Origin of the sequence: Nostoc sp. CMAA1605 (genome assembly GCF_021596505.1) — a bacterium.
Classification (GTDB): domain Bacteria; phylum Cyanobacteriota; class Cyanobacteriia; order Cyanobacteriales; family Nostocaceae; genus Trichormus.
The window spans coordinates 1-57,671 of the sequence record NZ_PJIZ01000031.1; the positions used below are offsets into that span (position 1 = coordinate 1).

Here is a 57,671-nt window from a genome sequence, read left to right on the forward strand (position 1 = left end):
GTAGCTTTTATAATTATTCTCTGGATGCTATCACCATTTGTAGCGATCGCATTGATTTGTTATACTATAGTGGGTAATATAATTGCTATTTATCTAGCCAAGAACTAAATAAAATTAGGCAAGAAGAATTAGAATCTTCAGCAGACTATACTTACAGTTTAACTCATGTCCGTAATCACGCTGAATCAATAGCTTTTTTCCAGGGAGAAGAGAAAGAATTAAATATTATTCAGCGCAGATTTAATAAGCTTGTTCAAGGTGCTAAACGCAAGATTGACTGGGAAAGAAGCCAAGATATTTTTAATAGAGGATATCAGGCTATTATCCAAATATTTCCATTTATAGTATTTGGCCCTTTGCAGATTAAAGGTGAAATTGATTTTGGTGAAATCGCTCAAGCTAGTTTAGCGTGTAATCTATTTGCCAATGCGATGGCAGAATTAATCAGAGAATTTGCAACATCAGGAAGATTTTCTAGTTACATTGATCGTTTAGCTGAACTAACAAATGCACTAGAAACGGCGACTAAACAGCCTGAAAATGTTAGTACGATTAAGACGTTAGAAGAGAAAAGACTGGCTTTTGAGGATGTGACTTTACAAACTCCCAATTATGAACAGGTAATTGTTGAGGAATTATCGCTGACTGTTCAACCGGGTGAGGGTTTATTGATTGTAGGGCCGAGTGGTCGGGGTAAAAGTTCTTTATTGAGAGCGATCGCAGGTTTATGGAACTCAGGAAGCGGTCGTGTAGTCAGACCTCCCCTAGAAGACGTATTATTTTTACCGCAACGTCCTTACATCATTTTAGGGACTTTGCGTGAACAGTTACTCTATCCCCATACGAAACGCAAAATGAGCGATCGCGAACTAGAAGCCATTCTGCAACAAGTGAATCTAGAAAACTTATTAAGTCGCATCGATAGCTTTGATACAGAACTTCCTTGGGAAAATGTCCTCTCATTAGGAGAACAACAGCGTCTAGCATTTGCACGCCTATTAGTGACTCGTCCCCGCTTCACGATTTTAGACGAAGCTACAAGTGCTTTAGACTTGCATAATGAAGAAAACTTGTATCAACAATTACAACAGACAAACACTACATTTATTAGCGTTGGACATCGAGAAAGCCTCTTTAATTACCATCAGTGGGTATTGGAACTCTCACACGATTCTACTTGGCAACTTTTGACTGTAGAGGAATATCGCCAGCAAAAAGCACAAGAGATAGCTACTCAGATTTTAGAAACTGCAAGTATTACAATAGATTTGACATCTAATAGTCAATCTACCAGTCAACCAGAGACATTAAATATATCCCCTGAAAATGTAGAAGTAGTTACCACAGATGCTGTCACTGATGAAGAATCCCTAAATTCTCCAGAAATATCAAGAGTGGATACAGCTACAAATGTAGGACTTTCTCATCAAGAAATGCAGAAATTAACTAACTATTCACTGGGTACTGTGAGAAGTAAAGCCAGTAAAGGTCAAACTATTACTGCTAAAGATGGTTTTAACTACCGCTATAATAAAGAATCAAATATCATGAAATGGCTCAAGGTATTTGAATGATCTTATAAGGGACTTACAACTGAGAAAATATACTATCATATTGATGGCAAGGGGGCAGGGAGCAGGCTTCCGCCGTGAGCGTCAGCCGAACGGGAGCAGGGGGAAAAATAGCAATAGCTGTTTTGGAAAAGATAAATTTGGATAGTGTATTTTCTGGAAGTCCCTAATCATAAAATTTTGTAATATCTTAAATGTCTTAAGTGTCCTTGCTTCATCAATGATTTGCTGTTATACCTTAAGTGACTAACAAAAATTCCTCTGAGGAAAACAGCAATGTCTACAAAAATCCCAAAAACAGGAAATAATGAAGCGATGCCATTTTTTACTCGTTTCTTGGTAGAAGAAGAGCCGCCACAAGCACCAGAACCAGATCAATTACCGCCACCAATCTGGACTTTGAAGTGGCCTTCTGACTGGGAAGATCGCTAGATATAGTAAATTCACAATTGAAAAAATAGCAGGTTCAAATAACTCAACACTGCTGATTTAGGTATTAACAATAGTTAGGCGATCGCTGCTACTTTAACAGTCAACTGTGTTGGGTAAAATCACATTTGTGCAGCACCAAACCTATTATTGAAAAGTGTTGGTAGCTTTGACAAATCCCTCCCTATACGCTGTTAAAACTGATAACTGCCTTAATATCCCCGAATTCTCACATCTAGGCAACCTACTATGCCGATGTCTACAAGAAATCGGGGATTTAAAGTGAAATATTGTGCAGCAAATTGGTATAAATATGTGTTTTGAGAAATTAACCCTATAGGCGAGTAGGGAATGCTGAAGCAAAATTGAGACTTGCCCAATGCGATCGCGATCGCTGGTACTCTGATTCTATAAGTCACCCACAACAAACTGATTTAATGAAAATCTTATATTTATGACAGTATTAATAATTACATATAGCAATGACAATGACAGCATTCCTCTAGTCATCAAAGCTATTGAATCTCAAGGAGAAAAAGCATTTCGCTTTGATACTGATAGATATCCTACGGAAGTGAAACTGGATATTTACCAAGGTGAAACAGAACGGATAATTATTACTGACGGTGAACAGCAACTGGATTTAAGTGAGGTGTCCTCGGTTTGGTATCGACGGATGCGCTATGGGGAGAGAATTCCCGACACGATGGACAAGCAATATAAAGAAGCATCAATTCAAGAATCTCGCGCCACAGTTCGCGGTATGATTGCTAGTCTTCCAGGCTTTCACCTTGATCAAATGTCAAATGTGGAACGAACTCATAACAAACAGCTACAGTTGCAAGTAGCACGAAAATTAGGATTGCTGACTCCACGCACTCTGACTACTAATAATCCCGCAGCAGTTAAGCAATTTGCTGGGGATTGTCATCAACAAGGTATCGTGACAAAAATGCTTTCCTCCTTTGCTATTTTTGGTGAACAGGGAGAGCAGTTTTTTGTATTTACAAGTCCAGTTACAGATGAGGATTTAGAAAATCTGGAAGGACTACGTTTTTGTCCGATGACATTTCAAGAAAACATCCCCAAGGCTTTAGAGTTGCGGATAACTATTGTCGGACATCGTGTATTTACCGCCGCCGTAGATTCCCAAAGTTGTGACGGTGCTAATTATGACTGGCGTAAACAAGGAAGAGCATTAAAAGACGCTTGGAAACCCTATGATTTAACTGAAGATATTGAGAAAAAGCTACTACAAATGATGGCTAATTTCGGTTTAAACTATGGGGCAATTGATATGATTGTCACACCAGATGGTCAATATGTATTTTTGGAAATTAACCCAGTTGGGGAATTTTTTTGGCTAGAAATTTTCTCACCTCACTTTCCCATTTCCCAGGCGATCGCAGAAATTCTTCTGACAGGTAAAAATTAGGATCTGAAGTTGGATCATCATTGAATTTCCTAACTACTTTGGCTACTGCTTGTTAGGTAAATCTCAACAATCATTGCAGTGATATACATTGGAAATATGCAAACTCGAATTGCTAATCAGCAAACACCAAGCAATCCTTTTTCTACTCTCCTACAACTTTGGCGGGATTTAAAATTAGTTGCTGGCCCCTATTGGTATCCCACGGAAGTAGGAACAAGAGCATTTTCTGAAGTAATTTCCTCTTGGGGAATGTTTCTATTCCTGCTCATATTAATCATTTCGGTTGTAGGTGTCAATACTGTTAGTAGTTTTTGGAATCGCTATGTTTTTGATATCGTCATTGAAGAGAGAAATTTAGAAAAGTATCTCAATACTATATGGATATCTATCCTCTTTATTGTCGTTACCGTTCTGCTCAGTGCATTTTCTAAATATATCAAAAAGAAAATTGCGATTGATTGGTACAAGTGGTTAAATAATCATATTTTAACTAAATATTTTAGCAATCAAGCCTACTATAAAATCAATTTTAAGTCTAATATTGCCAACCCAGACCAACGCATAGCGCAGGAAATTGAACCCATCACTATTAATGCTATCAGATTCTCTACGACTTTTTTAGAAAAGTTCATGGATATGATTGCTGCTTTAGTTATTCTCTGGACAATTTCTCAGCAAATTACAATATATCTGGTAATTTATACAATTGTTGGTAATTTTATTGCGGTTTTTTTAAGCCAAGAGTTAGCAAAAATTAATCGAGAAGAATTAGCATTTAAAGCTGACTTTAATTATTGCTTGACTCATGTCAGAAATCACGCCGAATCAATAGCTTTTTTCCAGGGAGAGTCAGAGGAAATCAATATTATCCAGCGCAGGTTTGAGAATGTTTTGAAAAATGCCGAACGCAGACTGAATTGGGAAAGAGGTCAAGATATTTTTAACAGTGCTTATCAGTCTGCTATCAGTATCTTTTCTATGTTTATTCTTACACCATTATTTATTCAGGATAAAATTAATTATGGTGAAATTAGTCAAGCTACCTTCTGTAGCTTTATGTTTTCTAACGCTTTAGGCGTATTAATAGCAGAATTTGGCAATTCAGGCAGATTTTCTAGTTATGTCCAGCGTTTAGCCGAGTTTTCGGATGCGTTAGCGTTAGTAAGTAAAAAACCTGAGAATGTCAGTATTATTAGAGTTTTAGAAGAACCACGTTTAGCATTTGAGGATATCACCTTAAACACACCCAATTATGAACAAGTCATAGTTAAAGACTTGTCATTAGCAGTTCCACCAGGGGAAGGGTTGTTAATTGTTGGTGCTAGTGGACGGGGTAAAAGTTCTCTGTTGAGAGCGATCGCCGGTTTGTGGAATGCGGGAACTGGTAGGTTAGTTAGACCAGCCTTAAAAGAAATGTTATTTCTGCCCCAACGTCCTTATATAATCTTGGGGACTCTGCGCGAACAGCTACTCTATCCACACACAGACAGAAAAATGAGCGATCGCGAACTGGAAGCCATCCTCCACAAAGTTAATCTGCAAAACCTACTTACCCGTGTGAAAAGTTTTGACACAGAAGTGAATTGGGAAAATATCCTCTCTTTGGGAGAACAGCAACGTTTAGCTTTTGCAAGATTATTAATAACACAACCTAGCTTCACGATCTTAGATGAAGCAACGAGTGCTTTAGATTTGAAAAATGAACAAAGTTTGTATGAGCAATTACAAGCCACAAACAAAACTTTTATTAGCGTGGGACACAGAGAAAGTTTGTTTAATTATCATCAATGGGTTTTAGAACTTACAGAAAATTATCATTGGCGACTCGTCCCTGTGGAGGAATACCGACAGCAAAAATCAGTTGCTCTGGCTATATCCTAAATTCCATCACTTTTGCAAATCATAATCATGCTGACTCAACACCAAAGAAGATTTATTACCTATCAGAAAGTTAAAATTTACGAAAGTACCTACCAATTACCTGTCCTCAAAAATCACGCCGTCAAAATATTTCAAAATAAAATTCGAGAACGTCAAAAATCTATCAAAGAAGGTGTGCGTTATTATCATTTCGCTGGGATAATTAAACGCAAAAAAGCAATTAATCAGGGAGAAATCTTAGCGGAGATTCAGCTATTTATTACAGACTATAATCATATAATTGATTTCCTCGAAAACTACCAAGATAGTTATCATGATTTTTTATTGAGCCTGATGGATAATCTCAAGAAATTATTTCAAGAGAAATATTTAGAAATCAAAAGATTAGAAGATATTAGAAACAAATTAGAACTGAAAAATCATCAAAATCCTAAAATATTACATGAGCTTCAGTGGGAAAAAAAAGAAAATTACAAAGCAGTTATTGTATTGAGTAATGCTTATTTATTAACATTAGAAAAAATTAAAGTCATTAGTAGCGGCATTAGTAAGCTAGCAGAAGATACGAAAAATCAAAGAAAAGTTGTCCAGCAAATAGTTCAAGATTTAGCAGTCTATCAAGAAATTTACGCATATCAACAAAAATCCCATAAAGTTCGGCAAGAAATCGCTAAAATTGCCTACAACGCTATTAATTTTGAAGATTCTATCCAAGGCTACTTTAGTCCCTTTCAATCCATAATAGATGAAGTCGTCAAAGTAGATGAATATTTTTATGCAACTGTCGGAGACATTAAAAATCTCGGTGATAATATTTTAAAATACCAGTCAAATTTATTAGAAATTGAGGAAAATAATTCAATTGCTGCTAATTTCATCGATTTGATGGTAAAAATCTATGAAAAAAATGCCAGATTAAAAGACGCTTTGGCTCAATCTCAATTATTAGACTGGCAAACCCATAGTTTCGATATTAGCAAAGATGGAGTATTTTTAGAGCAAGGCATCGATTTAATCTCTAATTACGTATCTCAGGAACTCACTGACCAAATCCAAATCCTTGACCAAGCAGAAGTCAATTTTGTCTCTCCACCCTCTCTATCTGCTGCGGAAGCAAAAGGATTAATAGAACTGACCAATCATCATCCTCCTGGTAAGCAAGAATTTATTATTAATCAAGACGTAGATTATACTCTATTGCGTGATTTGCTGGCAAAGCATAAATGGCAAGAAGCTGATATTGAAACAGCGAAATTAATGTTAAAAGTTATGAAAAAAAATGATTGGGATGAAGTTTATCAAGAAGATATTGAAAACTTCCCTTGTCAAGTCCTCCAGATTCTTGATCAACTGTGGGAACAATACAGTTATGGTTATTTTGGCTTCAGAATTCAGCAGACTATCTGGAGTGAAATGGGTGGTCAAGTAGATTACGAAACAGAAAAAAAACTTGGCGATCGCTTAGGATGGCGAAAAGATGGAAATTGGTTAGACTATGAACAACTCACCTTTCAAATATCCCCAATGACACCAATGGGACATCTACCAGCAAAATGGTTACACTATGAACCTCAAAGTCCGAAATTTGTCACACAATCATCTTCAGATACCCTTTCAATGGCAGCTTGGCGAGTCAAGTCTTGGTTAGTTTGGCAAATGCACTTATTTTTTTCTCGTGTTAACAAATGTTATGAAAACCCTTTAGATATTAAATAAACACTTGAGTTAATTTTGTACTTTCTAATATTACCTTTATTTGATTTTTTAAAATGGATAGTAGTAAACATTCTGATATTGAAATCGAGGTTTTACTCATCGGTAAGTGGCGTTTTAATACGTCTTTGGCAAAAGTCACTATTGAATTTAAAGATGATATGACTTATGAGGAAATTAAGATTCAAACATCTTTGCTTTATAAAGCTCAGGAACTGATAACAGGTAACAAATTTACTGGAGTGTGGTACGTCACTAACAAGAAACTACACTTAAATATGAAAGCCATGCCAAAATCAGTGCTTAATTTTAAAATCCCCCTGGCTTTTAAAATTTCCATCGCTGATGCAATAGCTTCAATTAACTCTGTTTTTACACCAGAAATTTATGATGTCATGCGAATCAATAATTCGCAATTTCTCATTAAATATCAAGATGAATCTGTCATTGGTGCTAAAATCAATCCTGCTAGGCGTTAAGTTAGTACCATAATTAGGTAGAACAGGGTAAATAATTAAAGGTTTGTATTTGCAAGAAAATTGTAGGTTGGGTTGAGGTAAGGAAACCCAACACCTATGTATATCTTGGGTTTCGCTTCGTTAAAACCAACCTACATCTTAATTTTTGAATAGATACGTAGACACGTAGTGGACTAATTCCTATATTTGATTTGTGCGAAGTTAAGTACATATGTTTTCTGTTACCTTTCTACACAAATGATGCTAGGAATAAAACCAGATTCCTATAAATGTCTTAACTGTCTGATATTCAGTTTAAATTTCTCCTAATCTATCTTTAAATAGCTTAACTGTCTTGTCACTTCGTCAAGCCTTTTTGATTAACTTATCTCACAAATAATATTTAAGATAATACTTGTAATTATATTGGATTTATTTGTAAATTAAGGTGTAAACTTTAACCAATTGACGAATATTTAATACTTCCCGTGCTTGCACTTAAATAATTGGAGATTAAAAAATCGTGACAAATCAAGGAGTTGAGCAATCAGTTCTGACATTTGATGGTCAAGATGATTATATAGATTTTGGTAGAAATGACCTTGGCGGTGTTTTTGCTGAGGGAAGTTCAGCCTTGACAATTTCAGGATGGATCAACCCACATAAACTTACAAATAAAGCTACCACATACGGGGCGCGTAATGTATTTTTCGCCCGTTCTTCAGACAGATACAGTGATAATTTTGAATTCGGTATTAGTGAAGCAGGTAATTTAGACATCTATATTGATGAAAATATTAGCAAATTTGTCAGAACGATTGGTAATAGAGAATTAACTATTAACCAATGGCATTTTTTCGCTATTGTTTTTCATCAAGGTCAGTTGACTGTATATCTTGATGATCATGAATATGTTGATGCTTTTCAAGGGACTGCTTTAAATAAGGCGACAAGTCCCATTACATTGGGTGCCACTTTACATAATCGCATATATTTTACAGGGCAATTAGCTCATATCAGTATCTGGAATTATGCCTGTAATCAATCACAAATTCAAACCCATCGAGCCGGACTAATAGTTGGAGATGAAGCCGGATTAGTAGCTTATTGGAAGTTAGATGAAGGTGAGGGTAAAATTGTCAAAAATTATCTAGGAGACTCCTATCATGGCACTTTGCGCGGTAGTCCTATTTGGGGTTTAGCAAGAATTCCATTTGTAGTCCCATCATCCCCCGAAAGTGAACCTCAAACTAAAACAGCAATTAGTTCTACCGCAGATATTCCCACTGCAACAACGACTGTATTAGTAACGCCAGCAGAAGCACAACAACCAACAGCAACAGACAACGCAGAAATCGAAACCAGTCAAACTCTCATTAATTTCATATCCGAGGAAACAGAAAGCCAACCAGCATCAACACCACAACAACAGGAGCCACAAACAACCATGAATACAACAACTCGTCCTAAATATAAAATTCTGGCTATTGATGGGGGTGGAATTCGCGGTATTATTCCTGCTATCCTGCTTGCAGAAATTGAAAAGCGTACACAAAAGCCGATATTTAGTTTATTTGATTTAATTTCTGGGACTTCCAGTGGCGGAATTTTAGCACTAGGACTCACTAAACCTCAAGCTAATGCCGATGAATCTGATCATTCACCGCTAGCTGAACATACGGCAGAAGATTTGTTAGAACTATTTGTAGAGTATGGTGTGGAAATCTTTTATGAGCCATTATTTGAGAAAATACTTGGCCCCATCGAAGATATATTCCTACAACCAAAATATGCTTCTAGTAGTAGAGAAGAAATTTTAAAACAGTATTTTGGTGATGCGCTACTAGAACATAATCTCAAAGAAGTTTTCGTCACTAGTTACGATATTGAACAACGAATTCCCATATTTTTTACTAATAAACCGGAAAAACAACAGATAGAATCTAAGAAATTTCGCAATTTATCTAGAGGTTTTTCGCTTTTAGATGCAGCGTTAGCCACTAGTTCGACTCCGACTTATTTTCCTCCCCATCGGATTGTGACTTCTCACAATACTAACGGCTTTTATAATTTAGTTGATGGGGGTGTTTTTGCCAATAATCCAGCCCATTTGGCTATTGTAGAAGCACAAATGAGTAGTCAGCGATTAGAAAATAGAGTGCTGAATTTAGAAGATATTCTAGTAGTTTCTTTAGGTACAGGTTCATTAACAAGTGCCTACCCCTATAGTGAAGTCAAAAACTGGGGATTATTACAATGGGGTAGACCTCTGTTAAATATAGTGTTTGATGGTGGTAGTGAAGTGGTAGCAGGACAACTAGAAAGATTGTTTGCACCCAGTGAGCCAGAAGCTAAAACTAGTTATTACCGATTTCAAACATTTTTAGATGCGGAATTAGAAGAAATAGATAACACCACACTACAAAATGTGCGTCAGCTACAAGCTACAGCTCACCAGATGATTGCTCAAAATAGTCAGATGATTGATGAGTTGTGTAGTTTGTTGTTGGAATAGGGGTTGGGGATTGGGGACTGGGGACTGGGAATTGCTATTGCCTTTTTCTCCCCCTGCTCCCTGCTCCCTGCCCCCCTGCCTATAGAACTACTGGCCGTTTTGACAAAGGGAGCGATCGCCCTCTTCCACTGTTATATTAGTTATCAAATAATCGTCTACCAGAGCGCAACCATCAGCTAGGGCATTGAGTTTGAGAATAGCGGGCAAGTTCCAGATAATTAGGGTGTTATCATCACCCCCAGAAACCACAAAATTACCATCCCGACTGACGGCAATTTGTCGAATGGCGGCGGTATGGCCTCGGAGGGTGGTGATTTCTGTCCCATCCAGTCGCCAAAGTTTGACGGTAGCATCCACACTCCCAGAGACAATCATTTTACCATCTGGACTAAACCCCACACCCCAAACTGCGGCGGTGTGACCGGTGAATGTTTGCAATAACTTTCCATCTACTGTCCATAACTTAACGGTGTTGTCACCACTTCCTGTGACTACCATTTTACTGTCAGGACTAAAGGCAACTCTCCACACACCGGCTGAATGTCCCCTCAAGGTGGCGAGTAATTTACCTTCTATTGTCCAAACTTTAGCTGTACCATCAGCACTGGCTGAAGCTAGCATTTTTCCATCAGGACTAAACACAACCTGCCAAACTTCGGCTTGATGTCCTTGGAGAATTCGGGATTTTGGTTGATCACGTTGCCATATCTGAGCGATTTTCTCGACATTAGCGATCGCGATCGCTTGACCATCGGGACTTAGGGCAGCATCTGTAATTTTACCATTGGTGTCTTTGTAACTAGCAACATAACTACCATCTCGCCTTCGGATTTTCACTGTAGCGTCATCTGCAAACATCGCCACTAACTGACCATTTTCACTAAATGAAACATCGAAAACTACACTTTTTTCCGTCAATGTTTGCAGTAATTTGCCTTGACGACTCCAAAATTTCGCAACGTTTTCGTGGCTGGCTGTCGCAATGGTGGAACTATCGGCAGTAATATCAATTGACCACATTCCCCCACTATGGGCAATTACACTGGTTTGAAAGGGATTTTGACTTTGCCAGAGTCGGACGAGATTTTCTGCACCCGCCGAAGCAATAAACCTACCATCACGGCTAAAACTGACTCCCCAAACGGAAGCATTATGTCCTCTGAGTGTCCTGAGTTCTGTACCGTCGATATCCCACAGTTTCACCGTTTTATCGAGACTAGCAGAAACAATGGTTTGACCATCAGGACTAAATGCTACTCCCGTAATTCCCGCCGTATGACCTTGCAGAGTTTTATCTAGGCGATAGCTACCATCTTGGCGGTTACGTCGCCACAGTTTTACGGTTTTATCTTCACTGGCGGAAGCTAGGGTTTGACCGTCGGGACTAAATGCTACTCCCTGAACCCAAGCTTGATGACCTGAGAGAACTTGCAGGAGTCTGGGGTTTTGCCAGCCTGTGGTGTCTCGTTGCCAAAGTTTTACCGTTCCATCTAGATTGGCAGCTGCAATAGTTTGACCGTCAGGACTAAATGCTACTCCCCAAAATCCCCATTTGTAACCTGCAAATGTTTTCAGGAGTTTACCATCTTGCTGCCACAGTCTGACTGTTCGATCCCAACCAGTAGAGACTAAAAATTGACCATCGGGACTAAAGGCGACTCCCCAGACGGAAGCGGTGTGACCTTTAAAGGTGCGAGTCACCAGCCACTGTGCGTCTGTATCTCCCCGCTTCCAGAGTTTCACAGTACCATCTTCACTGGCTGAGGCGAGAAACTGGCCATCAGGACTAAATTTAACTGCTCTCACTGCACCTTGATGATCTTTGAGAGTCGCCACAGCCTTACCATCACGCCGCCAAAGTTTGATAGTTTTATCCATACTGGCTGAAGCGATCAAACTACTATCAGGACTGATATCTACTGCCATCACAGCTGCTGTGTGACCAGAAAACCGATTGTATTCATCTGCACCATACACTGCCTGTTGTAAGACATCTTTGACTTGATGTTCAATTTTGGCATTGGGTGCTTCTAGTTTTTCGAGTCTTTTTTGGGCTTTGATTGCGGCTACCAGGGAATCTAACCTGCGATTAGAGGCAAACATCCCTTCGGATGCAGAGACTAAGGCGCGAATTTCGCTAGTTTTTGCTTGAACTTCGCTTTTTTGGGATTGGCGATACAAAATGTAAATGCCAATAGCCAAAGCAATAGAAGTGACCAACTTAATCAACATTCCGATGAGCAGCCATCTTTGGAATTGAGCAGTTTTTTTTTCCTTTGCTAGTCTGACTGCTGCTTCTTTGGCCTGTGCTGCTTCCATTGCTGTTTGGTTTGTCAGTTGTTCATATTCTTGACTCGCACTGAGAAACCGATAATCTAAATCACTGAGACTTTTTCCTAGTGACCAGTTTTGAGCATCTTTGAGAGCCTTTCCCCGCAATAACCGTGACTCATCTTTATAACCTGATGCTATCCAAGCATTAAAGATTTGCGAGTATGGACGCAGATTATCTAATTGTCTAGCTACCCATAAAGCATCAAAAACGCACCGATAAATGGGATTTTTCAGTTTGAGATAGCCGTTGTGTTTTTCTACTAAACCAGATAGCAATAGTTCTGTTTGTTCTCGACTGTCGTTGAGTGCTACATTTTGACCATCAATCTCAGCTTGTAATATCTGCTGATAAATCCCTAATAACCTCCCGGCTCGTTGTTCATCAAATAGGAGGCGATCGCGAATTGTCCGCAGGTGTTCTGGTTCGTCTTTGGCTTCCCAGTGCTGGATAATGTACTTTTGTACCAGCTGCTCTACCCAATAGCCGGCGGTGGCTGGCGGTAAATCAATTTTTTTGTGGGGTGCTTGCCAAGCAGTTTGGACAACTAACTGACAGAGTTTTTGAGTTAAAAAGGGTTGTCCACCAGTCCAGGCAATAATTTTTTCTAATACTGCCTCCGGTTGACTGATGACGGGTTCTAAACCTTGCAGTAAAGGTGTAGCTTCATCTACTTTGAAACCATATAACTGAATTGCTGTCCCAATATTAAAAGGTGTGCGCCGTTTATCGGTGATTAAATCAGATGGACTCACTACCCCAAAGATGGCAAAACTTAAGCGTTGAAATTTGGGATCATGCGCTCTTTGGTTATAGCAGTGACGAATCCAAGCAAAAAAATCACTGGTAGAAAAACTCAAGCTCAATAAGCTATCAATTTCATCAATGAATATCAAGATACGCTGGTTTTGTTGCTGAGATAGGACGATTTCTTCTAAAAACTGATTGAGTTTTTGAATGGGAGAAAGACCTGTTTGCATTTCCCACCATTCCTTGAAATTGACTTTTTCAGCTAAATTAAACCCATAAAAAAGACTGATAATAATTCCCTTGTACCATTGTTCAGTAGTTGTATCTTCACTACCTAAGCGCGTCACATCTATGTAAACACAACTATATCCTTCTTTCGTCAAAAGCTCTCTGGTGCGATGTAATAGAGAAGATTTGCCCATTTGGCGCGAATTAAAGACGTAACAAAAATCACCAGCCTTGAGACTGGTATAGAGTTCTTTATCTGCCTGACGAATAACATAGCTAGGATCATCACTATGAAGACTGCCGCCAACTTGGTATTTCATGTTACTTGAGGCATTTTAAATAGGAGAGAAATTTCACCCTTGATAATTACTTCCTACACTTGAGAACAAGTAATATCTCCCCAGCATATCACCATCAAATATTTTTTCTACTGCGGCTTGGTCATTTTGGCAAAATTACTTAAATGTTCTAAATGTCTTATTTTGTGATTATTTCACCCAAAGTTTTTTCTAATTGTTCTATCTGTCATTGTGTTTTATATAGATTTTATATACGATTAGCTTCTAGAATTATTTAGCTTTTAGTTTCACTAACTTCATTGTCAAAAATTGCTATTGAGTCAAATAATTTTTCTCAATATCACCATTTTTCTAAACAGGGGCAAATTTGATGTATCGCTTTTAATAAATATATATCATATAGAATTACTTACAAGTCGAGTTATACCCTTAATTTTCCTTTGTAAATGGGATAAATTAGCAAATCTAGTTCCTTGACCTTTTTCAAGCTATCCTGCAAGCACATCTGTTTACAAGTTGCAAAAATGCGACTTTATACCCTCTAACCCCCCTTGCAAAAGGGGGGAACTAAAATCAAAGTCCTATTTTCTTGTGAGCAGAAATTTGTATGCCCAAAAAAGAAAAAGTGATGATGTTGAGTGTATTTTTGAGACAGGAATTTTGTAGGAAAAAAGCTAAAGCTTGCAAACTCCTATGGTGTGATTTTATGGGGTGATCATGAAACTAGGAATTTTGCTCAATGGCGATCGCAAATGACTGATACTGACAAATCACTGAATTTTTAGCTCAGATTCACATAAGACAAACTTTGTAAACCCAATGTAGAAATTTGTCTAGCAAAATAGGTGCGATATAATTCACAACGCGGTAAGACGCGATCGCCTTCAAACGTAATTAGTCCTAAACTCTCTAGTTTGTAAGTGTCCATAGGATCAAGAACAACACCTTGTTTCGTCGATACTAGTTCTGTGTACGTCCTGATCAGATGCGGATTAGCTTGTAGTTTGATCCAGTGGCGTTGTAAATGATGACGGTATATACCACCGTTGGCGATCGCATCTTTAATTAACTCTGTTAAACTCATAGTCCCAGAACTTAGATGATACAAGGCTAGCTGTATCAGTGCTGGATGACCACCAATCAAAGACATTAACTGCACAGATTCTTTGCCAACACCCCACTTTAACCCATATCTTCTGGCTAATTCTTCTACTTGTTGATGAGTAAATTCATTGAGTCGAATCGGCAATCCGATATTAAATGGAGAATGGTTAATATCTAACGAAACATACTTTTCTGTTGAGTAAACCACAACAAAGCGCAAATTTTGCCATAGCCGATTTTGTCGTGCTTCTTCACACCAGGAACGTAATAGAGCAAAAAACTCTTGAGCTATATGAGGGTATGCAAAAAAGTGATCAACTTCACTTAAAACCAAAACTATCGGATTGTTAATCTGTTTGAGAATATAGTTTTGTAAGTAAAAGCTACAAACTAGTTTATAGCCTACCTCTTCATCCCATTTATCATCAATATTGGGTTCAATCCCTAATTTTGTCGCAATTTGATGACAAAGGCAACGCAACAATTTATTCAAGTTGGTTAAACATTGGTCATCAATTTGGGAACAACTTAAATTAACAGTGTGATATCCTTGCGTTTCGGCAAAATCTAAAAGCCGGAGTACCAAAGATGTTTTACCCATCTGTCTAGGGGAACGAATCCGAATAACGCACCCAGGTTGAGTTACTTCACGATAAATTAAGTCTTCTACCGGTGAACGTTCAATATATAAGGTGGAATTTAATGGGACTGGGCCATCTGGATATGACCATGTAGATAAACGTTCTGTCTCTAGATACGAACTCTCTGATAGGAAATCCAAAGAGTCTGTTTCATTGTCTTCCTGGATAAAGATGTAGTCTTCTTTTTGTAAATCTAAGTTGAAAGCATTGAAACATAATTTCAGGGTTTTTTGATCTACACCTTTATTTGCAGACCACAATCTACTAAGAGTTTTAGCAGAAAGATTTGTCTGCTGTGATAGTTGATCAAGCGTGATGCGATCGCCATGATTTTCTAATATCTCCCAAGAGAGCATTGCATCTTTTAATCTTTGCAATCCTCTGGGAGATAAGATCACACCCCGTCTTCTCTTTGTCTTAATTTGTTTTAAAGTCATAGGTTTTGTCACAAGAGTTTGTTTGACAACAAAATCCACTTGATGTAACATAGTATTACACCAGTAATCCAAGGAACACGAATTACTAAATACTGATGGTCAATATCAATATCTTGATATTTACTTTGATCTGAACTTTAGCCAATTATTTGCAGGACAATGTCTGCACAAATTTGGCCACTATCCAGCAAAGCCAAGTGCAGTGTTTCAGAGAATTTATCGCCAAATCAGTAAAATACCCAAATTTGAAAAAAGCTTAACCCTTAAGCTTAATCAAGACTAAAACCTAGAAATAATCTACATTTGAGCCGCATTTAACCTTATTTAGCCACAAATTTCCGCTTCATTGTGATTCACTTATTTTTAATTTACTTTAGTTACTTGATTAAGATTGTTAACTGTTCATGAAGTTATCTATGTTGGCTATAGGTATTCTCCATAAATCAAACTACTGCATATTAACAGCATAGTAAACACTTAAGGAAAGTAAAGTACATTTAGATACTTGTGTCAAGCAAGTATCACTTATCGTATTGATGCTGTTTTTTCTATGGAAATTCCATGATTCCCGAAGATTACACGGATGCGATCGCTGGTACGAAGATGTAGTCTTTAAAATTTAATTCACCCGTGTGGTACAAAAAAAGCTTTTCCGAATCAGCTTTCAGACCTCCTTTGCTGCTAGAAGGTATACACAACTGTTTAGTCTAGTTGAGTTGATGTCTTTAATAAATCTGTATTTATACTTGGTTTGTTAAATTAGTGGATACTGAAATCAATCCCAAAAACCGATAGTTCAGGATTTTTAGGGTGTAGAATGGCTGAAAAATCGACTCAGGGGATGGCGTAACCGCCCAGCGTAGCTGATTACTCTTACAAGATCATCTGTAGGGAGAAAGGGCTTTTCTCCTGAGAAATACGGGGATGTAGAGGTATGGGGGAAGAAACCGTGTTTCCCCTCAGTCTTAATCAAATTGTGATAGTAAGGTTTCTACGGTAGCGTTATGGTCTAGGAAGGAAAATAAATGTTTGTAGCGGAGTTTGCCATTTTTATCTAAGACAAATTGAGCAGGTAAAGGTGCGCCTAAAGCTTGTCCTACTCGATAGGTGCGAAATACTCGACAACTAGAATCACTCAGTAATGGCATTTTTAAGCCTAAATCTCTCACAACTATTTGACTTTGTTTTTCATCGGTACTAGTAATTAGTAAAATTTCTATATCACGCTGTTGAAATTGCTCATAGTTTTCGTTTAAAGCTTTGATGTGAGGAAAACAGAATGGGCAATATTGCTTTTCTGTAAAAATTCTGGTAAATGCTAATAAAATAGGTTTTTTGCCTCGATAATCCGAGAGTTTAACTAGCTTTCCATTCGTAATGTCTGGTAATTGAAAGTCTGGTGTTCCGATTTCTAGTCTCAATTCGTTACTAGCTGGAATCGGGAGAAAATTCCGCAAAAAGCGTTCATTAAATAAGCCACTAAAATCTGTTGAGGTCAGCATAGGAAATTAAAAATTAAAAATTCGTCTTGGAAAGTTTGCTCAACGGGGGAAACCCCCGCACGCAACTTTCCGCAAAATTAAAAAACCACAGATAAACACTCCACCTAACACTGATTTTATATCTCGTGTATATGTGTATTCATCTGTGGTATGGATGATTTTTTAGTTTCAGTTTCTACAACCGCCAAAGCCAGCGTTATCACTTTTAGTTCTTGATTTCAGATTGAGATAATTAACAGAATCCAAAATCCAAAACCTAAAATTTTGATGCTTGTTAAACGGCAGAGAAGTAAACTTTGGATTTGACAGGATCAGGGTTCATGGTTTTATCACCAGGTTGCCAACCCGCAGGGCAAACTTCATCTGGGTGAGATTGCACATACTGAATCGCCTGTAATGTCCGCAATGTTTCATCAACGCTACGACCGAAAGCGAGGTTGTTAATGGTAGCGTGTTGAATGATACCATCTTTGTCAATGATATATAGACCACGCAAAGCAATACCTGCTGCTGGGTCTAATACGTTGTAAGCGGCACTAATTTCTTTTTTAATGTCGGAAACTAGGGGATAGTTGAGGTCGCCAACACCGCCAGACTTGCGATCTGTTTGAATCCAAGCTAGGTGAGAGAATTCACTATCAACGGAAACACCCAGAACTTCAGTGTTAAGTTTACTAAATTCTTCGTAGCGATCGCTAAACGCTGTGATCTCAGTGGGGCAAACAAAGGTAAAGTCTAGGGGGTAGAAGAACAGAACAACATACTTTCCACGATAGTCGGAAAGTTTGATTGTCTTAAATTCCTGATCCGCTACGGCTGTTGCGGCAAAATCGGGAGCTTGTTGACCAACGCGGAGGCTTCCTTCTATTCCGTAAGTGATGGACATTTACTATTATCTCCTTCAACTTATATCCGTTTACTAGCGTTGGAGTTGGGGTCAGGTAAATCTTACCCATCCACGCTTGCTCACAGTTTGATTACGATCTGTTACGACTATATCATAGTCATAACGATTTTGAGTAGCAAATGGTTGATTTAGATACAAGAGAATGGTTATTAACCAATGGCTTAGGTAGTTTTGCCAGTGGTACTGTTGCGGATGTCCGCACCCGAACTTATCACGGTTGGCTATTTGCGGCGACAAATCCACCGACTGGGCGAACCCTATTGTTTTCCCATATAGAAGCTAGCCTGGAAGTCTCAAAAAAAGTTGTGCCACTAGGGACAAATATTTGGGGTACAGGTAATATCGAGCCAACTGGCTACAAACTGTTGCACTCCTTCGATATTAACCCCGTTCCTAAATGGATTTGGGGTGAACAAGATTGGCAACTGAGTAGACAATTAATTATGCCTTATGGGATAGAAACTAGCCACCATAGCGGCAATCTGCAAGATTCCTCAGTTAACCATCGCCTGTTAATTCAATATCGCTATGAAGGTAGAGAAACCGCGATTTTAAGGCTGAGATTGCTGATTGCCGATCGCAATTTTCATAGTCAACAGACTCAGAGTTGCGACTTACAATTTTCACAATTACTCGGTCATCAGCAAATCTACTTACAAGCCATGAGTAATGATGGCTTTGGTACACCTTGGCGATTACGCTGGACACAGGGAGAATATCGAGCAGATCCCGTATGGTACTGGAATTACGAATTTCCCGAAGAGACACAACGGGGACTAGGCGATCGCGAAGACCTTTTTAGCCCAGGTTATCTAACAGTAATTCTCAAACCAGGAGATGCCGTCACCCTAGAAGCTCGTATAGGTTTCCCTGAACAATCAATAGATCCCCTAAACCCAGACACCTTTACGGAAGCAGTAGAAGCAGAACAGGAACGACTATCCCAGATTTACAGTTGGGAATCAGGGATAAAGGGACAAGGTGGACAAGGTGGACAAGCAAAAAATTATACCTTATCTCCCTTATCTCCCTTATCTCCCCCCAATACCAAAATTTGGCAACAATTACTCAAAGCCAGCGATCAATTTATTGTTTATCGGGCTTCCATTGCAAACCCCACGGTGATGGCTGGTTATCACTGGTTTAATGATTGGGGAAGAGATACCTTAATTGCTTTACCTGGGTTAACTTTAGTAACTGGACGTTTTGAGTTAGCCAAAAATCTCCTACAAACTTTTGGACGTTACTGTCGTCATGGTCTTATCCCCAATACTTTCCCAGACACAGACACTGAGCCTGCATACAATTGTATTGATGCAGCTTTGTGGTGGATTGAAACTTTAGGACTTTACCTAGAAGCTACCCAAGACTGGCAATTTTTAGCTGCACAGTTTTCCGTAGTACAGCAAATTCATAAAGCATTTATCGGTGGTACACGTTATAACATCCAAGTAGATGCAACGGATGGGCTATTAGGTTGGGATGCACCAGGAGTAGCCTTGACTTGGATGGACGCTGTAGTCGAGGGACAACCTATTACACCCCGTTCCGGTAAACCCGTTGAAATCAATGCCTTATGGTATTCAGCTTTATGCTGGATGAGTCAATGGGCAGAACACTTAAGCCAGCTAGAAACAGGCGATCAAGTACGTTTAGCCAATCAAGGTAAGCGTTATGCCCAACAAGCACAACAAGTGAAAACTTCTCTACAAAAATTCTGGAATCCACAATTAGGTTACTTATACGACACCATCGACTTTGACGATCGCCGCAACGCCCAAATTCGCCCTAATGCAGTATTAGCAGTGTCTTTATATCATTGTGGGTTTTTACCATCCCAAGGCCGTCAAATATTAGAATTAGCCACTGATCGCTTGTTAACACCTTATGGTCTTCGCAGTCTTGACCCAGCCGATCCAGAATATATTGGTAGATGTTTAGGTAATAGTCAGAAACGCGATCGCGCTTACCATCAAGGCACTGTTTGGACTTGGTTAATTGGTGCTTTTATTCGTGGTTGGCAACGTTTTCTCCCAGAACAACCAATACCTTTTAGTTGGCAACCTTTGTTAGATCACCTATGGCATGATGCTTGTATCGGTTCTATTTCCGAGATGTTTGATGGCGAACCACCACATTATCCCAGAGGTGCAGTAGCACAAGCTTGGTCAATAGCCGAAGTCATGCGACATATCTGAAAAGAGAAAAAATTAACAGTAAAATAATAGTTTTTCAGATATCTCTTCTATCTTTAGTAAGAGATGAATCATCTGTAGAATATTTCCCAAGTGACAAATTAAACTCTCTAGAAGTATGAAGTTTTTATTTTTATTCTCACAGAAAATTAATTGGGTATAGGAGATATATTTTGCAATGTTGAAGTGCTGTTATGTTCTCCATTGGAGATTACGTACTAAATCAAAAAACGGGGCATTTAGGTAAAGTAGTTGGTTACGGCAATTCACTAGCTAATAATGTTTATATAGCTACCTTAAGAGTTATTGTAACTGAAACTGCTAATTCACAAAAGCAAGTTTTCATAGTAGAAGACGAAGTATCAAGATGGGTTCGGTGGTCTGTGGTGTAGGCTTTCATTAGCAGAGATGTAGGTAGGGGAATAGGATGAGTAATGAGTAATGAGTAACGAGTAATGAGTAATGAGTAATGAGTAATGAGTAATGAGTGCTGAGTAATGAGTAATGAGTGCTGAGTAATGACTAATGACTATTGACTATTGACTAACCCCGCAGAATTTACATCTAAAAATAAAGTTGCTTGTGATTGTTGACGCAAAATAGAAGCAGGACAATCTGTTCCGACTGCACCGTATAACATTCTTTTTACTATTTGGGCTTTGCGTTGTTCTGGTGCAAGACAAAGGATTTTTTGAGCAGAACAAATCAAAGGTAAGGTGACAGTAAAAGCATACTGAGGCACATTATCTAGATGGGGAAATTGTCCTGTATTTACTTGTTGTTGACGATTAGCCGCATCTAATTTGACTATTTTTACACTGTAAGGATCTTGAAAGTTAGCTACAGAGGGATCATTAAAAGCTAAGTGTCCATTTTCACCTATGCCCAGACAACATAGGTTAATAGGTTGTGCTTGGAGTAGTTTGGTGTAGCGATCGCATTCTGCCAATGGCTCTAAAGCATCACCTGCAATATAGTGAAATTGGTGGGGAGATATCCGCTTTTCTACTCGTTCTCGCATATAGTACCGAAAACTCGCAGGATGATCGGCATTAATGCCTAAATATTCATCTAGATGGAACAAGGTAATTCTTGACCAATCTACACCACCTAAACTAATCAAAGCCTCCAAAAATTTCAGTTGAGAATTGCCTGTTGCTAATAAAACCGCAGCCTTTTCCTGACATTGGAGAACTGACTGTAAATGCTGCTGGGCAATCATGGCAACATCTTGAGCCATATCTGACTCAGATTGGTAAACCTGTACTGCCAGGCGATCGACATGAAAAACTTTTGTGGTGGCTATCATTTGCTGTCAGTGGAATGGTGGCGATAATTATCAGCAGAAATCATCCGATTTTGAGATTTTGGATTTTGGATTGTGTAATGCTTTAATGGTGCGCTTTTGAGCAATATGTTAGGAGTATTTTTCAAATTTTTATCAGTAAACTCAAAGTCTCTCTCCTCGCAGGAGAGAGATTTAGAGAGAGGTTTTCCAGATACCGTAAGAAGTTAGACTCAGCACAAACTACCTCTAAAACAATGTAAACTGTTGATGTTAACTTAACAATTATTTACATTAAACCCGAAATTATGCTTGCTGCAATTCTTTTTGATTTAGACGGCACTATCGTGAACACTGACCCCATACACTACCAAGTATGGCGAAAAATGCTGTTAAATTATGGCATTGAAATTGATGAAACATTTTACAAATCTAGGGTTAGTGGGCGATTAAATCCAGAAATTCTTCAGGATATTTTGCCAAATTTATCACCAGCAGCAAGTCAAAATTTTGCTGATGAAAAAGAAGCAATATTTCGTCAACTTGCTTCCCATCTTAAACCATTGTCTGGCTTTACTGAACTAGTAGATTGGACAAAGACACATCAATTAAAACGAGCTTTAGTTACAAATGCTCCTAGAGAAAATGTAGAGTTTATGCTAGAGCTTTTAAACATTAAAAATATCTTTCATACAATTGTCATTGCAGAAGACTGTACAGCCGCAAAACCAGAACCAATACCCTATCAAGTGGCTTTAGAGCAGTTGGGAATTGTAGCCGAACAAGCTTATGCTTTAGAGGATTCCCCTTCTGGTATTCGTGCAGCAGTTACGGCTGGTATTCGTACTATTGGTATTGCTTCTACCCATGATCATCAAGAATTGCAAAAATTTGGTGCATTTATGGCAATTCCAGACTTTACTGATTTGCAGCTATGGAAATTATTAAATTCATCCTTAGAGACAGTCACTTTCTTGACAAAGGGTATAGGGGTATAAGGGTATAGGGGTGTAAGGGAAAGACTTTTTCATGTTTTCTTGTGTACGCCGTTCATGATGGCTACTTAATTCTAAAAAAAGGTGACAGTAAGAGATAAACTATTCCCTATTCCCTATTCCCTATTCCCTATTCCCTATTATTCCGTACTCCTCGACGGTTTGCCGCAGGTAAATTTGAGTGCCTGCGGCAATGTGGTGGCGCGTCTACGGGGGAAACGTCTGTGCCGATTTCTCTGTTTTTTTTGTTTCCCACATCATGAGTTAATGCCATAATTCTTTCAAATTGAAAATTACTCGCTAAACAACTTAAACATTCTTGTAATAGCGAATTTTTAGTAGGCATTTGATGAATTAAATCTAAAATCAAATCATCACTACCTTGGGCAGCAGCTTGATATATGTCTGCTACCCACGTTTGAGGCATTTTTAATAGTGAATCTAAGACACCATCAGTATTGAGTAATTTTTCTGAAGAAGACTGAATATTCAATTGTTGATGTATATCTTCTTGATAAAGATAGCGTACACCTAAATACTGACTGAGTTTTTCGAGAATTTGCGCTTTCTGGAAAGGTTTGTTAATTAGATCATCACAACCAGCTTGAACTATTGCCTCTCGTTGTTCTTCAAAGGCGTTAGCAGTCAAGGCAATAATAATTGTTTGGGGATGGGATGAATTAGAAATTGGTTGATGGTTGATACAGACTTCCGTTAAAGATTTATTTAACTTTGCGTCAGTTTTTTTTGTATTTGCTCCTACCGTAGTCATAGATATGATAGAGCATTCATTTTGTTGTTCTGACTCCAAAGAGCGAATCAAATGAGTAGCTTGATAACCATCCAGGACAGGCATTCGCATATCCATGAAAATTAGGTGGGGATGCCATGTTTCCCACAAATTAACAGCTTCTTTGCCGTTGGCAGCTTCCTGCACAGTAAAACCAACAGATGAGAGAAGTTTAACTAATAGTAAACGACTATCTGAGATGTCATCTACAACTAAAATGCGATACTGTTCTTGCTGTGGTGCTAAACCTATCACCCAACGCGATACTGATGAGACGGGCATCTCAGATGGTAAAACTACCCCGACTTGAATATCAAAGGTAAATTGACTTCCTCGCCCCAAATTACTATTGACATTAATCTCTCCTCCCATCATCTGCACATATTTGCGACTAATTGCCAATCCTAGTCCTGTTCCCTGTTGTGATTGTCTGCCGCTTTCAGTTTGCCCAAAGGCTTCAAATAGTAATTCTAGTTCTTGTGAAGCAATCCCTATTCCGGTATCTTGGATTTCAAACATCAGGCGGACATTGGGAATGGTATTTTTGTCTTCCGGCTGTTGTGCTGTGAGTTCCCAGTCATTAGTCCCTAAACTGACGTGCAAAGTTACACTGCCAGCAGATGTAAACTTGATGGCATTGCCGACAATATTGAGCAGAACTTGACGTAGTTTGCTTTCGTCAGTTTTGATGTATTTTGGCAAGTTAGGAGCATATTCAAATACCAGATGCAGATTTTTGCCTGTTGCCCGAATTTGTAACATTTCTTGAACATTATTTAACATCCGAATTAAATCAAAACTGTTGAGATTTAAGGTAGTTCTGCCGGCTTCGATTTTCGACATTTCTAAAATGTCGTTGATGAGATTGAGTAGATGTTCTCCAGCGCGGTTAATAATCGCTAAATTCTGTTGATGATCATAGGAGAGGCTGTTGTCATGACTCATCAGTTGCGTAAATCCCAAAATCGCGTTTAAGGGTGTTCGCAATTCATGACTCATGTTAGCTAAGAATTCACTTTTGGCTCGGTTGGCGGTGTCTGCTGCTGTCACAGCAGCTTGTAAGGCTTGTGATTGTTGTTGAGTTTGCGCTAGTAGTTGTGCCTGTTGTAAAGCTACTCCTAACTGGTTGCCAATCTGCACTACGATGTTAATTTCTCCTGTTTTCCACTGACGAGCCGTAGAATTTTGATAGCTGGCTAATAATCCCCAAAGTTGATTACCACATAAAATGGGGACGATAACGTAAGCTTTGGCTTGGAAATTTTCTAAAAGATTAATGTAGTCAGGATTTAACCCTGCTTGGTATATATCTGATACACAACAAAAGCTGGTGCCGCTTGTGGTTGGTATGTAATTATTTTGCAAATGAATTTCTTGAGTATCCAGCATTTTCTGGAGACATTTACCATTTTTTAAGGCATCTTTAGTGAGATTGGGGCTTTGTTGATGTAATTCCATGAGTGGAGTCCAACCCGTACCGACGGATTCAGCGACAAATTCGCCACTCCAATCAGGATGGAAACGGTAGACAACAACGCGATCGCAATTCAATACTTGCCGTAATTCTGCTGTGGTAGCGGTAAAAATAGTTTCCAAATCTAAGGTTTGGCGCATCCTTTGAATTACTTGAGCGATCGCTCTTTCTCGTTCTATACTTTCCCTTAAAGCAGTCTCTGCACGTTTGAGTCCACTAATTTCCAACATGACAGTACCTACACCAGAGGGGCTATTATCTTCGCCAGGAATGGGAAAATAAGACACCAAAAAATGACGCAGACCATTAGGCACATCATGAGCAGTAATACTGAGTTCCCGATTTAAAATTGCTTCCCCAGTTGATAATACTTGCCGACAGAAGGGTGTTAATAGTGGGTCAATGTGAGGAGCGATTTCTTGGAGTGTTTTGCCGATGAGGTCTTTTGATGGTTTACCATAAATATCTGCCATCAAGTCATTAATCTGCACCAAACGCATTTTGTGGTCAAGGATGTTCATCCCTACGGGCGCACCACTAAAAAAGGCGTTGAGTCTGGCTTCCCGCAGTTTTAATTGTTTTTCTAGAGTTTTGCGCTCTGTAATGTCTTTATTAGTACCAGTCATCCGTAAAGGTACACCCTGTTCATCGCGCTCTACAATTTGGCCGCGAGACTGTATCCATTTCCATTCCCCAGAGGGAGAACGCATCCGAAATTCCATCTCGTATACAGATGTTATCCCTTCTAGATGGTCATGAATGGATGATTTGAGGGCGCGCCAGTCTTCGGGATGAATTAACTGTTTTCTCACGAGCTGATGTTGATCAATCTCTGATTCTGCGTACCCTAGTACATCTCGCCATTTCCAATCACAATAAATTTTACCTGTTTGGATATTCCAATCCCACAATCCCAATTCACTTGCTGATAAAGCTAGTTGTAATCTTTCTTCGCTTTTTCTGTGGGCGGCTTCGATCATTTGCTGCTGAATTAAACTACCTAGTTGGGTAGCCACAGTTCCTACTAACATCAGTAATCGCTTATCTACTGACATAGCAGTGCTTTTAAAAAATACTAAAACAGCTACTACTTCCCGTCCTGCCAGAATCGGCACAGCAAAACCAGCTTTGAACCCGACTTTAGCAGCCTGAAAAGAGCGTAAAAATTTTGACTGGTTGACTAGGGAAACATCTTCAATCCACTCTGGTCTTTTAGTTTCCCAGACTCGTCCAGGTAATCCCATCCCCATTGTAAAGGTGACATTTTGATTGCGATCGCAAAATTCTTCGAGGCGGCTTTCTTCACAGTGACAAACTAAACTATGCTCTAAAATGCTACCGTCATCACTGGGTATCCATGCTTCGCCAAAGTCCCAACCGATAGTTTGACAAATCAGTCGCAAAACCAATGTTAAAGCACTTTTGACATCTATGGCACGGGTAATAGCTTGGGTAGTCAACAACAATAAGCGGCTTTCGTTTTCTGCCTGCTTGCGTTCTGTAATATCTTTAGCCGTAGCCAAGACAATTTTTTGTCCATCAATTTCGATCATTTCTACACTCAGCAGCACCGTCTTGATTTCACCGCTACAAGTGCGAAAATCAACCTCATGGTTGCGTAAGGTTTTTGTTTGTTTGAGAATTTGCGAGAGAAAATGACATTCTTGGGGATTTACCCAAATATTCAACTCCGTATTGGTAGTACCGATTACCTGGGTGCGACTATAGCCAAAGAATCGACAGAAACTATCATTAACCTCAATGTAGCGTCCTTCGGGAAAAGTACACAAGGCAATCGGGTCTGGTGAGGCGCGAAAGGCTGAGGCTAACTTCTTTTCGGAAGTGCGATGTGCGGCTTCAGCTCGTTGGCGTTCTCTGGCTTCTAATGCTAGAGAAACTAAATTACTTAAAGCACGGGCAAAGTTTTGGTCTTCCTCTGTCCAATGATGCACTACACCTACTGATTCTAAACAAAATACCCCTACTGTTGTCTCCCCCAGGCGGATAGGAATATATAAGATGGAAGTGATATTGCAGGGAATCAAGTAAGTTGAGGATAGTTCCTGTGTTCGTGGATCTTGGGAAACTAAATCGGCAACTGCGATCACTTCATTTTGCTGTAAAGCTTGAAAATAGTAGGGATATTTGTCAGCTGATAAAGTTAAGCCTGAACTGTGTTTGTGAGTTGTTTTCTCAAATAAATCCAAGCAATGAATTTGATCGTGTGTTGTTTCTGATACCCAAATACTAGCTCTTTCCACGCCAATATTGATTGCTCCTGCTTCTGTGACTTCGCCAAAAGCCGCAGATAAATTTCCTTGAGATAGAGACTGATGTTTTGTCAGTCTACTTAATACCGCGTTATAGCTACATAACTTGATAACATCGACTGTTGGAGTCTTTAGAGTATCATGATTTTCGTCGCCATTATCTGCGGAATTAATATTACATATAAATTCTATTTGTTGATTTTTCTGCGCTATCTCTTTACCTAATTTTTGGAGCTTTTGTCTTTTGATAAATAACTCTTGCTTGAGTTTATTAATTTTGATTTGATTTTTAACTTTAATTAAAACCTCTTGGGGTCTGAGGGGTTTAATTAGGTAGTCAGCAAATTTTAGTTTCAGTTGCTCAAAAGCTAGGTTAATTTCTTCTATCAGGACTAGGATGATAACTGGTACATTTAACTTTTTATCTTTAGATTTTAACTTTTGATTAACTAAATTATAATGTAATCGAGCTATGGAAATATCTATAAGAATTAAATCTGGAATAAAATCTAATAAAGAATCAGCATCTAATTGCTGGAGGGATAATCTTTTAACTTGATAATTATGAGAAGCAAAAATATTTAATAAGGAATTCCAAGTGGCTACTTCATCGTCAATTAAGAGAATCTTAATTGTGTTATTAATCAGTTTCATATTATGATAATTTATGAACAAGTTTTCTAGTATCTTAGTTGAATTTCCATCATATTTAAAACTTAAATATCTATGCTTTTCAGTGAGATTGCGTAATTAAGAAGCCAATGAATTACTTATATAATTAATCACTTACGCTTAAATATAACTCGCGCTTGCTACAAACACATCCCTAAAATCACTTATTCGTGGTTAAAAGGAAATAAGCAGCTCTTAAGAGAAAATAGTGAGCAGGAGACTTTTCGCTCAAAATATCCCATGACATTAATCTGTAGGGAAGGGTGCAGGGAGAAAAGAAGAAAATTATCATCCTTGGGTTGGTTGACTCCAGGATCTCCCATTGTATAAACGGGGGAGTGTCAATTCTTCACAAGTTCCTCATCTTCTCGCGATAGATTTGGGATGGTAAAAGCTAGACGATCGCGACTCCAGCGAGAGGACGAGTATGAACGCCATAGAGTCTGCACAAAATCCCCATCGTTCCTTTGTCTACGGGCCTGTGAAATCTTGGCGATTTGGTCAGTCGCTAGGTATTGACCCTATTGGGGAAGTATCAACTTGTTCATTCAATTGCATCTATTGTCAATTAGGACAGATGGAAGTCCAGACTCTGCAACGCCAAATATTTGTGCCTACAAGCAGGATAGCGGAGGAATTGCGATCGCTGGCATCCTATGCCCAAATCGATGTAGTGACAATTAGCGGTAGTGGCGAACCGACTTTAGCCTTAAATTTGGAGGAAATTTTAGCGATCGCCAAACAGTTAACCCGCTTACCCACGATAGTATTAACTAATAGTACACTTTTAGGCGATCGCATAGTGCGTCAAGCCTTGCAGTTCGCTGATATCATCGCTGTTAAACTAGATGCAATTTCGTCACATCAATGGCAGCGTATTAATCGACCTGTAGAGACAATAAATCTATCTGATATTTTGGCAGGTATTGTCAAATTGCGGCGGGAATATTCAGGAACTCTCGCTATCCAAACAATGGTTTTGTCTCCCTGGACAACAGAAATGCTAGAAGATTACATCCAACTGTTACAGCGTCTTCGTCCTGATGAAATTCATCTCAATGTTCCATCTCGACCCCGCGCTTTAGTGCGTCAGTTGGATGCTAGGGGGAATAATGCAGTTAAATCCGGCTGTGGTGATTTTCACCAACTCCAATGTGTTAGTGCTGATGTCCTCAGTGTTTTAGCTGATGCCATCCAGACTACAACTAAAATTCCTGTGCGTTGCGTCCCGATAGGTTTGTCATAGTTAACTGTTGAAAGGAATAAACATAGATGGAAACTAAGCCAACCAACCCATCCATTCATTCAGAAATTCCCTCTGGTTATCTCAACATCATGGGCTACATTGATGAATCAGAAGTGAATGGCCCCGGTTGTCGAGCAGTTGTTTGGGTGCAAGGGTGTCCCCGTGAATGTCCTGGCTGTTTTAATCCCGATTCCTGGACATTTGAAATTAATCAACTAGTCAGTATTGATAGTTTAGTCGAGCAAATTTTAAGCAAACCCAAAAATACAGGCGTAACATTCTCTGGTGGAGAACCATTTTGGCAAGCATCCGCTTTGGCTGAGTTAGCACGTAAACTTAAAGCTGCGGGTCTTAATGTCATGTCCTTTACAGGTTTTACCCTCAAGGAACTACAATCACCCTCCGCGCCTCCAGGTTCTCAAGAACTACTAGCACAACTAGATATTTTAATAGATGGGCCGTTTGTTCAAAATTTAGCAATTAATTCGCCAGATTCCCCCGTTTCTTCGCGTAATCAAAAAGTTCGCGTCCTCAACCCCGCCTTTGCTGACAAAATTACCTGGGCTAGTGACCAAATAGAAGTCCACATCCTCAAAGACGGGAATCGCATTGTCACCGGTTATCAAGGTTGGTTGGAATGGACTTGAAGATTTTGGATTTTAGATTTTAGATTTTGGATTGAGAAAGCCTATCTCAGATTTAAATTTTTGGATGGTAGAACACTAGGGAGTGGGAATTGATAGTTTCTCCTCCCTATTTTCTTGTATTGTAATTACGAATTACGAACTACAAATTATGCTGACGTTGACGCAACGTAAACCACCAAACCCAGAAATAAAGGTCACGTTGACCTTGCAACTCACAGCCGAAGAACGCACTCGCAGCCGTCACCGCTTTGAAACCGAAGATGGTCAGGTAGTATTTTTGCGCTTACCTAGAGGGACGGTGTTGTGGGATGGAGATATTTTGCAAGATGAAACTAATGGTAGTCTGATGAGAATAGCCGCTAAACCAGAACCAGTGTTTACGGTTGTCGCTGCTACTCCACTTTTATTAATGCGGGCGGCTTATCATTTAGGCAATCGTCACGTACCGATAGAAATTACCCCCAACTATTTACGCCTATCTCCAGACCCCGTTTTACGTACTCTGTTAGCACAGATGGGGCTAGAAATTACTGAAGAAATTGTCCCCTTTCAACCAGAATTAGGTGCTTATGGACACCATCACTCTCACTCATAGTCATTTGTTACACCTCTTGCAAATAGCGAGTTCTGCTTTGCCAGTGGGAGCATACAGCTACTCGGAAGGATTAGAAACTCTAGTAGAAAATGGCACAATTACCACTCAAGAAAGTTTACAGCATTGGTTAACAGCCGAACTGCGTTATGGGGCAATTCGCTTAGAAACAGCGATGATTTTGAGAGTATATGAGGCTGTAAATCAAGGCGATTTTGAGAAATTACGCTATTGGAATTTATGGTTATCTGCGGCGCGAGAAACCCAGGAATTACGTAATTCTAGCTGGCAAATGGGGCGATCGCTCCTACAATTACTGGTGAAACTACAACCGCAAATATCCGATTTAGCTCATGCAGTGGGTAATCCTTGTAATTATGCGATCGCTTTTGCTCTAGCGGCTACCCATTGGCAAATTGATCCACAAGCGGCTTTATTAGCATATCTGCATAGCTGGGCAACTAATTTAATTACGGCTGGAATTAAAATTATTCCCCTCGGTCAAACAGCCGGACAAGAAATATTACTCAATTTACAGCCATTAATCAGTGCTGCCACAATGGAAATAATGGATTTGGAAGATGATGATTTGAGTTGTTGTAGTTGGGGTTTATCTTTAGCTAGTATGCAGCATGAAACACAGTACACAAGGCTTTTTAGAAGTTGAGCATACTTTAGTCAAGTGTAAACCTGCTAATCTGATACCAGACTAGTTGATTGAGGTGGAACAATTTTACCAACTTCTGAACAAGGCATTATGTGCGTTACACTGTGCCAATCTCTAACAAATACTTTTAAGCCTATTTTTATTGTGCGTTTAGATGAGCGAACAGGTAATGTCTTTATTTTGGCAGGAGATAATATACAAATAGAGATATATCGTAATGGTCGTTGGAGATTTATATAGTGAAAACTGACTTTAACAAAATGACAAAAGCTGAACTAAGAGCTTATGTAGTTGCTCATCCAAACGATCAAGCGGCGTTTTATGCTTTTGTTGATCGTTTCACAGCAGGAGCAACCACTGAAACATTTGCGATGCCTCAATCACCAGCAGAAATTGCAGAAGTGGATAACTTAGTTAGGCAAAAAATAGAACAAATTCAAACTGAATAATTATGAATTAATAATTGATTTTTATTGACTTATGACCACATTTAGAGTAGGGGTAGCAGGGCCAGTTGGTTCAGGGAAAACAGCTTTAGTGGATGCTATGTGTAAAGCACTGCGCGATCGCTATCAAATTGCTGTAGTGACAAATGATATTTATACTCAAGAAGATGCTCAATTTTTAGTCCGTTCTCAAGCCTTAGCTAGCGATCGCATTTTGGGAGTAGAAACCGGAGGTTGTCCCCACACCGCCATTCGGGAAGATGCTTCTATGAATTTAGCAGCCATTGAACAACTAGAACAGCGTTTTAAGCAATTAGATTTAGTCTTCTTAGAAAGCGGTGGTGATAATTTAGCCGCTACCTTCAGTCCTGAATTAGTAGACCTCACAATTTACGTGATTGATGTCGCCGCCGGTGATAAAATCCCGCGCAAGGGCGGCCCCGGTATTACAAAATCCGATTTACTAGTAATTAACAAAACCGACCTCGCACCCTATGTAGGCGCAGATTTAAGCGTCATGGAACGAGACGCGAAAAAAATGCGTGGTGATAAACCCTTTATTTTCACCAACCTAAAAACCCAACAAGGACTCAAGGAAGTCATCGAATTCGTCTGTAGTCATTGTCAATAGTCATTAGTCAATAGTCATTAGTCATTAGCTTTTCTCGCCTTCTACCTTGTCTCCCCAGTCCCCAATCCCCAATCCCCAATCCCCCTAGTGATGAGTTAAAAAAGAAACATGAAAATTATCAAACTCATCACTAACTGGTTAGAAATTCATGCTAGTTCCCCCACATACGCCGGTTGGGTGTTAGCAGGGATTGCTGTTTGTTTTTTTGGTGCGGCGATTAATACGATGGCTGGTTGGCTTTACGCTATTAGTGGCGTAACTCTGGCTTTACTGGGGATAGCTGCATTTTTAGCATCGCGATCGCTTGTTGGTCTATCTGTCACCCGTCGTCAGATTGCACCTGTCTCGGCTGGGGATGAATTAACTTTAGAATTAGAAATCTCTAACCCTACTAAGCAATCTGTCACTTTATTGCAGGTTGAAGATATCTTACCGTTTGTGCTGGGAAAACCCATTAAACACAGCATTGAAACTATTGCTAGCCGAGAAACTTACCGTTGGGTATATTATCACCCTACCGAAAAGCGGGGCATTTATCGCTGGCACACCGTCGAATTGGCGACAGGCGCACCTTTAGGTTTATTTTGGTCGCGTCGTCAGTACCACTGTGAAACAACAGCCATTGTTTATCCCACAGTCTTACCCCTGAGTGCTTGTCCCCTAGTGGATGAAATCGGGGAAGAAGAAAGTCAAAGGAATGAGTATCACGGTAGACCTTTGCAAACAGCCACATCGGGATTAGTGCGATCGCTGCGTCCCTATCGTATTGGCGACCCCACCCGCTTGATTCACTGGCGGACTAGTGCGCGCTATGGTGAGTTACGTGTGCGCGAATTAGAAATGATTACCAGTGGACAGCAAGTAATTATTGCTTTAGATACTGCTGGTAATTGGGAAGCAGAAAATTTTGAGCAAGCTGTAATTGCCGCAGCGTCAATGTATTTTTACGCACAACACCAGCAATTACAAGTGCAACTATTAACAGCCGCCACAGGATTAGTCAGAGGCGATCGCTCAGTTTTAGAAACTCTAGCCGCTACCAAATATCACGAAGATATCAGCGATTATGACGAACAGCATCCCCTGATTTGGCTGACTCAGAATCCTCTCAGTATATCTTCTTTACCTCAAGGTAGTCGTTGGTTATTGTGGCCAGATATACAATCAAACAATCAGCCCGTCTTAGTGAGTCGAGATTATCCAGGTGTAGTTATAGATACAGCACAAGCACTGCGATCGCAACTCCAAAAACCTTTAGTATAATTAAACCAATTCGCAATTCGCTTTTTCTGTGTTTTAGGGACTTCCAGAAAATAAATGATTCAATGAGTGAGAACAAATACAATCATCAGCTTCTTCTTCCCTTGCTCACTCAATTCCATTTTTCGACACAGAGGAATAAGGGTTTGAGAGAGTTTTTGTGTAAGTCCTGATAAAGTAGATGGACTTGGCGCAGCGATTATCTACGACCTTAAGAAAAGGAGGAGAGAATGAGTGTTTCCATTATCAATGAAGTGATCAAACGGCTAGAAATCATGCCGCAGCACTTGCAACAAAGAGTGCTTGAATTTACTCAAGCGTTAGTAAAAGCTGAACTTCGAGGAACTCCAGGGCAGCAATTGCTACGTTTTGCAGGTTCAATCCCTCCTGACGATCTCCAGGTAATGCGTGAGGCGATCAAGCAGGATTGTGAACGGGTAGATGTCGATGAGTGGTAGGTATTTGCTCGATACCAACATCATCATTGCTCTTTTTGCAGATGAAGCGATCGTCAAAAGCAATCTTGCTCAATCCAACGAAGTTTTCATTCCAAGTTTTGTGATTGGTGAGTTGTGTTATGGAGCCAGAAAGTCAGGACGAGTTGAAGCAAATTTGGCGAGAGTTGATGAGCTAGTTGCTAGCAGCACGATATTGGGATGTGACGCTGAAACCGCACGACAATACGGTGAGGTCAAAAACAAGTTAAGGCTCAAGGGTCGTCCGTTACCTGAGAACGATATCTGGATTGCATCTCTTGCACTGCAACACGCTCTGATTCTAGTAACACGCGATGCTCATTTTCAAGAAGTGGAGAGTCTACAAACAGTAGCATGGTGAGTAAAGTTGCGCTCCGTGATTGATTTCCTGGAGCAATGCGAATTTTACTAGTGAAAGATGAAGCAGAATACCCATCGGCAGATACTAATGCCATCTGAAAAAGTTCTTGATTTTCCTACACCATCTAGAAACCCAAGATTTTCGCTGAGACTGATACTGGACTCTTCCATAAGCAGAGGCTTGAGGGATTTTTCCTTCCAGTTGTGCGGCTTTATTTAAATCAGATGCGGCACGATGTTCATAACCTAATTGAGAGCAAACTAAACCCCGATATTTGTAAGCTTCAACATAGCGGGGGTTGAGGCGAATGGCTTGGGTAAAATAGGCGATCGCTTCTTCATATTCGCCTTTACCTACACTCTCTACACCGTAATTATAGAAACTCTCCGCGTCAAAGCGATTGACTGATGTCTTGGGGGATTTTTTGGGTGTAGTTACAGTGGTAGAATCACTAATGGTGGATTCTGACTTGAGTAGATTGTAAGCTGCATTGATTTGTTTGATTTTGACTTCTGCTTGCTCTTTTTCTTGGAGATTAACAAAGCGATCGGGATGGTGAGTTTTTACTAGTTGACGATAAGCTCTTTTGATTTCTACCTGCGATGCTCCAGGTTTTAATCCTAAAATTTCATAAGCATGATTAATATCGAGATCAAGACGCTGACGCATACTAAAAAGTAGAAATCATAAGTCTATGTTAACGATTCCCGTAAGTCTTCTGCAATCTACTCAAACGCCTCACAGTGGATACCATTGGGACGGAAGTAGTCGCCGCTTCTTTGAAGGCTGGTATTATCGCGTAACCCTACCAGATTGTGGTCAGACTTTTGCTTTCATGTATTCCATAGAAGACCCCATTGGCGGTCAACCCCACAGTGGCGGTGCGGCACAGGTTTTGGGAGCAAATGACGAATATGTATATCGAATTTTTCCTGATGTAACTCAATTTTGGGCTAGTCGGGATGTTTTAGCTTTGGGTCATTGGGGTAAAACTCACTTGCATACTCAACCCCGCTATCTCTCACCCACTGAGTTTAAAAACTCTATCCAGGAAGGTTATCAAGCTACTGCTAATTTAAACCAGGGTTTTATTCAAGACCCCGTTACTGGTTTTTATTGTCGTTGGGAATATGAAATTCAGCCTGTATATGGCTGGGGTAATCAAAATAGTATTCAGCAATCAACTGCTGGCTGGCTATCATTTTTACAGATTTTTGAGCCAGGATGGCAAATTTTAATGGCTCATGGTCTAGCTACTGGTTGGGTTGATTGGAATGGCAAAATTTATCAGTTCCAAAATGCGCCAGCTTATGGCGAAAAAAATTGGGGTGGTGCGTTTCCTGAAAAATGGTTTTGGCTCAATTGTAATAGCTTCGATGGTGAACCTGATTTAGCCTTAACTGCTGGGGGTGGTAGGCGTGGTGTTTTGTGGTGGATGGAATCTGTAGCGATGATTGGGATACATTATCAGGGCAAATTTTATGAATTTGTTCCCTGGAATGCCAAAGTTGAATGGTGTATTCAACCTTGGGGTAGATGGCAAATGAAGGCAAAAAACCTAGATTATGAGGTTGAATTAACCGGAACTACGCATCTACCTGGTGCGCCTTTGCGTGCGCCGACAGCGAACGGGTTACAATTTTGCTGTCGAGATACGATGCAAGGAAAACTGAATTTAGAGTTGCGAGAAATTAGGGGTAAAAACCCCCTAGTCATTCTCAAAGCACACAGTTATCTTTGTGGCTTAGAAATTGGCGGCGGTTCCTGGCACAATTTTTGGCAGTCCACCTAAAACTACTGCTATCATTATATATGCTTCGTAGTTGGGGCTGTAGCTCAGTTGGATAGAGCGAGCGCCTCCTAAGCGCTAGGTCGCCGGTTCGAGCCTGGCCAGTCCCGTCGCCAACTACTCATCATCATAAAAGTGAAAAATGGCAATTTCCATTACGGGATTGCTTGCTGGGTATGAGTAAACTGTAGCTAATACCTGTGTAATTGCAGATTCACAAAGTTTGCGAGTATGCTATTTAAGTGCATTTGCCAATTTGTCCTTGTGATTTTTCTGCCTGATTGCAAAAATTATTCCCGAAAAAGACAAAGTTAGAGAGCCTTGAAGAATAATCTATTGTTTAGAGGTAAGTCATTTCAATTTGCAGTTCTGATTCTACCGCTATTGATGTGGTGGGGATATAAGGAAGCACAAAATAATCATGAACCGCCAGAAGCAGTTATTGTTTTAGGTGGCTCAACCAAAAACTTAGAAAGAGAGAAGTTTACTGCTCAGTTTGCTCGTCAGTATCCCAATATACCAATCATGATTTCTGGCGGTAGTCCCCCTACATACACCAAAAGCGTATTCACAAAGGCTGGTATCAGTCCTAAAAGATTACATTTAGACTATGAAGCTGTAGATACAGTCACAAACTTTACTACATTGGTAGATGATTTACAGGCGCGCAAAATTAAAAGTGTTTATTTAATTACCTCAGATTTTCATATGCGCCGTGCTTGTGTAATTGGTGAAATCATTTTAGGTAGTCGAGGAATCAACTTTAAACCGGTAGCAGTACCGTCTCAAACTCCCCCTGAACCGATTGAAAAATCCATCCGTGATGGAGCTAGAGCTTTATTTTGGGTAGCTACCGGTTACACAGGCGCGGAAGAGGTGAAAACTCGGCGGTAAGAAGGGGAAAATTGAGAATTGGTGAAAATTTTCTTGTGCTTTCCTCTTCTCTATTTCTTATTTACGCCCATTTTTTCAAAATGCAACGTCTATAAATACAAATGTTTTTAAGCAGCAATTTCCTGCACTAAAACATAAGGTTGAAGAATTAGAGTGTTAAATCGTTTAGTGCGATCGCTATTCCATTCTCCCATTTGAGTGTTAGAAGGTTTAGTCAGTAATTGATTCTCAATCCATTGCTGCACTGATGATGTATTATCAGTAGCGATCGCTTCACCTACAGCTAGTAAATCCAAATCTAGTGACACCAAAATTACAGCATCTCTCTGCACATGAGGAATTAGCCATTCCCACTCGGCTTCATCTAAAGTTTCTGATAATTCCTTTCTTAAATCCGACATAATTTTCCATTGTTGCGTGTATAAATTGATTTTACCGATTAATCGGGCATCACAAACTTAAAAATTTCCAAATATATTGAATCAACATAACTAAATTTCTGATTTCATCGCCTCAATTTCAAACAAAGATACAATTACACCTGTAATGGGAATTGATAGGAAAATTCCCAATAATCCCGCAACTCTTGCACCTACTAATAAAGCAAAAAACACCACCACCGGATTGAGATTTAATGTGCCTTGCATAATTCTAGGGGCAAATAAGTTATCTTGTATTTGTTGCAAAATTATACAAGCTATTAATACTTTTATCGCTAACCAAACACTTTGAGATAACAAAATTAAAGTGACTATACTTACACCTAAAGTTGCCCCTATACCGGGGATAATATCTAATATTCCGACTATCAAAGCTAGCAATAAAGCAAATGGTGCATTCAATAAGAGAAAGACAATGAAACTTGATGTTGAGAGAAATAACATCAAGAGCAATTGACCTCGAAAAAAGCCTAAAAAATTGCGGCGCAGGACATTGGTAAATCTTCTCCGATGTTGAGTTGGCAGAACTTTGAGCATTAAAGACCATAGCTTTTCCCCATCTAGCAAGATAAAGAAAGCCACAACAGCGATGATGATAAACGTCACAAAATTAGACAATACTTGTTGTAGTATCGCCAAACTTGTCACTAAACTCGATATTGCTTGATTGCGTAACTGTTCTTGTACTAAACTTAAATCTATTTGTAAATTCCGACTACGCAGCAACGATTCAATTTTTTCTAACAAAGGTAATAAAGAAGTTAAAAAATTAGAGATACTATCTATTAATTGCTGTCCTTGGGAAATGACCGTCAAACCAATAGTAACTAACAGCCCAGTCAAACATATAATACTAATCAAAAAAACTATCACAACTGCTATGCCGTGGGGCAGAAAATGCCGCAACCACTTAACAGGATAGCTGAGTAAAAAAGCTAAAATTGCCGCAAATGTAAAAATTACAATGACTGTTTGAAAATATGCCAAAAGCTGGACTAAAACCCAGCCAGCAGCAACTAATAGTAAAAAACGGACTATTAAGGAATTGTTCAGTCGATTCCACAAAGTTTTGGCTTCTAAGCCATTCATATAAATTTAAAATTCAAAGTGCGATGAGGTTCATAGGTCGCTGTCATATTGTTTTTCAATTTATATAAATAAATTAGCGATCGCTACTTTCCCAAAGCAGAGATTCTCCAGATGTTTTCACCGTCCTAAATCGTGCATTTGGTTAATGACGGCGGCGCATTTTTGTGTTATCTGTTCTAGTTCTTCCTTATTAGTAGAACTGGGAGCATCAATTAAATTACCGATTCTGACAGTGAGCGGAACTCGACGCGGTAACGATGAGCCTTTTTGTAAAATCTGGTCTGAACCCCATAAACATACAGGTAATATAGGGGCTTTAGCTTTAGCGGCTAATAGTAAAGCACCACGCTTAGGATCATGAATCTTGCCGTCGGGGGTACGAGTTCCTTCCAAGAACACACCCACAGCCCAACCTTGATCAAGATATTCTAAAGCGGCGCGGATAGCATTGCGATCGGCACTTCCCCGACTAACTGGATAAGCACCATACAATTTAATCGCCTGCGCCAACACAGGAACATCAAACAATTCTTCCTTAGCCATGTATGCTACAGGGCGACGGACACAATTAGAGACAATGGGCGGATCAAAGTAGCTAGCATGATTACTCACAACCACTAAAGGGCCGGACTGAGGCACATTTTCCACACCGTAAATCCGTCCCCGAAAGTAAGCATGAAGCATCGGACTAACTACCGACCACTTAAAAGCGTGGTAAAGAGCCAGACTAATCAAGGGTTCGCGTGTTCGAGACATAAGATTGGGGATTGGGCATGGGGCATTGGGCATGGGGCATTGGGCATGGGGCATTGGGGTAAAAGTTTTTCTGAATCCTCTTTCTGTTCCCTATTCCCTATTCCCTATTCCCCATTCCCTAATTCGGTAATTCCGCAGCATTACGGACGTTTTCTAAGATTAAACCAGTTGTTGTGCGTTTAATCAAACCGGTTAGTACATTACCAGGGCCGATTTCTACTACTTTCTCAATTTGATTTTCTGGTAGTTGTAATGAAATTTCTTGCCAGCGTACTGAACCCGTCATTTGTTGGTTGAGGCGTTGCTTCAAAATTGCGGCCTCAACTGCGGGAATCGGCTCGACGTTGGATAATACTGGGACTGTGGCAGTTTGAAATTCTACGGTGTTGAGAATTTTCTGAAATTCATCTGCCACGCTAGTCATTAAAGGTGAGTGAAATGCACCGGAAACCTTCAAAGGTACAGCACGTCTAGCCTTAACCTGAGACATGACCGCCTGTACTGCTTCTGGAGTACCGGAAATCACTACCTGGCCTGGACTATTATCATTAGCTAATACCACATCAGGAGTTTCAGCAATTACTTTGTCTAGTTGTTCACGGTCAAAGTTCATCAAAGCTGCCATCATCCCACCTGCGGCATTGTCCATCAGTTCCGCGCGTTGCTTGACTAACTCTAATCCTGTTGACCACTCAAATACACCCGCAACATATAGAGCAACATATTCTCCTAAGCTGTGACCAGCAACTAAATCTGGCTGGTGTCCTTTTTCCCGAATCAAGTCAGCGAGGATGCTTTCTACTACATAAAGACAAGGTTGTGTGTAGAGTGTCTTTGATAACTTTTCTTCTTCGTTTTGGCAAATGTCTGTTACCGACCAGCCTAATATGGCTTCGGCTGCGGCAAACTTTTCTTGAGCCGCAGGTATATCTAATAAGTCAGTTCCCATTCCTAGTGCTTGAGAACCTTGTCCGGGAAACACCCATGCAGTTTTAGTCATTGCTCAATAGTCAATAGTCATTTAAAAAGGTACTGGGGATTGGGGATTGGGGACTGGGTTAAGAAGCAGAGGGGCAAGGGACAGGAGAGCTTTTAATCCCAATGCCCCATTCCCAATGCCCAATGCCCCATTCCCTATTCACTAACGTCCCCAGTGGAAGATGGCTGCACCCCAGGTTAAACCTGCTCCAAAGCCGGATGCAGCGATGATGTCGTTGGTTTTGATTTTACCTTGCCGCACGGCTTCATCTAAGGCGATGGGGATGGAGGCGGCGGAGGTGTTGCCGTAGTTGGCTAGATTGCTGATTACTTTATCGTTAGGAATATTGAGGCGTTGTGCTACTGCATCTAAAATGCGTTGATTAGCTTGATGTAGTAGTAGCCAGTCTATTTGATCAACGGTGAGATTCGCCGCAAATAATGCTTTATCGATGATTTCTGGGACTTTTTGGGCAGCAAAGCGGTAAACTTCTTTGCCGTTCATGGTGATGGGTTGATAATTGCCTTGAGTGATGTTGGCACCTGGGATGATTTCTTGGGAAGTGCCTTGATAGGCCAAGTTGAGGTAGTGGTTTTGAGTGCCATCACTTTTGAGGGCAAAACCTAAGAGGCGATCGCCATCATTGGCTTGCAATACAACCGCACCAGCCCCATCACCAAACAGGACGCAGGTGCGCCTATCTTGCCAATCTACCCATCGAGAGAGGATGTCTGCCCCGATTAAAAGTACATTGCGATATACCCCTGTTCTAATGTATTGGGCTGCTGTGACTAGCCCAAATACAAATCCAGAACAAGCAGCTGTGAGGTCAAAGGCTACTGCTTGGGACGCTCCTAACTCAGCTTGAACTCTACACGCGCTACCGAATAAATCATCTGGTGTGGAAGTTGCCAGCAAAATTAAGTCTAAATCAGCTGGTGTAATTCCAGCTGCGGCGATCGCTTGCTGGCTGGCGGTCGTCGCTAGGGTACTCAATGACTCAGTAGAGTTGGCTAACCTGCGCTGGCGAATTCCTGTTCTGGTAGTAATCCATTCATCGGAGGTATCTACCAGTTGGGTTAGTTCTTGATTGTGCAGGGAAGTGACTGGTACTGCGGAACCACTTCCTATAATTGCTATGCCTAAATTTTGCACTCCTAATCTCCCAAGCTATCAGCTGTTAGTCATTAGTTATCAGTCATAAGTCATTAGTCTCTAACTGCTAACCAATGACTTGTTAGTAGCTATTGCTAGTTTGATGGCTGATTGCTAACTACTCTCACTCTGTAGCATCTCATATTGAGATTGCAGTTGCTCCATGACTTTGTTATCAACAGCTTCTTTTGCCATACGAATGGCGTTAAACACTGAAGGTGCTTGAGAACTGCCATGACCAATCAAACAAACTCCTGAAACACCCAACAGCAAAGCCCCGCCATGTTCGGCGTGATCCATACGCTGTTTGATGCGCTTGAGATTTGGCTTTAATAGTGCTGTACCAATTTGTCCGTGCAGTCCTTGGGGTAATTCTTCCCGTAAGATTTGCAGGATGACTCCACCTATAGCTTCGGCAAACTTGAGTAAGATGTTACCCACAAAGCCATCACAGACAATTACGTCAAACTCACCAGACAGTACGTCTCTGCCTTCCGCATTGCCGATGAAGGTGATATAACGGTTTTCCCGCAACAGTTCATGAGTCCGTAAAGCCAACTCATTGCCTTTGGTATCTTCTTCACCAATATTGAGCAAACCCACTTTCGGTTCATCAGTACCGAGAACGTATTGGCTATAAATCGAACCAATCACGGCAAACTGTTCTAAAAATTTAGGACGACAATCGACATTCGCTCCTACATCCAAGATGAGAACCGGCTTACCTGCTTTAATTGTCGGAAATACCGTGCCAATGGCTGGACGGTCAACCCCAGGCAATCTTCCTAAACGGAGTAGGGCTGATGCCATAGCCGCGCCAGAATGACCTGCTGAGAATACTGCATCGGCCTGTTGTTGCTTGACCAAATCCATCGCCACATTAATCGAAGCCTTGCGTTTGCGTCTCACCGCATTTAAAGGCTCTTCATCCATTGCGATCGCATCCTCAGCCGGAATGATTTCCACTCCTTCCAAATTGGTTTTTGGGGGCAAGGCAGCTTTAATTTTTTGGGGATCACCCACTAATAAAACTTTTACACCTAATTCTTCACTGGCTCGCACCGCGCCAGTAACGATTTCACCGGGAGCGTGATCCCCTCCCATTGCATCAATTGCTATCCGCACGCCAGTCGATCCCATTGCTTAGAGCTTCTAGAAACCTTACAAATTTTACCAGATGGCTTTGCTGAAAAACCTTTACTTTCTTACCGTCAAGTTAGTCTTGTTACTTTTGCAACAGCTGATGACGGTAAGCCAACAATAGCACATAGTTGGTAAGGGTGTAAGGGTGTAAGGGTGTAAGGGTGTAAGGGTGTAAGGGTGTAAGGGAAGAATAATTTATATTTATTCTTTCCCTATACTCCTAAACCCCTATACCCCTATACCCCTAAACCCCTATACCCTTAATTCTCCAGTACCCAATCAACCAACATTCTCACGCCAAAGCCGGTTGCGCCGGTGTTGTTGTAGCCATTATCTTTGTCTGCCCAAACTGGCCCGGCTATGTCTAGGTGCGCCCAAGCTGTTTCTTTAACGAACTGTTTGAGGAATAAGGCGGCGGTAATTGAACCACCAGGGCGGGGGCCGGTGTTTTTCATGTCGGCAATACCAGATTTTAAGCCTTCAAAATATTTGTCTTCCATTGGCATCCGCCAAATTTTTTCGCCTGAAGTGGCTGAGGCTTGCTCTAGCTGTTTGGCTAAGGCATCATCAGGAGAGTACAACCCGGCAATGTCGTCACCCAAGGCAATCACACAAGCCCCAGTCAGGGTGGCTAAATCGACAATGGCATCTAAGCCTAATTTGTCAGCAAAAACTAAAGCATCTGCTAAAGTTAAACGTCCTTCAGCATCGGTGTTGTTAACTTCGATGGTTTTGCCGTTAGATGCGGTCAGGATGTCTCCTGGGTGCATGGCGTGACCGCTAATCATGTTTTCGGTGACGGCTGAGATAAAGTGAACTTCAGCATCAGGCTTGAGTTGGGCGATCGCTTTGGCTGCGCCTAATGTTGCGGCTGCACCACCCATATCAATTTTCATGGTTTCGATGCCGCTACCTGCACCTTTGATGTTCAGTCCACCAGAATCAAAGGTTAAGCCTTTACCCACAATTCCAAGTTTGCGTTTGGGTGTACCTTCTGGTTTATAGGTGAGGTGAATAAATTTCGGTGGTAAATCAGAAGCTTGCGCCACACCTAAAAAAGCACCCATACCCAATTTTTCACAGTCGGCTTGTTCTAAAATTTCTATCTGCAAACCGTGGTCTTGGGCAATTTGTTGGGCTGTTTCTGCCATCGTAATCGGTGTTACGGTGTTGGCTGGTGCGGCTACTAGTTGTCTGGCTAAAATCACGCCGGACACAATTTGATTGGCTTTGGTAATGGCGGCTTCTTGTCCGGCAAAACCCAGAAATTCGATAGTTTCCACCTGTGAGGCTTTATCTTCTGGGTCTGATTTAAAGCGGATATCTTGGTATAAGGCTAGTTGTACGCCTTCAGCCAGTGCTTGCACGGTGGCAGATGGATCATTGTTCCACAAGGGAAAACTCAAGCCTAAAACTTTACTTTTTTGTTTTTTGGCGACTTTGCCAACAGCCGCAGCCGTCCGTCTAATTGTTTCTAATTTGAGGTTCTCGGCTTTTCCTAAACCCACCAAAATGATTTTTTTAACTGGACTAGCACCACTGACGCGGGTAAAAACGGTGCTGTTGGCTTTCCCTGTAAATTCTTCTTCGGCAATGACTTCTTTTAAAATGCCAGCAAACTGCCCATCTAAAGTTGCGAGTTCCCCTGTTAACTCTACCGCTTCTTCAAATAATGCGATCGCTAGCGTATCTCCTGCCCACTCTAATAAAGGCTTGTCACTTAGTTGAATTGCCATTTTTGCATTTTGCGTAAACTTACTTCTTGTACAAGTATTGCTTAAAATTTTCCGAGTGAGGGATTGGGGATTGGGGATTGGGAAATTTACGATCGCCTGGTATGGATTCTGAGTAAATGGAATGACTTTTGAGTGCTATTCAAGGTCAAATTTATTGGCGATCGCTGTGATAATTTCTTGCTCTGCTGCTGTAGTCTGATTGTCTAGTTGGGCAATTTTTCGACATTGCGCTAGTAGGGGTATGGCAAAATCCCGATCTAGTTGGTTCAGTAGTTGATCTAGGGGTTGGGGTGATTTGATATTCTGCTCAATGGCTGATAGGGAAGTGGGACTGAGGTTAGCTGCTTGCAGTTGGGGTAGGATTTCTTGCCAAGTTTTTTCAGGGTGACTAGCTAAAATCATCCGCACTAAGATTTTATCCATGACTGCTTGTTGAGTGATCGCGGTTTCTAGATATTTTTCGCTTTCTGCTTTTAAGTTAGCTATTGTTTCCGGCGATTCTAAGGATACGGATTCGTCTAGTTTGGCTTCATAAAATCGACAAGCCGCATACCCTAGAGAATAACTCATGGTGGCATTGGTACTAGCGGCGATCGCGGCTCCAGCAAAGGGAACATTCCGCAATAAAGCTAATCCGGCGGCTTTCAAGAGACGATTCCCACCCAAGCCTAAACCAAAAATTGTCAATAATTCCCCTTTCCGACTGGGGTCTTGTAAATCTAGTCCATAGGCAAAGGCAATTTGATACAACATTTCTGTTTGTAATTGCATGGTTGCTGCTAAATCTACAGCTAGTAGGGCGGCTGCGAATCCTGGCAAAATACTACTAGCTAACCCAATCCCACCAGCTTTAGCCGCTTTTTCCGTCATGATGCGATGGGCAATTTGCCTTGGTGATTCTTGGGGATATTTTTGTTGGAGTTGTTTAACTGCAACTGCCATTTTGGCAAAATCAACATTGTCACTAGCACCAATTAGCCAATTCAGATTCAAAAAGCCAGATATTCTTCTAATTAGCCAATTTTCCCCAATATGATTGATGACTGTACCTGTGATTTGAGTTGATTTTTCCAGTAAGTTTTGTGTGGTTTTTGCTGTTGCTGTGCCTATATCTACTGCTTTATCTAACAAGGTTTTACCTGTGTTCAGGGCAGTTTCAGACAAATTCTTGCTTAAGGATGTTCGATTTGGGGATGGATCAACTGATTGATGATTATCTGACATTTTTGAGTATTTGCCTCAGTACCTACTCTCTGTTTTGGTTGTAGCCAAGTCCGATGAGTGTCGACATCTTCCAAACAGCACAAAGTTTGATAAGTTAATCAGCATTTAAGTTGCATAAAACCAGGGCTAAAGCCCTTACTACAAGCGAATCAGTCTGGAAAAATGAATGACGATTAGCTTACATGAGTTTTTAACCCTTTGTTATTTCCACAGGGTATTTTTGACTATTGGGGTGATTTTTGTCTCTACAAAGTTATGCGACTGGAGAATTTTATAGAGGTTTACGCTTTCTTCTAATAAGCAGGCGTGTCCACTTTCGGGTAGAATTAATTTCTGATTATGGGGAATAATTTCGGCTAGGCGTTCTACTTCACTGACAGATGGTAAGAGGCGATCGCTACCACCTGCTATTAATAAAACTGTTTGTTGCAGGGAACGCAATTTATCCTCATCAATACTAAATTCCCTCAGCATTGATACTCGCCAATTTACTGTCTCTGAAGGTACAGAACGCATAGTTTTTAGCAGTTCTTGTCTGACACTCCGAGAAATTCGGGGTAAAGATGCCAAAAATGGGAGTAAACCTAATGCACCCACATCATAAAAACACCCTGGAACTAAGTACATTAGTTGTGATGTCCAATCTAACCAAGGACGTAATTTAAATGCAGACGCAGGATTAATTAAAATCATCCGTTTAAATAGGTGTGGGGCTGCAATGGCTACTTTCATCGCCAAGCAACCGCCAAAAGATTCACCGCACAAATAAATAGGCCTTTGAGAACTTCTTTCTAATTCTGTGTGGATTAAATCCAATACATTACTTGTCAGCACGTCCCAACTTGTCAAATCTTGTCGGGGTATTGCCAAACACCGCACATCAAAGCCTACTTCTAATCCCGCCGTTTGCGATCGCAATAGTCTTCCAGTTCCATCCATTCCCGGTAAATACACAAATAGTGGGAACTCTGGTTTCACTTGTCTAGGGGTGAGAAAACACGGTTTTAGTTCAACTTCTGGCATTATGGCTAATCTTTCTGGGTTTTATGCGTCTGATTTAGCTTTACTCCATGAATACTCAACATGGTAAATAAATTCAAAAATATCTAAAGCTTAAATTCTCATCAAATCATAACTATAAGTGTAACAACTGCTTGAGAAATGTTACGATAAATTAATAATTGTCTAGTTTGTCTGCCCATACTCAAGATAAATCTGCTAAGTGGAACAGGGTAAATCATTCAAGGTTTGTAGGGGAATTTCAGAAATTAAATTATTCCACAAGTGAAAACGAAGATCATCATCAAAATTCTTACTCCCCCTGCTTCCCCTGTTTGATGGCATTGCCATTAACTTGTTTATACAAGTGTAAAAACCGATAAATTTATCCAAATTTTGTCTAAATTACTGATGATTATCCTAGATAAATCTCTAGGCATTCTGTTGAATACGTCGATAGAAAATACCATTTAGGAAACCGGGGAAGAATTATCTATACTGGTGAATTAAAAACAACTCCCATGTTGATAATGTTAATAACAGCCTTGTAATAGTAAGTCGGCAATTTCATGGTGACAATATGTAGTTAGTTCAGCTACAACATTTTTAGCTTGTTTACCGTGATATTGATGTTGATGTTGAGAGGTAATCCAATAAGGACGACCGATTAACACAGCCACCCGATGATAAATAACCAGGGGATGCCAACCTGATTGATGAAACAGAGGTTCAGAAGGGTCAAACAGACTTAACAACCTCAAGGGAAAAGCGGCGGTGTTGACTTCTTCTAAAGAGGCGATCGCAATTGGTAAAACAGCTAAATCTGGCACATCGGCACGTAAAGCTAGGTGTGCGAAACCACGCCTAAATTCACCTACATGATTGGGTTGAGTGTACTTCACCATTGGGTTAGCACCTTCGGGAAATACTCCTACCATTTGTTGCTTTTTTAATAGCTGTTGGGACTGAGAAAAGAAGCTTTGCTGACGCTGTTGATTTTCTTCTAAAGGAAAGCAACCTAATTGTCCGGTAACAATCTCTCGCAAAATGGGTACTTCTCCCATGTAATGATGACAAGCAAAGCGAATCGGACTAGCTAATGCTGCCATTAATATCAGGGCATCCATAAAACTGCGATGATTGCTCACTATTAACAAACTAGCGTCTTTGGGGATGCGATCCTCATAATAGCGAAACATCTTTGTGGAAACAGTCGCTAAGAAAGATCGAGAAATGTCAAGAGGACTATGGAGACTCATAACTAATTTATGTCTTTTCGGGAAAATATCGCAGTTTATCTTGACTTAATTTTTACATTTCTTCACTAATACCATGACAGTCTTAAGGTAGAAATGTCCTATCCCCAAGAAGCAACAAAACTCAGCTATTTGCAGGTGTAAATTACATAGCAACACAGATGTAATAAAATTCATTGATCAAGATTGTTCTTAGTCAATTACCGTCTTTATCATCGAAATAAGTAATATTTCTATCAGTTAAAAAATCATGCCAAATGTAGGAAATTTGCTAATATTAAATTGAGGTTGGAAAAAAGGATAGTAATGTTATATAATTGCTTGGTTTTGCCTTGATAAGTAAAACATTAGACGATTTAATAATTTGATTTTTATTTTGCATGAATATAGTGGCTCAAACAGAAAAGACCTTTGCACTAACAACCCCGTTATATTATGTAAACGATGTACCCCACGTAGGTAGTGCTTACACAACTATGGCGGCGGATACCCTAGCGCGATTTTATCGCTTGCTAGGGCGGCAAGTGCTATTAATTACAGGTACAGATGAACACGGACAAAAAATTCAGCGTTCCGCAGAAACTCTAGGGAAAGCACCACAAGAGTTTTGCGATCAAATCTCTGCTAGCTTTTCTTCCTTATGGGACTTGCTCAACATTAGGTATGATCGCTTTATTCGCACCACCTCACCCCGCCACGAAGCAATTGTGCAGGAATTTTTTCAAAGAGTGTGGTCATCTGGCGATATTTATCAAGGGCAACAAAAAGGCTGGTATTGTGTATCTTGTGAAGAATTTAAAGAAGAGAGGGATTTATTAGAAGGCAATCGCTGTCCGATTCATACCAACAAAGAAGTTGAGTGGCGAGACGAACAAAACTATTTTTTCCGCTTATCTAAATATCAAACCCAGTTAGAAGAATTTTATCAAGCTCATCCTGATTTTATTCAACCAGAAAGTCGCCGTAATGAAGTTTTCAACTTCGTAGGCCAAGGTTTACAAGACTTTTCCATTTCCCGGATCAACGTGAGTTGGGGTTTTCCCGTACCTGCTGATCCCAAGCATACCTTGTATGTCTGGTTCGATGCTCTACTTGGTTATGTCACAGCACTGTTAGATGCTGATGACACACCCACCTTAGAAAATGCCCTAGCTAAATGGTGGCCGATTAACCTGCATTTAATTGGCAAAGATATTCTCCGCTTTCACGCCGTTTATTGGCCTGCCATGTTGATGTCGGCAAATCTACCTTTACCAGAAAAAGTTTTTGGTCATGGGTTTTTAACCAAAGATGGGCAAAAAATGGGTAAAAGTCTAGGTAACACTTTAGATCCCGTAGCATTATTACAACGCTATGGTAGTGATGCCGTTCGTTATTACTTCCTTAAGGAAATCGAATTTGGCAAAGATGGCGACTTTAATGAAATTAGATTCATTAATGTTTTAAATGCAGATTTGGCAAATGATTTAGGTAATTTGCTCAATCGCACCTTAAACATGGTGAAGAAATACTGTGCGGAAAACGCACTTGCAGTTAACCACCAAGCTATTGCGGCGGATAATCCTTTGCAAAATATCGGTGTCAATCTAGGAGAAAAAGTCAAACAAGCCTACGAATCACTAGCTTTCAATCAAGCTTGTGAAGCTGTGCTGTCATTGGTACAAGCCAGTAACAAGTACATTGATGATCAAGCACCTTGGACACTCTATAAACAAGGTAAACAGCAGGAAGTCGAAATTGTCCTCTATACAGTTCTAGAATCAGTCAGACTAGCAGCTTATTTGCTATCTCCAGTGATTCCCAATATTAGCAGTGAGATTTATCAGCAGTTAGGCTGGGAAGTTAACTTTAACGAACAAACACCCAGTTTTGCCACCCATGCCCAATGGGGGCTACTATCTAACCAACAAACTTTAGGAAAACCACAACCCATTTTCAAACGCATAGAACCACCAAAAAACGATTAGTTTTTTTAATTTTTGATTAATCACACACTAGTGCCATTTTTATTTTTTCGCAAAAATTAACGGGGCTAAACTTTACTTTTAGCCCTGGAAAGTTATCATAAACCCCTAGTATTCTCCACTTGAAAACTTCTATCAAAAATATCAAAGATAAAAATTGAGGTATGACAACAATGTTGAATAATTTGGAAAATGACTCGATATTTACCCCGGAACAGGTTTTAGAAAATCGAGGGCGTGTAGCTATCTTTATTGATGGCTCAAACTTATTTTATGCTGCATTGCAACTAGGAATTGAAATTGATTACACGAAACTGCTTTGTCGCTTAACGGGTGGTTCTCGGTTATTGCGGGCTTTTTTCTACACTGGTGTAGACCGCACCAACGAAAAACAACAGGGTTTTCTGTTGTGGATGCGGCGCAATGGCTATAGAGTCATCGCTAAAGACTTAGTACAGCTACCAGATGGCTCAAAAAAAGCTAATCTAGACGTAGAAATCGCCGTAGATATGATGGCTTTAGTAGATTCCTACGATACAGCCGTGTTAGTTAGCGGTGACGGGGATTTAGCTTATGCAGTTAATTCCGTCAGTTATCGTGGGGTTAGGGTGGAGGTTGTAAGTTTGCGTTCTATGACTAGTGATAGCTTAATTAATGTCAGCGATCGCTATATTGATTTAGAAGCTATCAAAGAAGACATACAAAAAACCCCCCGCCAAAGCTATCCCTATCGACCCTTATCGGGTATGGGATTTTTAGATGATCCCAGCGATGGACATTTAGAAATTCAAGATTAATGAAATATCAGCAAACACCGTTCCGAAAAAATGCAAGTTTAAATCAACAGGGGGGAATTCAAAAAACTTTCCCCCTATTCTGTTTCCTATCCAAATATGGTTTTTACCTTGCTATCAATCTTGTTTTAGTCCTGGGTTTAGTTGCCTGTACAAATAAAGTACCCAGGAATAGCCAACCAAATAATACTAGTTCACCTAATCAAGAGAGTAATTTAACATTCTTTGATGTCACCCTAGAACAAGCAGATGAAGATGGTAGACCAGTCTGGAGAGTGAAGGCTAAACAAGCCCAATATACCAAAGAAAAACAAATTGGTGAAGCAAAAAGCCCCTATGGAGAACTGTATCAAGATGGCAAGATAGTTTATCAAGTAACAGCTGAGAAAGCAGATATTGAACAAGATGGCAAACAACTGTTTTTGCGAGGAAAAATAGTCGCAACTGACCCCGTAAATGGGATTGTTTTACGAGGAAATGAATTAGAATGGCGACCCCAAGAAGATTTATTAATTATGCGTAACCAAATTAATGGTAATCATAAGCAATTACAAGCGGTTGCCCAAGAAGCTAAAGTTAAAACTCGTGAACAACGCATGGAATTATCTGGTGGTGTAGTTGCCAAATCAGTTGATCCCCAGACGCAAATGCGAACCGAACATTTAATTTGGCAGATTAAAGAAGAAAAATTAATTGGCGATCGCCCAGTCCAGATTGACCGTTATAAAAATAATCAAATCAGCGATCGCGCCAGAGGTAACGCCGCCGAATTCAACCTGAAAACCCAAGTAGCATTCCTACAAAAAAATGCCCAAATAGAGTTATTAGAACCGCCAATGCAGATTGCCAGTAACTCTATGATTTGGAACATGAAAGCAGAAAATGTGATTACAAATTCCCCTATACGCATCTTTCACAAAGTAGAAAAATTAACTGTTACTGCCAATCAAGGGGAAATGAAAATACCCCAAAAAATAGCGTATTTAACAGGCAACGTCAATGCTATTGGACAGCGTCGTCAAACCCTGAATGCTCAAAAAATGACTTGGTATTTAGAAAAAAAATTATTAGAAGCCCAAGGAAATGTAGCCTATCAACAAGCTAATCCCCCTGTTAATTTCAAGGGTGAAAAAGCCGTAGGTAATCTGCAAACTGAAAATATCGTCGTCAGTGGTGGTTCTGGAAATCGGGTAGTGACGGAAATTATTCCGAGAAGTAGGGAATAGGGGATTGGGGATTGGGGACTGGGGATTGGGGACTGGGGACTGGGTATGAGATTTTTCTTCCCCTGTGTTCCCCTACACCCTTACACCCTTACACCCCTACACCCTTATACCCCTACACCCTTACACCCCTACACCCTTATACCCCTAAATTCTTACCCCCGAAACACAATCTCATTCCGGCTAGTATTGCCTAAATCTGGTAGTGATTTAGCTGTATGCGGTGTTAAAGCATTGGGAACGCTGGGGGAGATTTCTAGTTGTTTGACTAGATTTTGTAGAAGTTTGTCTTGTTCTTGGCGGAAGGCGGAGATTTGTGGGCCGCGGTTAATGATGGCGAACCAAACTAAACCGCGATCGCGTGTGGGTACGACTCCAGCTAAAGCACTGACATCGCGCAAAGTACCTGTTTTCATCACAGTCGCCATTGGTAGGTGACGATGCTGCATTGTTCCTCGCTTATCGAAGCCAGAGGTGGGAAATAAATCAGCTAAATTCAGTTGATGATTTGCGGCTTCCTGTTGAATAGCCATTAACATCGCACAAGCAGCCCTGGGGGAAATGCGGTTTTCTGGCCCTAGTCCTGAACCATTAATTAACTGAATTTCTCCGTGGGGAACATTAGCAAATTCTGCGGCTTTAGTCTGTACTACTGTATGACCACCTACTGATTCTGCTAGCATTTGCGCCATTTCGTTGTTGCTATACACGTTCATTTCCTTGATTAATTGCTTCAAGGGTAGAGAACGATGACGCACTAAAAGAGTTTGTTGGGGGTTGGGTTGGGCGATAAATTTGACTTGACCAGCGATCGCCACTTGGGGTTTTGGTGTACCCTTGGGCATGATGGAGTGAATATAAATCGCTGGACGAGTCCAAGTTTTAGAATTGAGGGATTGCTTGAGCATTTGTCCCGCCAATAGGGGATGACGCTGGAAATTCATGGCAAAATTGCCAGTAATCACCAAATTGCCTTTAACTTGCTTAATCCCCATTTTATTGAGCGTATTACCCAAAGCGATCGCTTCTTCCCAAACAAACATGGGATCGCCACCACCATTAACAACTAAATCACCTTGTACAACACCTTTGACTATCGGCCCTGTAGAACTAATCATGGTATCAAATTGGTGTTCTGAACCAAAGGTTTTTAAAGTCACCAATGAAGTAGCAATCTTAGTGAGAGAAGCCGCAGGTAAAGGTGTTGTACCTTGATGATCAGCCATCAGCACAGGCCCCGACTGCATCCAAATTCCTTGGTTGGGGGTGAGATTTTGGGCGATCAGTTTAGATTTTAATAGTCCTTGCAAATATTGTTTAACAGTATTAGCCCCTGCTGGATTGGGATCGGGTGCAATTACTAAGCCAGGGCTACTTTGCCAAGTCAGCGCATCTAAGGCCTCTGAAGGCTTGACCTGAACCCCAGCCATCTCCAGCCAGAGTGACACCAAACCTGAACCCAACAATTCCAGCATGATTTAATCCTCTTAGGATGTAATAGAACACAACAATAAAGTTTCCTGTGCTAATATACGAGATTTTTGGTCTCAATCAGCATTGAGACATAATAACTCTTGTTTTTCCTATGTAGGATGTAGGTTAAAAATTAGATTCTCAGCACTGGATTTGCTGACGCGATCGCAGACATATTTGACTAAATTATAGAGAAGATTAGATAAACAGATTGAATCAATTCGCAATTCGCAATTCGCAATTCGCAATGGACTAACGTCCCGCTTCTCTACGAGACGCTACCGCGAACGCTAACGCAATGGGCTAATGCCCCACTTCTGTACGACGAGACGCTACCGCGTAGCTTGCTTTCACGTTCACGGTAGCGTTGCGTAGCAAAGTGGTACACAATTCGCTTTTTCCGTTTGATGACGGGGAAATCCAGCGATAACAGTTGCGGCTTGATAGAAGCCGGAGACTTAAACCCCTAAATTTTACCGAGATTTTAAATCAGCGATCGCGCCTTTGGTCATAGCGGCGATCGCTTTATCGGTGGCTTTGGGTAGGTGATAATATTTACCGCCTGCTGTTTGGGCTAGTTCTTTAGCAAAGCCAGTAGAGACAAATTTACTCTCAGTATCTATGACTAATAGCTGCATTCCCAAACCGCGAATTCTGGCAGCAATTTCGAGTAATTCCCCTTTAATGTCTGGTTTTTCTCCTGGTTCTTGGGGTTCACCTAGAGAGCGAGACAAAGGAATATTACCTCGTCCGTCAGTAATTGCCACAATCACGACTTGCCCAATATCACCACTCATTTGAGCGTTTAACCCAATGCGGACAGCTTGGGTAATACCATGTGCTAGGGGTGAACCACCGCCACAGGGTAATCTTTCCAAGCGGTTACGGGCTAAAGCAATGGAACGGGTGGGGGGTAGTAAGACTTCTGCTTGTTCTCCTCGGAAGGGAATCAATGCTACTTGGTCACGGTTTTGATAGGCTTCAGTTAATAGCTGCATCACCGCACCTTTAGCGGACTGCATCCGGTTCAAAGCCATCGACCCCGAAGCATCCACGACAAACACCACCAATGCCCCGGCTTTGCGGATGAGGCGTTTAGAGCGAATATCCCCTTGTTCGACAATAACTTTCTTTTCTGGGTGTCTTTCTCGTCGGGCTTTTTGGTAGGGTGCAGCCGCCCTTAAGGTCGCATCTACAGCAATGCGGCGGACTTTCCCTTTAGGTAACATCGGCTTGATGTAGCGTCCCCGGTCATCAGAGAAGATAATACTACGACTTCCAGATTTACCCTGACGTTGTGCCATTTGAGCAAAGTACAGCACACTGTCATCCATGATTACCCCTTCTGGGTCAAAGATAAATTCTTCTGGGATGCTGGGGGGTTCTTGTTCTTGGGGTTCGTCTGGTTGGTCTTCTTTGTCTTCTTCTTGATCTTCCTCTTGTTGGTCTTGTTCTGACTCGTCTTGGCTTTGTGGTGGTGGTGGGGGTGGTGGGGGTGGTTGGTCTGGTGGGGGTGTCTGCACCACAGTCGCCCGTGGGACAATCACTAATTCTACCGCCCGGCGCAAATCGTCAGCGTTGACTGTGGCTCGACCTTCTAAAGCCGCAGCCGCTTTCGCTACCCGCACCGCGAATAATTCTGCCCGATGTCCTTGGACACCACCACGAATGGCTTCATTGACTAAGTAAGCAATTTGTTCGCTGGTGATGGTGACTTCCTTCAACCATTCCCGCGCCAGGATAATTTGAGTTTTGAGCGCGTCGATATCTTCACTGTACTGTTGGAGGAAGTCTTGGGGTGATTTAGAATAACTGATCGCTTGCTCAACTGCTTGGACTCTTTGATCTAGACCGAGAACACCGTCAGCCGAAAGAGCGATCGCAATTCTATCTAATAAATGCTCTCGTAATGCTCCTTCTTCTGGGTTGTAGGTGGCGATAAACAGGGATTTGCATGGATGCTGAAAACTAATCCCTTCCCGTTCGATTTGGTTACGTCCTTCAGAAAGGACTGTTAATAGCTGGTTAGATATCTGGTCATCTAAAAGATTGATTTCATCTACATACAGCACACCCCGGTTAGCTGTGGCGAGTAACCCAGGCTGAAATACTGTATCTCCTTGCTTCACTGATTTTTCCACATCCACAGAACCCAGGAGACGGTCTTCCGTGACACCCAGGGGAATCTGCACAAACGGCGCAGGAATAATTTGCGTTGGGACATCCTGAATATCTTTATCGGCGCACTCAGCCAACAGATAATCATCCCATTCTTCTGGGTGGTTGGGTTCGCAGTTGCTAACTGAACCGGTGACAACTTCAATCGGTGGTAACAAAGCGTGAATAGCACGCGCCATTACTGATTTTGCCGTACCGCGACGACCTGCGATCGCTACTCCTCCCAACCCAGGATCGACTGCTGCTAATAATAAAGCAAGTTTAATGGCTTCTTGACCGACTACAGCCGTCAAGGGAAATGAAGTAATTGTCGGGTTGATAGTAGGCGCAGGCATGGTTTACAGATAGGGGACTGGGGATTGGGGACTAGGGATTGGGAATGGGGAATAGGGCATAGGGAATGGGGCATTGGATTTTCATTCTCCTGCATTCACTACTCAACACTCAGCACCGACTAAACGCCGCGCTACCGCTAACAGCACTCAGCACTCAGCACTCAGCACTCTTAACCTAGTCTTGGTTTTTAGCATATCAATTTCTGGCTCATTTAGAATAAGGGTTATAAGAATATGGTTTGTGTATTACTCTGGGGGCAAAATTTATGAGTATCGCTCAAACTAAACGCTTCACATTAGATGAGTACCACAGACTCATAGAATTGGGCTTTCTCCATGAGGATGACCACATCCAATTAATTAAGGGGGAACTGATTCAAATGGTATCTAAGGGTACAGCCCATGAAACTTGCTTAAGAAAGTTATTAAAAGAACTGCCAAAAGTCATAGGCGATAGAGCTACTTTGCAATCCCAAGCCCCTATTACTTTACCGCCTAACAGCGAACCCGAACCGGATTTTGCTATTGTGCAGAACCGCCTTGATGATTATTTTTATGCTCATCCTAGCCCTGCTGATGTTTTGTTAGTGATGGAAGTAGCAGATTCGTCTTTAAGTTATGACCAAGATGTGAAACTACCTCTCTATGCTCAAGCAGGTATTTCTGACTATTGGATATTTAATTTATTTGACAATCATTTGGAATGTTACAGTGAACCCTATCAAGATATTCAAGGGAAATACGGTTATTCAACTAAGCGAATTTTCCTGCCCAATCAAGTAATTTATTTTCCTTGTTTTCCCGATTTATCTATCGATTTAAATAAGATATTTCCTGAAAATATAAATTTTCAATGAGCTATAGTGACTTTAAACTTACTCGTATGCGGTGGTACTTTTTTTGTCAAACAATATCTTGACATCCAGAATTGGTTGTGCAATTCTATACTTAAGACAGCAAAATAACTCCCACGTAAAGTTTCTAGCTTTTGATGTTGTCTCAGCAGCATAACTCTTAGTTTCCTCCCAAGCTTTGAGCTATCCTTTCTCTTGAATACTTATTCAACTTAATTTTGAGCAAATGGTTGAACTAAATGCTCATGAGAGAGGATAATTCAAAGCTCGGTAGGAATCATAGAGTTCTACTGCTGAGACTAGAATCAAAGGAAATTATCTAAAACGTGCAGAATCAAGCAAATAAATACTGTCTATATAATCCTTGCACAGTATTCCTTTGCCTGATGTGTGGTTTGTCTGCTGTCCAGTAAACAAAATGAAAATCTGGGCAAAATACCATGAAAATTATTCATAAAATCTCAAATATACAAACTACCCCAGGAAAACCTGTAGTAGCTTTATACTGGGACTATCAGAATGTTAAATTATCTCTAGAAACTGCTAAGGTTTTACTAGAAATTGCTAACTCAAAAGGAATTTTAGTTCGCAAAAACATCTACTACAATTCTAAGTGTAACAACCAAATTGGTGTAAAAAAAGAGCTTGCTAGTCTAAATTTGGATTATCGTGATGTTCCCTGCCCTCTAAAAAACAGTGCAGATAATCAATTAATAGCAGATTGCTTAGAGGATATTGACAGCGTTGACAGTGAACAATCTCCAGATGTAGTTATCCTGGTTTCAGGAGATGGAGATTATGTAAAATTAGTTAGACATCTCAAAAAATTGAATTTACAAGTAATAATTTTTGCTCAAACAGGTAATGTAAAACAAAAATTGATAGAAGTTGCTGATCAATTTTACTTCACCGATGAATTAATTCCTCTATTACAGACAAATGGTCAACATCAAAACACTTCTTTTCACCTCTCAATCACTTATAATGAAGGTATCAAGCACTTAACTCAAGCAATCAAAATACTATTGCAGCAAGAGAAGAAAACAACATTTTCATCTATTGACCAATTGATGCGTAAGCTTTGTGATCACTATCAGGGATTTTCCTCTATTTGTAAACCTGATGGAACGAAGTTTAAAAACTTTAGTCAATTTGTTGATGCTGCCGTCAAGGATGGTAAA

General features: G+C 40.5%; 47 protein-coding genes, 1 tRNA gene and 1 pseudogene (1 of these 49 running past the window's edge). 29 read left to right on the plus strand and 20 right to left on the minus strand.

Annotated elements, in window-relative coordinates; all coding sequences use genetic code 11:
- Both CV014_RS12860 and CV014_RS12865 read left to right on the plus strand, forming a co-directional pair.
- Positions 1 to 1,574 (plus strand): annotated as a pseudogene (locus CV014_RS12860) (ABC transporter ATP-binding protein/permease); the annotation flags it as partial.
- 273 nt (positions 1,575 to 1,847) lie between these two features.
- Entirely contained in the window at positions 1,848 to 2,003 is a 156-nt protein-coding gene (locus CV014_RS12865) for a microviridin/marinostatin family tricyclic proteinase inhibitor (RefSeq protein WP_236142392.1), read from the plus strand.
- A gap of 209 nt (positions 2,004 to 2,212) precedes the next feature.
- On the opposite strand, the gene CV014_RS12870 is transcribed toward CV014_RS12865, so the two are convergent.
- The gene (locus tag CV014_RS12870) at positions 2,213 to 2,419 is read right to left on the minus strand and encodes a hypothetical protein (protein WP_236142393.1); all 207 of its coding nucleotides are present in this window, start codon (positions 2,417 to 2,419) and stop codon (positions 2,213 to 2,215) included.
- A 35-nt stretch (positions 2,420 to 2,454) separates the two neighbouring features.
- Here CV014_RS12870 and CV014_RS12875 point away from each other — a divergent pair, with 35 nt between their 5' ends.
- The 5 genes from CV014_RS12875 to CV014_RS12895 all read left to right on the plus strand — a co-directional run bounded on the left by CV014_RS12875 (position 2,455) and on the right by CV014_RS12895 (position 10,002).
- Positions 2,455 to 3,435 (plus strand): MvdD family ATP-grasp ribosomal peptide maturase, encoded by a 981-nt coding sequence (locus CV014_RS12875; protein ID WP_236142394.1) that lies wholly within the window; start codon positions 2,455 to 2,457, stop codon positions 3,433 to 3,435.
- A 96-nt stretch (positions 3,436 to 3,531) separates the two neighbouring features.
- On the plus strand, positions 3,532 to 5,316 hold the full coding sequence (locus CV014_RS12880) for an ABC transporter ATP-binding protein/permease (protein ID WP_236142395.1): 1,785 nt from the start codon (positions 3,532 to 3,534) through the stop codon (positions 5,314 to 5,316).
- 27 nt (positions 5,317 to 5,343) lie between these two features.
- Positions 5,344 to 7,032: a GUN4 domain-containing protein gene (locus CV014_RS12885; RefSeq protein WP_236142396.1), complete on the plus strand. Its 1,689-nt coding sequence runs from the start codon at positions 5,344 to 5,346 to the stop codon at positions 7,030 to 7,032.
- Between the two features lie 53 nt (positions 7,033 to 7,085).
- A complete protein-coding gene (locus tag CV014_RS12890) occupies positions 7,086 to 7,508 on the plus strand; it encodes a hypothetical protein (RefSeq protein ID WP_236142397.1) in 423 nt (140 codons plus the stop codon).
- Positions 7,509 to 8,010: 502 nt separating this feature from the next.
- Positions 8,011 to 10,002 (plus strand): patatin-like phospholipase family protein, encoded by a 1,992-nt coding sequence (locus CV014_RS12895; protein WP_236142398.1) that lies wholly within the window; start codon positions 8,011 to 8,013, stop codon positions 10,000 to 10,002.
- A gap of 87 nt (positions 10,003 to 10,089) precedes the next feature.
- On the opposite strand, the gene CV014_RS12900 is transcribed toward CV014_RS12895, so the two are convergent.
- From CV014_RS12900 to CV014_RS12915, 4 genes are all read right to left on the minus strand, one after another.
- Positions 10,090 to 13,632, minus strand: coding sequence for an AAA-like domain-containing protein (locus CV014_RS12900; RefSeq protein ID WP_236142399.1), 3,543 nt, complete (start codon positions 13,630 to 13,632; stop codon positions 10,090 to 10,092).
- Between the two features lie 760 nt (positions 13,633 to 14,392).
- Positions 14,393 to 15,793, minus strand: a complete 1,401-nt coding sequence (locus tag CV014_RS12905) for an AAA-like domain-containing protein (RefSeq protein WP_236142400.1) — start codon at positions 15,791 to 15,793, stop codon at positions 14,393 to 14,395.
- 965 nt (positions 15,794 to 16,758) lie between these two features.
- Complete coding sequence (locus CV014_RS12910) at positions 16,759 to 17,295, minus strand: peroxiredoxin family protein (protein ID WP_236142401.1); 537 nt, start codon at positions 17,293 to 17,295, stop codon at positions 16,759 to 16,761.
- Positions 17,296 to 17,569: 274 nt separating this feature from the next.
- Complete coding sequence (locus CV014_RS12915; RefSeq protein WP_236142402.1) at positions 17,570 to 18,181, minus strand: peroxiredoxin; 612 nt, start codon at positions 18,179 to 18,181, stop codon at positions 17,570 to 17,572.
- Between the two features lie 140 nt (positions 18,182 to 18,321).
- On the opposite strand from CV014_RS12915, the gene CV014_RS12920 reads away from it, so the two are divergent.
- Both CV014_RS12920 and CV014_RS12925 read left to right on the plus strand, forming a co-directional pair.
- Positions 18,322 to 20,400, plus strand: coding sequence for an amylo-alpha-1,6-glucosidase (locus CV014_RS12920; RefSeq protein ID WP_236142403.1), 2,079 nt, complete (start codon positions 18,322 to 18,324; stop codon positions 20,398 to 20,400).
- A gap of 191 nt (positions 20,401 to 20,591) precedes the next feature.
- Positions 20,592 to 20,789, plus strand: coding sequence for a hypothetical protein (locus CV014_RS12925; protein ID WP_236142404.1), 198 nt, complete (start codon positions 20,592 to 20,594; stop codon positions 20,787 to 20,789).
- 137 nt (positions 20,790 to 20,926) lie between these two features.
- On the opposite strand, the gene CV014_RS12930 is transcribed toward CV014_RS12925, so the two are convergent.
- Complete coding sequence (locus CV014_RS12930; RefSeq protein ID WP_236142405.1) at positions 20,927 to 21,706, minus strand: glucosamine-6-phosphate deaminase; 780 nt, start codon at positions 21,704 to 21,706, stop codon at positions 20,927 to 20,929.
- A gap of 284 nt (positions 21,707 to 21,990) precedes the next feature.
- Here CV014_RS12930 and CV014_RS12935 point away from each other — a divergent pair, with 284 nt between their 5' ends.
- Positions 21,991 to 22,680, plus strand: coding sequence for an HAD family hydrolase (locus tag CV014_RS12935; protein WP_236142406.1), 690 nt, complete (start codon positions 21,991 to 21,993; stop codon positions 22,678 to 22,680).
- Between the two features lie 127 nt (positions 22,681 to 22,807).
- On the opposite strand, the gene CV014_RS12940 is transcribed toward CV014_RS12935, so the two are convergent.
- The gene (locus tag CV014_RS12940; RefSeq protein WP_236142407.1) at positions 22,808 to 27,865 is read right to left on the minus strand and encodes a GAF domain-containing protein; all 5,058 of its coding nucleotides are present in this window, start codon (positions 27,863 to 27,865) and stop codon (positions 22,808 to 22,810) included.
- 445 nt (positions 27,866 to 28,310) lie between these two features.
- On the opposite strand from CV014_RS12940, the gene CV014_RS12945 reads away from it, so the two are divergent.
- From CV014_RS12945 to CV014_RS12985, 10 genes are all read left to right on the plus strand, one after another.
- Positions 28,311 to 29,129, plus strand: a complete 819-nt coding sequence (locus tag CV014_RS12945) for a radical SAM protein (protein ID WP_236142408.1) — start codon at positions 28,311 to 28,313, stop codon at positions 29,127 to 29,129.
- 26 nt (positions 29,130 to 29,155) lie between these two features.
- Complete coding sequence (locus CV014_RS12950; protein WP_236142409.1) at positions 29,156 to 29,776, plus strand: 4Fe-4S single cluster domain-containing protein; 621 nt, start codon at positions 29,156 to 29,158, stop codon at positions 29,774 to 29,776.
- A 148-nt stretch (positions 29,777 to 29,924) separates the two neighbouring features.
- The gene (gene ureE / locus CV014_RS12955; RefSeq protein WP_236142410.1) at positions 29,925 to 30,371 is read left to right on the plus strand and encodes an urease accessory protein UreE; all 447 of its coding nucleotides are present in this window, start codon (positions 29,925 to 29,927) and stop codon (positions 30,369 to 30,371) included.
- Positions 30,346 to 31,035 (plus strand): urease accessory protein UreF, encoded by a 690-nt coding sequence (locus CV014_RS12960; protein WP_236142411.1) that lies wholly within the window; start codon positions 30,346 to 30,348, stop codon positions 31,033 to 31,035. Before ureE ends, CV014_RS12960 begins: the two co-directional genes overlap by 26 nt.
- 63 nt (positions 31,036 to 31,098) lie before the next feature.
- Positions 31,099 to 31,275, plus strand: a complete 177-nt coding sequence (locus CV014_RS30615; RefSeq protein WP_442946907.1) for a DUF6888 family protein — start codon at positions 31,099 to 31,101, stop codon at positions 31,273 to 31,275.
- A complete protein-coding gene (locus tag CV014_RS12965; protein WP_236142412.1) occupies positions 31,275 to 31,484 on the plus strand; it encodes a DUF6887 family protein in 210 nt (69 codons plus the stop codon). Before CV014_RS30615 ends, CV014_RS12965 begins: the two co-directional genes overlap by 1 nt.
- Before the next feature lie 31 nt (positions 31,485 to 31,515).
- A complete protein-coding gene (gene ureG, locus CV014_RS12970; RefSeq protein WP_236142413.1) occupies positions 31,516 to 32,112 on the plus strand; it encodes an urease accessory protein UreG in 597 nt (198 codons plus the stop codon).
- Positions 32,113 to 32,220: 108 nt separating this feature from the next.
- Positions 32,221 to 33,375 carry a DUF58 domain-containing protein gene (locus CV014_RS12975; RefSeq protein ID WP_236142414.1) on the plus strand — a complete coding sequence of 385 codons (1,155 nt, stop codon included), beginning with the start codon at positions 32,221 to 32,223 and terminating at the stop codon, positions 33,373 to 33,375.
- A 227-nt stretch (positions 33,376 to 33,602) separates the two neighbouring features.
- Positions 33,603 to 33,830, plus strand: coding sequence for a hypothetical protein (locus CV014_RS12980; RefSeq protein ID WP_236142415.1), 228 nt, complete (start codon positions 33,603 to 33,605; stop codon positions 33,828 to 33,830).
- Entirely contained in the window at positions 33,820 to 34,209 is a 390-nt protein-coding gene (locus CV014_RS12985; RefSeq protein ID WP_236142416.1) for a type II toxin-antitoxin system VapC family toxin, read from the plus strand. The genes CV014_RS12980 and CV014_RS12985 overlap by 11 nt, the downstream gene beginning before the upstream one ends.
- Before the next feature lie 84 nt (positions 34,210 to 34,293).
- Here the strand turns inward: CV014_RS12985 and CV014_RS12990 are convergent, their stop codons facing one another.
- Positions 34,294 to 34,878, minus strand: coding sequence for a J domain-containing protein (locus CV014_RS12990; protein WP_236142417.1), 585 nt, complete (start codon positions 34,876 to 34,878; stop codon positions 34,294 to 34,296).
- A 25-nt stretch (positions 34,879 to 34,903) separates the two neighbouring features.
- Here CV014_RS12990 and CV014_RS12995 point away from each other — a divergent pair, with 25 nt between their 5' ends.
- From CV014_RS12995 to CV014_RS13005, 3 genes are all read left to right on the plus strand, one after another.
- Complete coding sequence (locus tag CV014_RS12995; RefSeq protein ID WP_236142418.1) at positions 34,904 to 36,001, plus strand: tocopherol cyclase family protein; 1,098 nt, start codon at positions 34,904 to 34,906, stop codon at positions 35,999 to 36,001.
- Between the two features lie 33 nt (positions 36,002 to 36,034).
- Positions 36,035 to 36,108: transfer RNA gene (locus CV014_RS13000), tRNA-Arg, on the plus strand.
- A gap of 277 nt (positions 36,109 to 36,385) precedes the next feature.
- Positions 36,386 to 36,892 carry a YdcF family protein gene (locus CV014_RS13005; RefSeq protein WP_236142440.1) on the plus strand — a complete coding sequence of 169 codons (507 nt, stop codon included), beginning with the start codon at positions 36,386 to 36,388 and terminating at the stop codon, positions 36,890 to 36,892.
- A 107-nt stretch (positions 36,893 to 36,999) separates the two neighbouring features.
- Here the strand turns inward: CV014_RS13005 and CV014_RS13010 are convergent, their stop codons facing one another.
- From CV014_RS13010 to CV014_RS13055, 10 genes are all read right to left on the minus strand, one after another.
- Positions 37,000 to 37,293, minus strand: coding sequence for a DUF2288 domain-containing protein (locus CV014_RS13010; RefSeq protein WP_236142419.1), 294 nt, complete (start codon positions 37,291 to 37,293; stop codon positions 37,000 to 37,002).
- Between the two features lie 90 nt (positions 37,294 to 37,383).
- The gene (locus CV014_RS13015) at positions 37,384 to 38,421 is read right to left on the minus strand and encodes an AI-2E family transporter (protein ID WP_236142420.1); all 1,038 of its coding nucleotides are present in this window, start codon (positions 38,419 to 38,421) and stop codon (positions 37,384 to 37,386) included.
- A gap of 117 nt (positions 38,422 to 38,538) precedes the next feature.
- The gene (locus CV014_RS13020; RefSeq protein WP_236142441.1) at positions 38,539 to 39,177 is read right to left on the minus strand and encodes a lysophospholipid acyltransferase family protein; all 639 of its coding nucleotides are present in this window, start codon (positions 39,175 to 39,177) and stop codon (positions 38,539 to 38,541) included.
- Positions 39,178 to 39,295: 118 nt separating this feature from the next.
- The gene (gene fabD, locus CV014_RS13025; protein WP_236142421.1) at positions 39,296 to 40,177 is read right to left on the minus strand and encodes an ACP S-malonyltransferase; all 882 of its coding nucleotides are present in this window, start codon (positions 40,175 to 40,177) and stop codon (positions 39,296 to 39,298) included.
- A gap of 141 nt (positions 40,178 to 40,318) precedes the next feature.
- Positions 40,319 to 41,311 carry a beta-ketoacyl-ACP synthase III gene (locus CV014_RS13030; protein ID WP_236142422.1) on the minus strand — a complete coding sequence of 331 codons (993 nt, stop codon included), beginning with the start codon at positions 41,309 to 41,311 and terminating at the stop codon, positions 40,319 to 40,321.
- A gap of 114 nt (positions 41,312 to 41,425) precedes the next feature.
- The gene (gene plsX, locus CV014_RS13035) at positions 41,426 to 42,451 is read right to left on the minus strand and encodes a phosphate acyltransferase PlsX (RefSeq protein WP_103139124.1); all 1,026 of its coding nucleotides are present in this window, start codon (positions 42,449 to 42,451) and stop codon (positions 41,426 to 41,428) included.
- A 263-nt stretch (positions 42,452 to 42,714) separates the two neighbouring features.
- Positions 42,715 to 44,190, minus strand: a complete 1,476-nt coding sequence (locus CV014_RS13040; RefSeq protein WP_236142423.1) for a leucyl aminopeptidase — start codon at positions 44,188 to 44,190, stop codon at positions 42,715 to 42,717.
- A gap of 135 nt (positions 44,191 to 44,325) precedes the next feature.
- A complete protein-coding gene (locus CV014_RS13045) occupies positions 44,326 to 45,414 on the minus strand; it encodes a hypothetical protein (RefSeq protein WP_236142424.1) in 1,089 nt (362 codons plus the stop codon).
- A gap of 201 nt (positions 45,415 to 45,615) precedes the next feature.
- On the minus strand, positions 45,616 to 46,437 hold the full coding sequence (locus CV014_RS13050) for an alpha/beta fold hydrolase (RefSeq protein WP_236142425.1): 822 nt from the start codon (positions 46,435 to 46,437) through the stop codon (positions 45,616 to 45,618).
- Between the two features lie 509 nt (positions 46,438 to 46,946).
- Positions 46,947 to 47,672, minus strand: a complete 726-nt coding sequence (locus tag CV014_RS13055) for a lysophospholipid acyltransferase family protein (RefSeq protein ID WP_236142426.1) — start codon at positions 47,670 to 47,672, stop codon at positions 46,947 to 46,949.
- Between the two features lie 377 nt (positions 47,673 to 48,049).
- Between CV014_RS13055 and metG the strand changes: the two genes are divergently transcribed.
- The 4 genes from metG (at position 48,050) to CV014_RS13075 (ending at position 51,847) form a co-directional block, all read left to right on the plus strand.
- Positions 48,050 to 49,636, plus strand: coding sequence for a methionine--tRNA ligase (metG, locus tag CV014_RS13060; RefSeq protein ID WP_236142427.1), 1,587 nt, complete (start codon positions 48,050 to 48,052; stop codon positions 49,634 to 49,636).
- Positions 49,637 to 49,806: 170 nt separating this feature from the next.
- A complete protein-coding gene (locus CV014_RS13065; RefSeq protein WP_103139118.1) occupies positions 49,807 to 50,430 on the plus strand; it encodes a LabA-like NYN domain-containing protein in 624 nt (207 codons plus the stop codon).
- Positions 50,430 to 51,653: an LPS export ABC transporter periplasmic protein LptC gene (gene lptC, locus CV014_RS13070; protein WP_236142428.1), complete on the plus strand. Its 1,224-nt coding sequence runs from the start codon at positions 50,430 to 50,432 to the stop codon at positions 51,651 to 51,653. Before CV014_RS13065 ends, lptC begins: the two co-directional genes overlap by 1 nt.
- An 11-nt stretch (positions 51,654 to 51,664) precedes the next feature.
- Complete coding sequence (locus CV014_RS13075; RefSeq protein WP_236142429.1) at positions 51,665 to 51,847, plus strand: hypothetical protein; 183 nt, start codon at positions 51,665 to 51,667, stop codon at positions 51,845 to 51,847.
- Here the strand turns inward: CV014_RS13075 and CV014_RS13080 are convergent.
- Positions 51,806 to 53,125, minus strand: a complete 1,320-nt coding sequence (locus CV014_RS13080) for a D-alanyl-D-alanine carboxypeptidase (protein ID WP_236142430.1) — start codon at positions 53,123 to 53,125, stop codon at positions 51,806 to 51,808. The genes CV014_RS13075 and CV014_RS13080 overlap by 42 nt on opposite strands.
- Before the next feature lie 471 nt (positions 53,126 to 53,596).
- The gene (gene bchD, locus CV014_RS13085) at positions 53,597 to 55,636 is read right to left on the minus strand and encodes a magnesium chelatase ATPase subunit D (RefSeq protein WP_236142431.1); all 2,040 of its coding nucleotides are present in this window, start codon (positions 55,634 to 55,636) and stop codon (positions 53,597 to 53,599) included.
- A 266-nt stretch (positions 55,637 to 55,902) separates the two neighbouring features.
- Between bchD and CV014_RS13090 the strand changes: the two genes are divergently transcribed.
- Both CV014_RS13090 and CV014_RS13095 read left to right on the plus strand, forming a co-directional pair.
- Positions 55,903 to 56,493 carry a Uma2 family endonuclease gene (locus CV014_RS13090; protein WP_236142432.1) on the plus strand — a complete coding sequence of 197 codons (591 nt, stop codon included), beginning with the start codon at positions 55,903 to 55,905 and terminating at the stop codon, positions 56,491 to 56,493.
- Positions 56,494 to 56,930: 437 nt separating this feature from the next.
- Positions 56,931 to 57,671 carry the 5' portion of an NYN domain-containing protein gene (locus CV014_RS13095; protein ID WP_236142433.1) on the plus strand. 57 nt of this gene lie beyond the right edge of the window, so 741 of the gene's 798 nt are visible here — the first part of the coding sequence; its start codon is at positions 56,931 to 56,933; its stop codon lies beyond the right edge, outside the window.

Coding starts and splice junctions, on each gene's coding strand:
- CV014_RS12865 (WP_236142392.1), top strand. CDS start 1,848: ATGTCTACAAAAATCCCAAAAACAGGAAATAATGAAGCGATGCCATTT.
- CV014_RS12875 (WP_236142394.1), top strand. CDS start 2,455: ATGACAGTATTAATAATTACATATAGCAATGACAATGACAGCATTCCT.
- CV014_RS12880 (WP_236142395.1), top strand. CDS start 3,532: ATGCAAACTCGAATTGCTAATCAGCAAACACCAAGCAATCCTTTTTCT.
- CV014_RS12885 (WP_236142396.1), top strand. CDS start 5,344: ATGCTGACTCAACACCAAAGAAGATTTATTACCTATCAGAAAGTTAAA.
- CV014_RS12890 (WP_236142397.1), top strand. CDS start 7,086: ATGGATAGTAGTAAACATTCTGATATTGAAATCGAGGTTTTACTCATC.
- CV014_RS12900 (WP_236142399.1), bottom strand. CDS start 13,632: ATGAAATACCAAGTTGGCGGCAGTCTTCATAGTGATGATCCTAGCTAT.
- CV014_RS12905 (WP_236142400.1), bottom strand. CDS start 15,793: ATGACTTTAAAACAAATTAAGACAAAGAGAAGACGGGGTGTGATCTTA.
- CV014_RS12910 (WP_236142401.1), bottom strand. CDS start 17,295: ATGCTGACCTCAACAGATTTTAGTGGCTTATTTAATGAACGCTTTTTG.
- CV014_RS12915 (WP_236142402.1), bottom strand. CDS start 18,181: ATGTCCATCACTTACGGAATAGAAGGAAGCCTCCGCGTTGGTCAACAA.
- CV014_RS12920 (WP_236142403.1), top strand. CDS start 18,322: ATGGTTGATTTAGATACAAGAGAATGGTTATTAACCAATGGCTTAGGT.
- CV014_RS12925 (WP_236142404.1), top strand. CDS start 20,592: ATGTTCTCCATTGGAGATTACGTACTAAATCAAAAAACGGGGCATTTA.
- CV014_RS12930 (WP_236142405.1), bottom strand. CDS start 21,706: ATGATAGCCACCACAAAAGTTTTTCATGTCGATCGCCTGGCAGTACAG.
- CV014_RS12935 (WP_236142406.1), top strand. CDS start 21,991: ATGCTTGCTGCAATTCTTTTTGATTTAGACGGCACTATCGTGAACACT.
- CV014_RS12940 (WP_236142407.1), bottom strand. CDS start 27,865: ATGAAACTGATTAATAACACAATTAAGATTCTCTTAATTGACGATGAA.
- CV014_RS12945 (WP_236142408.1), top strand. CDS start 28,311: ATGAACGCCATAGAGTCTGCACAAAATCCCCATCGTTCCTTTGTCTAC.
- CV014_RS12950 (WP_236142409.1), top strand. CDS start 29,156: ATGGAAACTAAGCCAACCAACCCATCCATTCATTCAGAAATTCCCTCT.
- ureE (WP_236142410.1), top strand. CDS start 29,925: ATGCTGACGTTGACGCAACGTAAACCACCAAACCCAGAAATAAAGGTC.
- CV014_RS12960 (WP_236142411.1), top strand. CDS start 30,346: ATGGACACCATCACTCTCACTCATAGTCATTTGTTACACCTCTTGCAA.
- ureG (WP_236142413.1), top strand. CDS start 31,516: ATGACCACATTTAGAGTAGGGGTAGCAGGGCCAGTTGGTTCAGGGAAA.
- CV014_RS12975 (WP_236142414.1), top strand. CDS start 32,221: ATGAAAATTATCAAACTCATCACTAACTGGTTAGAAATTCATGCTAGT.
- CV014_RS12980 (WP_236142415.1), top strand. CDS start 33,603: ATGAGTGTTTCCATTATCAATGAAGTGATCAAACGGCTAGAAATCATG.
- CV014_RS12985 (WP_236142416.1), top strand. CDS start 33,820: ATGAGTGGTAGGTATTTGCTCGATACCAACATCATCATTGCTCTTTTT.
- CV014_RS12990 (WP_236142417.1), bottom strand. CDS start 34,878: ATGCGTCAGCGTCTTGATCTCGATATTAATCATGCTTATGAAATTTTA.
- CV014_RS12995 (WP_236142418.1), top strand. CDS start 34,904: ATGTTAACGATTCCCGTAAGTCTTCTGCAATCTACTCAAACGCCTCAC.
- CV014_RS13005 (WP_236142440.1), top strand. CDS start 36,386: ATGTGGTGGGGATATAAGGAAGCACAAAATAATCATGAACCGCCAGAA.
- CV014_RS13010 (WP_236142419.1), bottom strand. CDS start 37,293: ATGTCGGATTTAAGAAAGGAATTATCAGAAACTTTAGATGAAGCCGAG.
- CV014_RS13015 (WP_236142420.1), bottom strand. CDS start 38,421: ATGAATGGCTTAGAAGCCAAAACTTTGTGGAATCGACTGAACAATTCC.
- CV014_RS13020 (WP_236142441.1), bottom strand. CDS start 39,177: ATGTCTCGAACACGCGAACCCTTGATTAGTCTGGCTCTTTACCACGCT.
- fabD (WP_236142421.1), bottom strand. CDS start 40,177: ATGACTAAAACTGCATGGGTGTTTCCCGGACAAGGTTCTCAAGCACTA.
- plsX (WP_103139124.1), bottom strand. CDS start 42,451: ATGGGATCGACTGGCGTGCGGATAGCAATTGATGCAATGGGAGGGGAT.
- CV014_RS13040 (WP_236142423.1), bottom strand. CDS start 44,190: ATGGCAATTCAACTAAGTGACAAGCCTTTATTAGAGTGGGCAGGAGAT.
- CV014_RS13045 (WP_236142424.1), bottom strand. CDS start 45,414: ATGTCAGATAATCATCAATCAGTTGATCCATCCCCAAATCGAACATCC.
- CV014_RS13050 (WP_236142425.1), bottom strand. CDS start 46,437: ATGCCAGAAGTTGAACTAAAACCGTGTTTTCTCACCCCTAGACAAGTG.
- CV014_RS13055 (WP_236142426.1), bottom strand. CDS start 47,672: ATGAGTCTCCATAGTCCTCTTGACATTTCTCGATCTTTCTTAGCGACT.
- metG (WP_236142427.1), top strand. CDS start 48,050: ATGAATATAGTGGCTCAAACAGAAAAGACCTTTGCACTAACAACCCCG.
- CV014_RS13065 (WP_103139118.1), top strand. CDS start 49,807: ATGTTGAATAATTTGGAAAATGACTCGATATTTACCCCGGAACAGGTT.
- lptC (WP_236142428.1), top strand. CDS start 50,430: ATGAAATATCAGCAAACACCGTTCCGAAAAAATGCAAGTTTAAATCAA.
- CV014_RS13080 (WP_236142430.1), bottom strand. CDS start 53,125: ATGCTGGAATTGTTGGGTTCAGGTTTGGTGTCACTCTGGCTGGAGATG.
- bchD (WP_236142431.1), bottom strand. CDS start 55,636: ATGCCTGCGCCTACTATCAACCCGACAATTACTTCATTTCCCTTGACG.
- CV014_RS13090 (WP_236142432.1), top strand. CDS start 55,903: ATGAGTATCGCTCAAACTAAACGCTTCACATTAGATGAGTACCACAGA.